Source organism: Nonomuraea sp. NPDC003727 (assembly GCF_053586935.1).
In genome coordinates this window covers 55897-113567 of sequence record NZ_JBSFNE010000014.1, presented here as the reverse complement: position 1 = coordinate 113567, position 57671 = coordinate 55897, and the positions used below count along the sequence as shown (strand labels likewise).

The following is a 57671-nucleotide window of genomic DNA, read 5'->3' as shown; positions in this document are numbered from 1 at the left end:
CGGTGGGGTGGTGAGGGCCTGGATGGCGGTGAGCATGAACGGCCACGCGTAGCGGGGGTTGCCCGGCAGGTCCTGGGTGCGCAGCGCCCGTGCGATCACCTCGAGGGCGGCCTCCTGGCGCCCCTCGGCCAGCTGGATCGCCAGTTCCCTGCCGAGGTTGGGCAGCACGGTCTGGTCGCGGTAGAAGCCCACCGACAGCAGCCCGGCGGCCTCCTCGAACAGGGCCCGCGCCCGTGCGGTGTCGCCGCGGGCGAGCGTGATGTCGAGGGTGAATCCCAGCAGGCTGGCCCGGTACGGCGGCGGCGGCGCCAGGTCGAGTGCGTGCTCGATGACCTCCAGCGCTTCGTCCCAGCGGCCTAGGGAGACCAGCGGCTCGGCCAGGTTGATCGCCAGGAACGCGCCCGAGGTGCGGGCCAGGCCGTAGTCCTCGGCGCCGGCGATGCCCCGCCTGGCCACCACGGTGGCCGCCTCGTGCCGGCCCCAGCCCTCCAGCGTGTCGGACTCCGAGATGGCGGCCCTCATCAGCGCGTTGTAGGCGCCGGCCGTGCCGGCCACCCGCCTGGCCTCGGTGTAGCCGTCGAGCTGCTGGTCGGCCTCGGCGTTGTGGCTGTCGGCCCAGGTCAGCGTGATGAGCGCGTGGGCCTCGGTGGTGGCGTCGCCGATCTGGCGGGCGATGCGCAGCGCCTCCTCCGCGTGGGCGACCTTCTCGGCCCACAGGTCGGGCGTGTTGAGCATGCGGGCCAGCGCTTCGAGGGTCTTGGCGCGCAACGCCGTCGGCGGCGAGGCGGGCACCAGGCGTGCCGCCTCGCGCAGGTCGTCGACGTATCCGCGGCGGCCGAGGTCGTAGCGGGCCAGGCCGCGGTGGCGCAGCAGCCTGGCGGTGGTGATCGGGTCGGTCTCGGCGTCGACGAGACGCAGGGCCGCCCGCGACAGCGAGATGGCCCGTTCGAACTCGCCGGCCAGGTGGGAGACCATGATCTTGGCGCGTAGCACGTCGATGTAGGAGGTCTGGATGAGCTCGGCGGCGTCGGGCACCTGCTCCCACAGGTCGATGACCCTGCTGAGCATCCTGAGCTGTTCGTCGTAGGCGGTGGCCTTCCGCGCCGCGGCCGCCGCCCGCCATGCGCTGAGCAGCGCGGGCCTGACCTCGTGGGCGGCGTGCCAGTGGTGCGCCAGCTCGATCGCCGCCCTGGTGGCGGGCAGCAGCGCCGGGTGGTCCTCCAGGGTCCTGGCGTAGCGGGTGTGCAGGCGGGTGCGCTCGCCCGGCAGCAGGTCGTCGTGGACGGCTTCGCGGATCAGCGCGTGCCTGAAGGCGTAGCCCTCGCCGTCGACGACCAGCACGTTTCCGGCGACGGCCGGGCGAAGCGCCCTGGACAGCGCCCCGTCGTCGAGCCCCGCGACCGCGGTCAGCAGCGCGTGGTCGATCCGCGCGCCGCCCGCGCTGGCCACCCGCAGCAGCTCCTGGGTGTCGTCGGGCAGCCGTTCGACGCTGGCCAGCAGCAGGTCGCGCAGCGAGTCGGGGACGCTGTCGTGGCCGTCGCCCGCCAGCAGCGCCTCGACGAACAGCGGGTTGCCCTCGCTGCGGGAGTAGACGTCGTCGATGTCGAGCCGGCCGGGCAGCCCGCCGAGGATGCCGACGGCCTGCTCGATCACCTCGCGGCGGCTCAGCCTGCGCAGTTCGAGGCGGCCGACCCACTCGACCCTGCCCAGCTCGGCCAGCAGCGGCCGCAGCGGGTGGGTGCGGTGCAGGTCGTCGGCCCGGTAGGTGACGACGATCAGCAGGGGCAGATCGGAGCGCTGGTAGCGGACGAGGAAGGACAGCAGGTCGCGGGTGGAGCGGTCGGCCCAGTGGGTGTCCTCCACGATGAGCACGGTGGGCTCCCGCTCGGCCAGCCCTTCGAGCAGCCCGAGGACCTGCTCGAAGAGCCTGGCGCGCGCCTCGGGCCCGTCGCCCTCCGGCTCGCCGAACTCGGGCAGCAGCCTGCCGAGGCCCCGGGTGGAGCCGCCGGGCACCATGGCGGCGATCGCGTCGCGGCCGAGGTCGCGCACCAGCTTGCGCAGCACGGCGGTGAAGGGGGCGAACGGCAGGCCGTCGGTGCCGAGCTCGAGGCAGCCGCCGACCAGCACCCGCGCCTCGGTGACGCGTTCGGTGAACTCCCTGATCAGCCTGGTCTTGCCGACGCCGGCCTCGCCACCGATCAGGACGGTCGACGACATGCCGGCGCGGGCCCGGCCCAGCGCCGCCTGCAGCGCGGCCAGCTCGTCGGCGCGGCCGACGAACAGGGGGCTCACCGTGTTGATGCTCACGCCCAACAGGATGCCATCAGCCGCAGACGGAACTCAGCGCAGCACCTTGCGGTAGAAGCTGGCCGACTGCTCGTACCCCAGCGCCCGGTAGAACTCGGGGGCGCGGCGGGTGGCGAGCGCGACGTAGCCCGCCTCGCGCTCGCGCGCCCAGACCTCGAACTCCTCCAGCAGGCCGCGCCCGATGCCCTGCCGTCGGAAGCCGGTCTGCACCATAGCCTCCTCGACCCAGGCGACCGGCCCGTTGGCGAACAGGGTGAGGTGCACGAAGCCGAGCAGGTAGCCGTGGACGCGGCCCTCGACGACGGCGGTGAGCACCAACGCGTCCTGGTTGGCGAGCAGTTGCGGGAAGGCCTTGTCGAAGGCCGCGCGTTCGGGCCTGAAGGTCAGCCCGAACTCGCGGGCCAGCGCGAAGATCTCGTCAGCGTCGCTCGGCTCCGCCCTCCGTATGTGCAGATCGTCTGAGGTCATGAGGTGGACCATAGATCGTTCCCGCTGGGTCGTCCAATCCGGAACTCCGGGAACACGAGCATATGTCCTTTATCGGACCTCAGAGATCCGCCATGCCGAGCTGCCTGGCGATCAGCATGCGCTGCACCTCGCTGGTGCCCTCGCCGATCTCCAGGATCTTCGCGTCGCGGTAGAAGCGGCCCACGGGGAACTCGTTCATGAAGCCGTAGCCGCCGAAGATCTGGGTCGCGTCGCGGGCGTTGTCCATGGCCGCGTTGGAGGAGACCAGCTTGGCGATGGCCGCCTCCTTCTTGAACGGCCTGCCCGCCTCCATGAGCGACGCGGCGTGGTAGTAGGCCAGCCTGGCGGTGTGGGCGCGTGCCTCCATGTCGGCGACCTTGAACTGGATGGCCTGGTAGTGGCCGATCGGGTGGCCGAAGGCGCGCCGGTCGCGCACGTAGCGCAGCGACTCGTCCACGCAGCCCTGCGCGAGGCCGACGCTGAGCGCGGCGATGGCGACGCGCCCCTCGTCGAGGGTCTGCAGGAACTGCGCGTAGCCCCTGCCCCGCTGGCCGAGCAGGTTGGCGGCGGGCACGCGGCAGTCGGCGAAGGACAGCTCGCGGGTGTCGGAGGCGTTCCATCCGACCTTGGAGTACTTCTTCGAGACGGTGAACCCGGGGGTGCCGGACGGCACCAGGATCGTGGAGATCTCCCGCTCGCCGGTCAGCGCGGCGACGGCCACGACGCCGGTGATGTCGGTGCCGGAGTTGGTGATGAACGCCTTGGTGCCGTTGATCACCCATTCGTCGCCGTCGAGCACGGCCGTGGTCCGCATGCCGCCGGGTACGTCGCTGCCGCCGCCCGGCTCGGTCAGGCCGAAGGCGCCCAGCACGCGTCCCGAGGTCAGCTCGGGCAGCCACCGGGCCTTCTGCTCGGCCGTGCCGAAGCGGTAGATGGGCATGGCGCCGAGGGAGACGGCGGCCTCCAACGTGATGGCGACGCTGGAGTCGACCCGGGCGAGCTCCTCCAGGGCCAGGCACAGCGCGAAGTAGTCGCCGCCCATGCCGCCGTGCTCCTCAGGGATGGGCAGCCCGAACAGGCCCATGGCGCCCATCTGGCGGACGATGTCGTAGGGGAACTCCTCGCGCTCGTAGAAGTCGCCGATCACGGGGGCGACCACGTCGCGCGCGAAGGCCTCGACGGTCTTGCGCAGCTCTTCGTACTCGTCGGTGAGCATGGTTCTTCAGCCTTTCGAGAGGGCCTGGACGACCCGGGACGGACTGGGACGGCCGAGCCGTTCGGCGAGCCAGACGCTGGTGGCGACGAGCTTGCCGAGGTCGAGTCCCGTGTCGACGCCGAGCCCGTTGAGCATCCACACCAGGTCCTCGGTGGCGAGGTTGCCGGTGGCGGACTCGGCGTAGGGGCAGCCGCCGATACCTCCGGTGGAGGCGTCGACGACGGTGACGCCGGCCCTGAGCGCGGCGAGCGTGTTGGCCAGTGCCTGGCCGTAGGTGTCGTGGAAGTGGACGGCGAGCCGTTCTGGCGAGGGGAAGGCCTCGATGAGCGCGGTGGCGTGGCCGGGGGTGCCCACGCCGATGGTGTCGCCGAGGGACAGCTCGTGGCAGCCGAGGTCGAGCAGCCTGGTGCCGACGCGCACGACCTGCTCGATCGGCGTCGGCCCCTCCCACGGGTCGCCGAAGACCATGGAGACGTAGGCGCGCACCTTGACCCCCGCCTCCAGCGCGCGGGCGACAACCGGCTCGAACATCTCGAACTGGCTGTCCAGGCCGCGGTTGAGGTTCTTGTTGGCGAAGGTCTCGGTGGCGCTGGCGAAGACGGCCACCTCGTCGACGCCGCACTCCAGCGCCCGGTCGAGGCCGCGCTCGTTGGGGACCAGCACCGGGTAGCGGATGCCCGGCCGCCGCCGCAGCGTGGCCAGCAGCTCGCCGGAGTCGGCCAGCTGCGGCACCCACCTGGGGTGGACGAAGCTGGTCGCCTCGATCACGGTGTGGCCGGCGTCGGCCAGCCTGTCGATGAAGGCGGCCTTCACCTCGACGGGGATGACGGCCTTCTCGTTCTGCAGGCCGTCGCGCGGCCCGACCTCGTAGACGGTGACCCGCTCGGGCAGGCCGTCCAGCCGATACGGCATGCGGCTCACTCCTCGGAAGAGACGACGGCCAGCACCGCGTCCATGTCGACGGGCTGGCCCGCCCTGACCGGCAGCTCGGTGACGGTGCCCTGGACAGGGGCGGTGACGGTGTGCTCCATCTTCATGGCCTCGACGACGACCAGCGGCTGTCCCTCGCTCACCTGCTCGCCCGGCGCCACCTTGACCAGCAGGACGGTGCCCGGCATCGGGCTGCGGACGACCCCGTCGCCGCCGCCCGCGCCGCCCGGCCGGTCGCCGGGGTCGCCGATGCGGTGCCTGGTGAGTGTCCAGGCCGCGCCGTCGCGCCCGAGCCAGAGGGTGTCGCCGTCGCGGACCATGACGAACCGGAGGGCGCGGCCGCCGAGCGTGACGGCCAGCTCCCCGCCCTCGGTCACCGCCCTGGCGGCCACGACGCCGTCACCCGGAAGGAGCGCCTCGGCGCCGGTGCCCGAGAGGCGCGCTCCGGGGCTGGTGTCCGAGAGGCGCACCTCGGCGCCGGAGGCGGGCAGACCGCGGACCTCCACCTGGTGAACCCCGTCGCGCGACTCCAGCCGCCAGGTCGTCCAGGCAGGATCGCCGATCCGCCAGCCGTCGGCGATCTCCCACGGGTCGGTGGCGGGCGGCGTGGTATGGAAGGCGAGCGCGGCGGCCGCCAGCGCGTCGGCGGGCACGTCCGCGCTCAGCGCCAGCTCGGGCAGCACCCTTTCGACCAGGCCGGTGTCCAGCCTTCCCGCCACGACGTCGGGGTGGGCGGCCAGCGCCCGCAGGAAGGGGATGTTGGTCGTCACGCCCAGCACGCACGTCTCGGCCAGCGCCCTGTCCAGCGACCGCAGGGCGGCCCTGCGGTCCTCGCCCCAGGCGACCACCTTCGACAGCATGGGGTCGAAGTCGCTGCCGACGACCACGCCTTCGGCCAGGCTGGAGTCGACCCTCGCGGTCGAGGGCTCGCGCAGCGCCAGGACCCTGCCGCCGGTCGGCAGGAAGCCGCGGGCGGGGTCCTCGGCGTAGACGCGCGCCTCCACGGCGTGGCCGCGCAGCCGTACCGACTCCTGGCCGAACGGCAGCGGCTCGCCCGCGGCCACCCGCACCTGCAGCTCCACCAGGTCCAGGCCGGTGACCAGCTCGGTGACGGGGTGCTCGACCTGCAGGCGGGTGTTCATCTCCATGAAGTGGTAGTCGCCGGAGACGCCGTCGACGATGAACTCGACGGTGCCCGCGCCGGTGTAGCCGACCGCGCGGGCCGCCTCGACGGCCGCCGCCCCCATGCCCTCGCGCATCGCCTCGGTGACGAAGGGCGAGGGCGCCTCCTCGATGATCTTCTGGTGCCTGCGTTGCAGGCTGCACTCGCGCTCGCCCAGGTGGACGGTGCCGCCGTGGGCGTCGGCGAGCACCTGGATCTCGATGTGCCGGGGGTTTTCGATGTAGCGCTCGATCAGCAGGGTGCCGTCGCCGAAGGCGGCCTCGGCCGTACGGCGGGCCGAGGCGAGCGCGTCGGGCAGCTCGGCCGCCGAGCGCACCAGCACCATGCCCTTGCCGCCGCCGCCCGCGGACGGCTTGATCAGCGCGGGGAAGGCGCTCCACGTCTCGAGGTCGGCGCCGGTGCCGCCGGGCACGACCGGCACCCCGGCCGCCGCCACCGTCCGCTTGGCGCGGATCTTGTCGCCCATGGCCTCGATCGCCTCGGCGGGCGGCCCGATGAAGACCAGCCCCTCGGCCGCGCACCTGCGGGCGAAGGCGGCGTTCTCGGCGAGGAAGCCGTAGCCGGGGTGGACGGCCTGCGCGCCGGTGGCCCTGGCCGCCGCCACCAACGCCTCTATGTCCAGATATTTCGGGATCTGGAGGGCTTGGTCGGCCATGCGCACGTGGAGCGCCGACGCGTCGGACTCGGTGTAGACCGCCACGGAGGTGACCCCCATGGCGCGGAGCGTCCTGATGATCCGGACGGCGATCTCGCCCCGGTTGGCGATCAGTACGGTGCTGAACATCATCACATCCGGAAGACGCCGTAGCCGACGGGTTCGAGCGGCGCGTTGGCCGCCGCGGACAGGCCCAGCCCCAGGACGGTACGGGTGTCGATCGGGTCGATCACGCCGTCGTCCCACAGCCTGGCCGTGGAGTAGTAGGGGTTGCCCTGGTGCTCGTACTGGGCCCTGATGGCGTCGGCGTCCGCGGTGCCGACGGTGGTCAGCACGTTGGCGGCCTGCTCGCCGCCCATGACCGAGATGCGGGCGTTGGGCCACATCCACAGGAAGCGCGGCGAGTAGGCCCTGCCCGCCATCGCGTAGTTGCCCGCGCCGAACGAGCCGCCGATCACCACCGTGAACTTGGGCACGCGGGCGCAGGCCACCGCGGTGACCATCTTGGCGCCGTGCTTGGCGATGCCGCCGGCCTCGTAGGCCTTGCCGACCATGAAGCCGCTGATGTTCTGCAGGAAGACCAGCGGGACGCGCCGCCGGTCGCACAGCTCGATGAAGTGGGCGCCCTTCAGCGCCGACTCGGCGAACAGGATGCCGTTGTTGGCGATGATCCCGACGGGGTGGCCGTGGATGTGGGCGAAGCCGGTGACCAGTGTCGTGCCGTACTCGGCCTTGAACTCCAGGAAGCGCGAGCCGTCGACGATCCTGCGCACCACCTCGCGCACGTCGTACGGCGTGCGGGTGTCGGGGGGCACGATGCCGTACAGCTCCTGCGGGTCGAGGTGCGGCTCCTCGGCCGCCCGGCGCTCCCACGGCGGGGCGGCCTTGGGCGCGAGCGTGGCGACGATGTCGCGGACGATCGCCAGCGCGTGAGCGTCGTCCTCGGCCAGGTGGTCGGTGACGCCGCTGACGCGCGCGTGCAGGTCGCCGCCGCCCAGTTCCTCCGCGGTGACCTCCTCGCCGGTGGCGGCCTTCACCAGCGGGGGCCCGCCGAGGAAGATCGTGCCCTGGTTGCGCACGATGACCGCCTCGTCGCTCATGGCGGGCACGTAGGCGCCGCCTGCCGTGCAGGAGCCGAGGACGGCGGCGATCTGCGGGATGCCGCGCGCGGACATGGTGGCCTGGTTGTAGAAGATGCGCCCGAAGTGCTCGCGGTCGGGGAAGACCTCGTCCTGCCTGGGCAGGAACGCGCCGCCGGAGTCGACCAGGTAGAGGCAGGGCAGGTGGTTCTGCAGCGCCACCTCCTGGGCGCGCAGGTGCTTCTTGACGGTCATCGGGTAGTACGTGCCGCCCTTGACGGTGGCGTCGTTGGCCACGATCACGCACTCGCGTCCCGACACCCTGCCCACGCCGGTGATGATCCCCGCGGCGGGCGCCTGGTCGTCATAGAGGCCGTTGGCGGCCAGCGGCGACAGCTCCAGGAAGCGGGATCCGGGGTCGAGCAGCCCGTCGACCCGGTCGCGTGGCAGCAGCTTGCCGCGCTCGACGTGGCGCTGCCTCGACCGCTCGGGCCCACCCTTCGCGGCCTCGGCCAGGCGCTCGCGCAGCTCGGCCGCCAGCCGCTCGTTGACCTCGGCGTTGCGCTTGAACATGCCACGTAGGTTAATCATCATTAACGTCTGTGTCTAGAATGTGAGATGTGAGCACTCCTACCCGCAATCGCCGCGGCGAGATCCTGGAGGCCGCCGCGACCCTGTTCGCCGCCCGCGGCTACCACGGCGTGTCCATCGAGGAGCTCGGCGGCGCGGTCGGCGTGTCGGGTCCCGCGCTCTACCGCCACTTCAGCGGGAAGGAGGCGCTGCTGGTGGAGATGCTCACCGGCGTCAGCACGCGCCTGCGCGAGGCGGCGACCGCCGTGGTCACCACCGCCCACGACCCGCGAACCGCCCTCGAGGCGCTGCTGGACGTGCAGATCACGTTCGCGCTCGAGCAGCCCGCGCTCATCACGGTGCACGACAGGGAGCTGGGCAACGTGCCCGAACCGCACCGGCGCCAGATCAGGCGGCTGCAGCGGCTCTACGTCGAGGAGTGGGTGACCGTGCTGGCCGAGCTGCACCCCGCCTGCCCGCCCCCGCGGCTGCGGGCGGCGACCCACGCCGTGTTCGGCTTGCTCAACTCGACGCCGCACAGCGCCGGCGAGCTACCCGCCGAGGCGATGCGCGCGCTGCTGCGCGGGATGGCGCTGGCCGCCTTCGACACCCTTGGTTAGCGGACATTAACACTCTTCCCTTTCTAGAAAACCGCTTGTTGCGCCAAATATCTAGATATATCGTTTAGGTATCTCGATAGTTGGAGTGCGACCATGCCGGATTTCGCACCGAGGGTGCGCAAGGGCGACGTGCGCGCCGCCCTGCTCAGCCTGCTGGGCGAGGAGCCCAAGAACGGCTACCAGATGATCCAGGACATCGAGCAGCGCAGCAGGGGCGTGTGGCGGCCGAGCCCCGGCTCGGTCTACCCCGCGCTCCAGCAACTGGAGGACGAGGGGCTACTGGCCGGCGAGGACGCGGGCGGCAGCCGTACCTACCGGCTCACCGAGCAGGGGCGCAGGCATCTGCGCGAGCGGGAGGCGACGCTCGCGCCGTGGGAGCAGGTGGCGGGCTCCGTGCCCGAGGACCGGCAACAGCTGCGGCTGCTGTGGGCGCAGGTCAGCGAGGCGTTCGGGCACCTGGCGCAGACCGCCGACGACCGCCAGGTCGCCGCGGCCTCGCAGTTGCTCCGGCAGACCCGCAAGTCGATCTTCAAGATTCTGGCGGAGGGCGAATGAGCGCGGTCACGGTGAAAGACCTGACCAAGACCTACGGCAAGGTCGAGGCCGTCAAGGGCATCGACTTCGAGGTGCGGTCCGGGGAGGTGTTCGGCTTCCTCGGCCCCAACGGCGCCGGCAAGACCACCACGATCAGCATGCTGTGCACGCTGGTCAATCCGACAGGCGGCAGCGCCACGGTGGCGGGCCACGACGTGGTGCGCGAGCGCGACCAGGTCCGCCAGAACATCGGCCTGGTCTTCCAGGACCCCACCCTGGACGGCTACCTGACCGCCGAGCAGAACCTCCGCTTCCACGCCGAGCTGTACGGCGTGCCCAAGCCGCTGGTGGCCGGGCGCATCCAGCAGGTCATGGAGATGGTGGCGCTGTGGGACCGCAAGGACGCCAAGGTGATGACCTTCTCCGGCGGCATGAAGCGCCGGCTGGAGATCGCCCGCGGCCTGCTGCACTCGCCGCGCGTGCTCTTCCTCGACGAGCCGACCGTCGGCCTCGACCCGCAGACCCGGGCCGCCATCTGGGGCTACATCAACAAGCTGCGTCACAGGGAGGACATCACGATCTTCATGACGACGCACTACATGGACGAGGCCGAGTACTGCGACCGGATCGCCATCATCGACCACGGCGAGATCGTCGTCATCGACTCCCCCGAGGCGCTGAAGGCCAGTGTCGGCAAGGACAGGGTGCAGATCCACACCGGCGACGACGACACGGCGATCACCGCGCTCAGCGAGAGGTTCGGCATCGAGGCGGCCGTCCACGAGGGCGCGGTGACGTTCGCGGTGGCCTCCGGCGAGGAGTTCGTGCCGCGGCTGTTCGCCGAGCTCGGCCTGCCGATCAGGGCGGTGAGCGTGTCGCGGCCCTCGCTCGACGACGTGTTCATGTCCTACACCGGCTCGACGATCAGGGACGCCGAGTCCGGCACCGGCAACGAGTGGATGAAGGCGATGGTGAGACGATGACGACGACCGACCCCTCCACCCGCGACGACGTGGTGAGCGTGCGGATGCCCGCGCGCGGCCTGGCGCACGACCTGCGCGCGATCAAGGTGGTGCTGCACCGCGAGATGCTGCGCTTCGTCAACGACCGCACCCGCATGCTGTCGATGCTCATCCAGCCGGTGCTGTGGCTGTTCGTGATGGGCACCGGCCTCGGCACGCTGGTGCGCGGCTCGATCCCCGGCGTCGACTACCGCACGTTCATGTACCCCGGCATGATCTCGATGACGGTCATCATGACCGCGATGTTCTCCGCCGGGTCGATCGTGTGGGACAGGGAGTTCGGCTTCCTCAGGGAGATGCTGGTGGCCCCGGTCTCGCGCGGCTCGATCGTCGTGGGCAAGTGCCTGGGCGGCGCGGTGGTGGCCGTCGGTCAGGGTGTCGTCATCCTGGCGATGGCCGGCCTGGTGGGCGTGCCGTACTCGCCGGGGCTGATGGTGACGCTGCTGGCGGAGATGTTCCTCGCCGCGTTCACCATCACCGCCTTCGGGGTGACGCTGGCGGCCCGCATGCGCAACATGCAGACCTTCTTCGGGCTGATGCAGATGGCGATCATGCCGATGATGTTCCTGTCGGGCGCGATGTTCCCGCTGGCGAACCTGCCGTCGTGGCTGCACGTGCTGACCACCGTCAACCCGCTCACCTACGCGGTCGACCCGATGCGGCAGGCGGTCTTCTCCCACCTGTCCGTGCCCGCGCAGGCGCAGGCGGTGCTCAACCCAGGCGTGCGGTGGTTCGACTGGCAGGTGCCGGTGCCCGTGGAGCTGGGCCTGATCGCGCTGATCGGACTGACCCTGCTCGGGCTGGCGGTCGCCCAGTTCAGGAAGGCCGAGTAGCCGGGCGGCCACCGGCCGGCGGGACCACGGCATGGAACGGGGCCCGGTCAGGAGACCGGGCCCCGTTCCGCCGTCGCCTACCTCTTGACGCGGACGTAGTCCCTACCGCTCTGCGAGCCGTAGGTGTCGGAGTCGCCGCTGAAGACGAACTTCCAGTAGCCCGACCTGTAGGCCTTCACCTTGGTGTACAGCTTTCCGCTGCCGGTCGAGCGGGTGGTCTTGACGTACTGCCACTTGCTCGAGCCCTTGGGCAGGAAGTACAGCGCGACCTTGGCCTCGTAGCCACCGCCGTCGACCAGGAGCGCGCCCCTGAACCGCAGGTACTTGCCGTACGTGACCGGCTCGGGGTAGGCGTTGAACGCGACCAGCTTGCTCCTGTCCTTCGCCGGCGGGGGCGGCTCGGCCACCCTCACCCAGTCGCCGGCGCTGCTGGAGCCGTCCACGCCCCGCGTGCCCTCGTACACCGCGCGCCACCAGCCGGAGGCCTGCGCGGTGGCGTCGGCCCAGAAGCGGCCGTCGCGGCCGGTCCGGTCAGCGGTCACCCGCTCCCAGCGCCTGGAGCCGTCGGCCTTGAACAGGATGACCACGTGCTGGCCGGGCAGCCCGTACCAGCCGCGCGACCCCTCGGCCTGCAGGGCTCCGGTGAAGACGAGCCTGTCGCCCTTGTCGACCGGCTCGGGGCGGGCGTCGAAGCCGACGATCCTGCTGTCGCGGGAGCCGGCCCTGACGTCGACCCTGTCGGTGTCGCTGACCGAGCTCTTGGCGCTCGCGTGGCCGCCGAACTCGGCCCGCCACCAGCCGGTGGCCTCGGCCGTCACCTTGGTGGCGAACCAGCCGCCGCGACCGGTGTCGACCGTGGTGACGTGCCGGTAGGCGTCGGTGCCCTTCTCGCGGAAGGTGATGGTGACGCGCTGCCCGCCGTAACCCTGCCAGCCGCCGCGCTCGACCTGCAGCCGGCCGGAGACGGAGATGCGCTCGCCCTTGGCGACCAGGTCGGGGTGCGCGCCGAAGTCGACGAGCCTGGTGTCCGAGGCCGTCTTTCTGACCTCGACGCCGAACGTGCCGTCAGTGGACTTCTCCCCGCCCTGCCCGTCGTGGGCGATCGCCAGGAAGCTCCACCGGCCCTCGCTCTTGGCGTCGAAGGTCTTCTTGCCCGTCCACCTGGTCCACTCGCCGTGCGGCGAGGCGGTCAGGTCGACCGGTGAGCCGACGCTCACGTCGCCAGGGGGCTTGAGCTGCAGCTCGGCCTTGCCCGCGCCCTTGGTGGTGAACGAGAACGTCGCGGTGACCTGCTGGTCCCCGGTCACGACGACGGGTGAAGGCGAGACGTCCACCTTCGAGATGCTCGGTGCCGCCGCCGCGGTCGCGGGGGACGTCAGGGCCAGGGCCCCTGCTCCCACCGCCAGCGCCACGGCGGCCGCTCGGAAGCGTTGCAACATTCGGGCACTCCATTCCTTTACCCGTGGTTGAACGCGGCATGAGGGTGCCACGTCGTACGTAAAGTAGACGTTTTGGACAGGCAAAGCGTTTGAGATGTTGACAAACTGTCATTCAGATCAGTCAGACAAGAACCTGGTCCTCGCGTTCGGGCAGACGAAGACCCCATGCGCGGGACATAATCGGGCTTGTGGCGCGCGACACTGTTGAGACTCATTTCACCGAAGCGGTTGCGACGCTCAAGGCGGGCGCTCGCCGAGATCCGGCCCAACCCGTCAGAGACGGCACCACCCTGACCGGCCAACGCTGCCGTGAGCTGTTCGACCGGCAGCTGGGCAGCAGGCTCCTCGACGTGGCGGCCAGATGGTTGCGGGCGCAGAACGAGGGCTTCTACACCATCGGATCGGCCGGGCACGAGGGCAACGCCGCCGTGGCCGCGGCCGTCAGGACCACCGACCCCGCCCTGCTCCACTACCGCTCCGGCGCCTTCTACCTGACCCGGTCGGTCATGGCGGGACGCCTGCCCGAGCAGGGGCTGCGCGACGTGCTGCTGGGGCTGACCGCCTCGGCCGAGGAGCCCATCGCCGGCGGCCGGCACAAGGTCTTCGGCCACCCCGACCTCGCGGTCATCCCGCAGACCTCCACGATCGCCAGCCATCTGCCGCGCTCGGTCGGCGTCGCGCTGGCCATCGAGCGGGCCAAGGCGATCGGCCTCGAGACGGCCTGGCCCGCCGACGCGATCACGATCTGCAGCTTCGGCGACGCCTCCACCAACCACGCCAGCGCGCTGTCGGGGTTCAACACCGCCGCCTACGCCACCTACCAGGGCCAGCCGCTGCCGATCCTGTTCGTCTGCGAGGACAACGGCCTGGGCATCTCGGTCCGCACACCCAGGGGATGGGTGGAGACGGCCGCCCGCCGTCCCGGCATCGAGTACTTCCAGGCCGACGGCTGCGACCTGGCCGAGACCTACGACGCCGCCGTCCGCGCGGCCGACCACGTCCGTTCGACCCGCTCGCCCGCCTTCCTGCACCTGAGCACCGTGCGGCTGATGGGCCACGCCGGTTCCGACGTGGAGTCCTCCTACCGGACCCAGCGCGAGATCCGCGCCGACCACGAGCGCGACCCGCTGTTGCGCACCGCGGCGCTGCTGGTCGAGGCGGGGCTGGCCACGCCCGAGGAGCTGATCAAGCGCTACGAGTCCGAGCGCGAGCACGTGCTGCGGACGGCGCTGGAGACCACCCGCACCGCCAAGCTCACCTCCGCCCGCCAGATCGTCGAACCGCTGGCACCCCGCCGGTCCGAACTGATCGCCAAGATCAGCCCGGTCGCCGCCGAGCCCTCGGTCAGGGAGAAGGCCTTCGCCGGCCAGCTTCCGGAGAAGGACAAGCCGCTCACGCTGTCCCAGGCGATCAACCGCACGCTGGCCGACGCGCTGGCCGTCTATCCCGAGATGATGGTCTTCGGCGAGGACGTCGCCAAGAAGGGCGGCGTCTACGGCGTGACGCGCGGCCTGCAGAAGCGCTTCGGCGCCGCCAGGGTCTTCGACACGCTGCTGGACGAGCAGGCCATCCTCGGCCTCGCGCTCGGCTCGGGCGTGTCGAAGCTGCTGCCGGTGCCCGAGATCCAGTACCTCGCCTACCTGCACAACGCCCTCGACCAGATCCGCGGCGAGGCGGCGACGCTGTCGTTCTTCTCTCGCGGCGCCTACCGCAACCCGATGGTGGTGCGGGTGGCCGGATACGCCTACCAGAAGGGGTTCGGCGGCCACTTCCACAACGACAACTCCATCGCGGCGCTGCGCGACATCCCCGGGGTGGTCATCGCCTCGCCGTCCAGGCCGGACGACGCCTCGGCGATGCTGCGCACCTGCCTGGCCGCCGCGCGCACCGAGGGCTCGGTGTGCGTGTTCCTGGAGCCGATCGCGCTGTACAACACGCGCGACCTGTTCGACGAGGGCGACAACGGGTGGCTCGCGCCGTACGCGCCGCCGTCCCGGTGGGCCGAGACGCACGTGCCGATCGGGCGGGCGCGCGGCTACGGCGACGGCCGCGACCTGACGATCGTGACGTACGGCAACGGCGTGCGGATGAGCCTGCGGGCCGCGGTCAGGCTCACCCAGGACGGCGTGAGCTGCCGGGTGCTCGACCTGCGCTGGCTGGCGCCGCTGCCCGTCGAGGACCTGATGCGGGCGGCGGAGCTGACCGGCAAGGTGCTGATCGCCGACGAGTGCAGGCGCACCGGCGGCGTCTCCGAGGGCATCGTCACCGAGATGCTCGACGCGGGATTCACCGGCCAGATCGCCCGGGTGACCTCGGCCGACAGCTTCATCCCGCTGGGCGAGGCCGCCAACCACGTACTGCTGTCGGAGGTGGAGATCGAGCAGGCGGCCAGGAAGCTGCTCAGCTGAGCGTGCCGGGGGTACGGCAGGCGGCCCGCGCGGGCCGTACCCCCGGGCTCCGCGGCATGCCGACAGGGTGAGGCTCGCCGGTCACAGCCAGTCGCGGCGTTTGAAGACCAGGTAGAGGACCAGGCACACCGCCGCCATCAGCACCAGCGCGAACGGATAGCCGACCGCCCAGTGCGTCTCCGGCATGTGGTCGAAGTTCATGCCGTAGATCGTGCCGACCAGGGTCGGCGCGAACAGGATGGCCGCCCAGGCGGAGATCTTCTTGACCTCCTCGCTCTGCGCGTAGCTCGCTCTGGTCTGCTCCTGCGCCACCAGCGTCGAGTTGATCACCAGGATGTTCTGCAGGAGCTGGCGGAATCCGGCCACCCGCTCCGAGACGGTGATCGCGTGGTCGGCCACGTCGCGCAGGTAGCTCTGCAGTTCCTCGTTGACCCCGTACTTCGGCGCCCCCGCGATGAACCCGTCGATCATGGGCAGCAGCGGCCTGGTCGCCCGCTGGAACTCGATGACCTCGCCGGACAGCTCGTAGACCCGGCGGGAGACCGAGGGGTCGCCGCCGAAGACCTGCACCTCGATCTCCTCGATGTCCTTCTGCAGCCCGGCCACGACGGGGGCGCAGCCGTCGACCACGGCGTCGAGGATCGCGTAGAGCACCGCCTGGGGGCCCTGGCGCAGCAGCTCGGGGTCGGACTCCATGCGGCGGCGCACGGCGGCCAGGTCGGGCGACTCGGCGTGCCGTACGGTGATCACGAAGTTGCTGCCGACGAAGACGTGCACCTCGCCGAAGGCGACCTCCTCGACGTCGTCGAGGTAGGTGGCGGCGCGCAGCACCACGAAGAGCATCTCGCCGTAGCGGTCGGCCTTCGGACGCTGATGGCCGACGATGGCGTCCTCGAGGGCCAGCTCGTGCAGGCCGAACTCCTCGGCGAGCTTGGCCAGCTCCCAGTCCTTCGGCCGGTAGAGGCCGATCCACGCCATGCTGCCGGGGGTCTTCTTCAGGCTGTCGAAGGCGTCGGCGAGCGAGGCGGGGGTGCCGATGCGGTGCCCGTCGAGGTAGAGGGCGTTGTCGATCACGGTCGGCCGGTACGGCGAAGCCTCGCCGGAGCGCGGGTCCATCGAGTGCTCGGGGGCGGGCTCGCGGACACCGCTGCGCAGGAAGCTCCTCATCCGTGCCATACCGGACCTCCTAGGACAGCTGGAACTCGTTGAGAGCCTGGTGGGCGTGATCGCGGATGGTCTTGCGGAACACGGGCGTCCAGCCGAGCAGCGGCCCCGCCGGCCTGCCGAGCGCCATCTTGGACCAGTGGCGGAAGTCGAAGTCGTCATGGTGGCGGACGATCAGGCCGTCCTCGAAGCGGAAGAAGGCCTTCACCTCGTTGACGACCTCGCGGCCCGTGGTGGTCAAGGTATAGCGGGCGATCCAGTGGGCGCTACCCGCGGAGGAGGAGGCGGCGAGGTCGCGGTAGGTGACCACCATGCCGCTTCCCGTGGCAAGCAGCAGCCGCCACCTGGCCATCACCCGGTCGCGGCCCTGCAGCTCCTGGAAGAGGGGGTCGCCGAAACTGACGTCGGGGTGGTAGCAGCGCTCCATGGTGCCGGTGTCGCCCTTGCTGAGCGCCGCGAAGAACGTGGTGAGCAAGGCCACGTGCCGATCGTCCATGATGTCCCCTCTGTTTAGATCATGCGTTTCGCATTCTCCCAGCAGACCGCGCGCAGCCAGTCATCGCCCAGACCGAGTCTGTCCAGGCCGTCGAGCTGGTGGGCGTAGGCGTACGGAATGGTGGGGAAATCGCTGCCGAGCAGCACCTTCCCCGCAAGACCCAGTTCACGCAGGCGCGGCCGGAGCGCGTCGGGGAACGGCGCCGGCCGGGCGGCGAAGTCCGTGAACGCCATGGTGGTGTCGAGCGCGACGCGCTCGTGGCGTTCGGCCAGCGCGAAGAAGTCCTCGTACTCAGGCATGCCGAGATGGGCGATGACCATGCGCAGGCGCGGGTGGCGGCGCAGCACGCCGGCGACGGGCTCGACGCCGACGCAGCCGCCGGCGACGGGCACGGAGCTGGCGTGCACGACGACGGGGACGCCGGCCTCGGCCAGCAGCCCCCAGACGGGGTCCAGTTCGGGCAGGCGGGGGTCGAAGGCGCCGACCTGGAGATGGATCTTGAAGATCGCGGCGCCGTCGTCGAGCGCCTGCCGGACGTAGCCCAGGACGCCGGGCTCGGGGAAGAAGGTGGCCGACGGCAGGCACGCGGGGACCTTGCGGGCGAAGTCCAGTGTCCAGGCGTTGAGGTCGGCGGCCATGGCGGGCCGGTGCGCGTAGGCGAGGGCGGGGAAGGCCCGCACCCCCATCGCGGTCAGCAGGTCCACGCGCTCGCCGACCGGCTGCCGGTAGCGGATCTGCCAGCCGTCGCCCATGAGGGGGCCGCCGTGGTCGAAGTGATGCCAGACGCGGCGTTCCATCCGCTCGGGCAGGAAGTGGACGTGCAGGTCGATGAGACCGGGCAGGCCGAGCGCCTGCCACCAGGCCGGAACGGCAGAATCTTCTTCTATCGCCACATCGGCGACCTTACCCCTGGTCACCTCCGCCCCCCTTCGCCGGCCGGACGGCCCTGTCAGGTCGAGTGAGCATCCGATCAACAGGAAGAGGGCCGACCGGATAGGGTCTGGCTTGATGGACAAGCTATGGGCCCACCTGGTCGAGGCACAGCCGCCACCCGAGCTGTGGGTCGTGGCGCTCTCGGCCCTGGCCGCCTTCGCGATCGTCGCCTACCGCCCCTCGTGGCACCTTTCACGCGGCCTCGTCACGATCGCCCACGAGGGCGGCCACGCGCTGGTGGCGTTGCTGAGCCGCCGCCGGCTCCAGGGCATCCGCCTGCACTCCGACACCTCGGGCGTCACCCTCACCCGGGGCAGGCCGACGGGCCCCGGCATGATCTTCACCGCGCTCGCGGGCTACCTCGCCCCCTCCCTGCTGGGCCTGGCCGGCGCGTGGCTGACCGCCGAGGGCCGGGTCACGCTGCTGGTGTGGAGCGTGCTCGGCTTCCTCGTCTGCATGCTGCTGCTGATCCGCAACCTGTACGGCGCGCTGATCCTGCTGGTCACCGGCGGCGCGGTGTTCGCCCTGTCGATGTACGCGCCGGACGACATCCAGATGGTCGTGGCGCACGTCGCGGTGTGGTTCCTGCTGTTCGGCGGGGTCCGGCCGATCCTCGAGCTGCAGCACAAGCGGCGCAGAGGGCAGGCGCCCGACTCCGACGCCGACCAGCTGGCCCGGCTGACGTTCCTGCCCGGCGGCTTCTACGTGCTGTTCTTCCTGCTGGTGGGCGCCGCCTCCGTGGCGGGCGGGGCGTGGCTCATGATCCCCGTCACCGAGCTCGCCTGGTGGTGACCGAGAGGCCCCACAGCGGCTGACCGCTGCTCGCCTGGTCGAAGCCGCCGCCCGTCAGGGGCGCGGTGAGCCGCTGAGGAAGGCCCGGACGTCGGCCGCCTCCGCCGCCCACCGGGCCGCCGCCTCCGGCTGCTCGAAGGGGGCGAGCGTGACTTGCTCGCCCTTGCGCGACCAGGTGCCCTCGATGACGCCGTCGGCCAGCATGACCGGGCGCAGGATGCCACCCCCGGGGAACACCGCGCGCCGGTGCCGCTCGTCCAGGATCAGCGTGCGGTCGGCCCAGCCGAGGAGGTACTCGTCGAAGGCGGGCGCCAGCCGTACCGCAGGGGCGCCCTCCTGCCCGCCCGGCCCTGGGCGCGGGCAGGCGGGGCAGGGCGCTGAGCCTGGACGGGCGGCGGCGGGGACCGTCCGCAGGCGGGCGCCACCGCGCGGGGCGTCCTCGAGGGAGGCGGCGACCAGGCCGAAGGCGGCGCGGGCCGTCCCGAGTGGCAGGCCCGACCAGGCGGCGAGGTCGTCGGGCGTGGCGGGGGCGTGCGCGCGCAGGTAGCGCCGGGCCAGCTCGGCCAGCGCCGTGTCGCGGTCGGGCTCGAAGGCGAGGGGCGCGCCGAACCAGTCGGCCGTGTGCACGTAGGTGGGTTTGCCACGGCGGAGCGGCCCGAGGACGGCCAGGCCGTGGAAGGCGGCCAGCGCCACCAGGTGGACGACGCCCTGCCCGGTGGCCCGGCCGGCGAGCCTGTCCTCGAGCTCGGCCTTGGTGAGCGGGCCCTGCCCCGCGAGGGCGCGGTCGATCAGGGCGAGCAGGTCGTCGCCCGCCACCCCCTCCTGGGCCAGCCTGCGCAGGGTGCCGGTGTCGTTGCGGGTCAGGGCCAGCAGCCACGGCAGGTCGTCGCGGTGGACGAAGTGGAGAGTGCCGCGCGGCCCCCACACCCTGACGATCTCGCGCGCCTGCCAGGCGGCCTCGACCTCCTCGACGGTGACCGTGGCGGATCGGGCGCGGAAGGCCAGCAACGCCGAGGGGACGTCCTGCGCCTGGACGGCGAGCAGGTGGCCGACCATCTCACCGGCGCCGAGGCCGGGCGGGCGGTGCAGCAACTGGGCGGACAGGCGGGCGCTGCGCAGGTCGTCGGGCACGGGCGAGAGCTTAGAGGCGGGCACCGACAAAGCCGCGCGTCGCCGCGACATACGCCCATGTCCCCCTGGTACCGGGCCTGGCGCCATCCGGTAGCCGCCGGCGGGTGGGCGGTCACGTCAAGTGAAACGCAACCAATCCGAAAGTGTGATTTGTCACTTTATGTCCGATATACGCCCCCCTTGGGGGTCGGCGGTGCATCACCACGGCCGCCTTCACGGAAGACCCCGGCGTCCTGAGCCTCACGCGGGCAACCGGCGCCACACCTCGGAGAGATCAGATGATACAGACACAGCGGCTCACCAAACGGTTCCGCGCGACCGTGGCGGTGGACGACCTGTCCATCGCCGTCGAGCCGGGAAAGGTCACCGGCTTTCTCGGGCCCAACGGCTCGGGCAAGTCGACGACCATGCGCATGATCATGGGCCTGGCCCGCCCGACCAGCGGATCGGCCACGGTGAACGGCCGGCCGTACCGCAAGCTGCGCCACCCGCTGCGCGAGATCGGCGCGCTCCTGGACGCCGAGGCCGTCCATCCCGGCCGTTCGGCGGCAAACCACCTGCTGTGGATGGCGCAGACCAACGGCCTCCCCCGCTCCCGGGTCGACGAGGTCCTCGGCCTGGTGGGGCTGTCAAGCGTGGCCGGCAAGCGGGTCGGCGGCTTCTCCCTCGGGATGAAGCAGCGCCTGGGCATCGCCGGCGCGCTGCTCGGCAACCCCGGCGTCCTGGTGCTCGACGAGCCGATGAACGGCCTGGACCCCGAGGGGATCCTGTGGGTCCGCACGCTCATCCGGTCCTTCGCCGCGCAGGGCCGGGTCGTCTTCGTCTCCAGCCACCTCATGAACGAGATGCAGGACACGGTCGATCACGTCGTCGTCATCGGCAGGGGACGGCTCATCGCCGACGCGTCCATGAAGGACTTCGTCGCTGGCAACTCGCTGGAGGCGGTGCGCCTGCGCTCCCCGCACGCGTCGATGCTCGGCCCTGTGCTGGTGGAGGCGGGGGCGCGGGTGAGCGTGGAGCCGGACGGCTCGCTCACCGTGACCGGCCTCTCCTCGACCCGCGTCGGCGACCTCGCCCTGGCGGCAGGGGCGGCGCTGCACGAGCTCTGGACCCGGACGGAGTCGCTGGAGTCGGTGTTCATGAAGCTGACCCGGCAGAGCCTCGACTACCAGGCGAGCCCGGCCCCGGCCCGGGCGTGAGGAGCAGGACGACATGACGACACTGACACTCCCGGCGCCGGTGAAGCCCCGGTTCCGCACCATCGTCCGGGCCGAGTGGACCAAGTTCCGCTCCGTCCGGTCCTTCCGCTGGTGTCTCGCGGTCTTCGCGCTGCTCGCCGTCGGCACCAGCGTCATCGTCGCCGTGGCCGGCGCCCTCTCGCCGCACGGCCCCGAGACGGTCACCATGGGCGAGACGGTGAGCATGGTCCAGCTGGGGATGGGGTTCGCCGAACTGATGAGCCTAATGCTGGGCGTCCTCATGGCCACCAGCGAGTACCGCACGGGGACCATCCGCGTCTCGCTGATGAGCGTCCCCCGGTGGGGACGGCTCCTGCTGGCCAAGGCGCTGGTGCTCACCGCCGTGGTCGCCGTGGCTTCCCAGGTCGTGGTGTGGGCCTCGTTCGCGATCCAGTACGCCACGGGCGAGACGCTCGGCGGCCTGGAACCCGAGATGCTGCGGGCGCTGTTCGGGTTCGCCCCCTACCTGGCCGTGCTGGCCCTGTTCGGGATGGCCGTCGGCGCGATCGTGCGCCATGCCGCGGTCGGCGTGCTCGCCGGCATCGGCCTGGCCTACCTGCTGCCGGCGTTCGTCAGCCTGGCACCGATCGTCGGCGAGACGGCGGTCCAGTTCCTGCCCTTCCCCGCCGGATCGGCGATCGTCAACATGACCGCCGAGCTTCCGTGGCTGCGGTTCGGGTTGTGCTGCGCGTGGGCCGCCGCGATGTTCGCCCTCGCGATCCACCTGACGCACCGGCGGGACGCATGACGAGGGCGCCCTCGGCGACCTCGCGCCCGCGCGTCCTGCGCCTGCCCGGCGCCGGGGGCGTGCCGCTGGGCCCGCGCGTCCTGCGCCTGCTCGGTGCAGGGGGCGTGCTGCTGGGTCTGCTCGCCGCCGGTTGCGCCGCCGGCGGGCAGACCGACGCCAGACCGCCGTCCGTCCCCGCCGACGCCGGGGCGTTGCGCCCGTTCTACGAGCAGCGGATCTCCTGGAAGGCGTGCGAGGACGGCTTCGAGTGCGGCCGCATCAGGGTGCCGCTCGACTACGCCGATCCCGGCGGGGACACCATCACCGTGGCCGTCAACCGCAGGCGGGCGGCCGACCAGCACCGGCGGATCGGCTCGCTGCTGCTCAACCCGGGCGGTCCCGGCGCCTCCGGGCTGGCCTTCGCGCAGGAGTCCGGCTCGGTCCTCACCGATCGGCTGCGCGCCCGGTTCGACGTCGTCGGCTTCGACCCGCGCGGCGTCGGCGCAAGCGCGGCGATCAGCTGCCCCGCGCAGACGGCGGGCACGATGGCCACGCCGGTCGTGCGCAACCCGCGGATCGCCGCCGAGCCCACGGCGAGCGACTACGTGACGGCCTTCAAGGAGTTCGCGGCCAGGTGCCGGGCGGGTTCCGGCAGGCTCCTGGGCCACGTCTCCACCGTCGAGGTCGCCAGGGACATGGACATCCTGCGCGGCGTGCTCGGCGACACCAGGCTGCACTATCTGGGCTACTCCTACGGCACCCTGCTCGGTGCCGTCTACGCCGACCTGTTCCCGTCCAGGACCGGCCGGCTGGTCCTGGACAGTGCCGTCGACCCTCGGGCGTGGCCCTCGGGCGCGCCCCTCACCCAGGCGATGGGCCACGAGCTGGCCCTGGACTCCTTCGTCACCGACTGCGCCGGACGCGCCGACTGCCCGTTCGGCACCGAGCCGAAGGCGGCCAAGCGGAACCTGGTCGCGCTGCTCGACCGACTCGACCGCACCCCGCTGCCGGGAGCCGGCGCGGACCGGCTCGACAGGCGGACGGCCGTCGCCATCATCGGCATGGCCCTGTACAGCAAGAAGTCCTGGCCCGCGATGCGGGCCGCCTTCGCGGACGCTATGGGCGGCGACGGCACGGCTCTGCTCGACCTGGGCGGGTCCGGGGAGGCCGGCGAGAACAACCTCGTGGAGGCCTCCACGGCGAACTTCTGCCTGGACGGCCCGCCCGGCCTGGCGACGACCGCGCAGGTGGAGGCGGTGCTGCCGGCGATCAGGAAGGTGGCGCCCATCTTCGGGGAGCAGAAGGCGTGGTCCGGTCTGCAGTGCGCGTACTGGCCGGTCAAGGCGGTCGGGAAACCGCATGCGATCGCCGCCCGGGGAGCGGCGCCGATCCTGGTGGTGGGCGTGATCAAGGATCCGGCCACGCCGTACCGGTGGGCGCGGGGGCTGGCCGGTCAGCTTTCCTCGGGAGTGCTGCTCACCTACGACGGCGACGGCCACGGCGCCTACGGCAAGGACGGCAGCGCGTGCGTCAACGACGCTGTCGACGCCTACCTCGTCGACGGCCGCCCGCCCGCGGACGGCAAGCGCTGCACGTGACACGGGTTCGCGGAGGTCGCGGCGCGGCCCGTGCCGTCAGGGTCCGTGACGGCGGCGTCCGTGACGGCGGCGTCCGTGACGTCAAGGTCCGTGACGGCGGCAGAGTCCATGACTGCGGGACCTGCCGTGGCGGGACCTGTCACGGGACGGTCTGTCGCGGGACCTGCCGCGGCCGGACCTGTCGCGGCGGGGTCTGTCGCGGGAGGGTCTTCGGGCTCCTCGGGCCTGCGCGGGCCTGAGGACCCTTCCCTCTCCGCGGCGTGCCCGGCCGCCGGACCGCCTGCCGCCACGACGCGTCCGCGCGCGAAGTGTCGGCGGGAACCTCTACCTTAGAGCGCGTGCCCGAACCGCCCCTGACCCTCGACGCCGCCCTCTCGGAGGAGGCGGTGCTGTCCACCTACCGCAGGATGTTCGCGGCCCTGGCCCGCGACAGCGGTGCGGTGGTCGACGATCCCGCGATGGTCGACATCGCCGAGACGCTCTTCGCCGCGTTCGCCGAGGCGGGTGAGGAGTGGCTGACCCACGAGCAGATGCGGTTCGCCTGCCGCGCCTACCCGGCCGACCAGTTCGACAACCGGCTGCGGGTGCTCAAGGGGCTCGGCGCGATCCGCGAGGTGTTCCCCAAGCCCAACCAGCTGCGCTACCGCGCCTCCTTCACCAGCGTGGTCGGGCTGATGTTCATCAGGCGGATGATGGACGACGGCGGCCAGTCGGAGATGCACCGCCTGCTGGCCCTCGAAGACCTCAACGTCGCCGACCCGCGCACCACGATGGAGCAGGCCAGGCAGAGCGCCGCCAACCTGGCGCGGGCCTTCCGCCTGTGGGCGCTCGAGCTGATCACGCTCACCACCGGCACGATCGAGGAGCTGCGCGAGCAGGCGCCCAAGCTGTGGGGCACCGAGGAGATCGCCCGCCGCGCGCAGAACCTGCACGGCACGATCCTCACCCGCTGGCCCGAGCTCGACAAGGTGTGCACCGACCTGCGGGCGGCCATCTACGCCTACAGCGACGCCTCGCGCCGCGCCGCCGGCCGACTGGCCGACTCGGCGGGCACCACCCGCAACCTGACGCTGCTGCCGTCGGAGACCTGGCGCACCTTCGCGCAGACGGCCTCGAAGGAGCGGCTCGCGGCCGTCCTCGACGGGTTCGTCTTCGACGCCCCCGCGCCGTGGCACGATCCGGCGGCGATCGCGCGCGCGGTCGACGAGAGCCCGCGGCCCGCGCCCGCCCAGCCCACTCCCCCGCGCTCCGACCTGCCCGACCCTGGGCCCGCCGACTCCCTCGACCAGTCGCCGGGGGCGGCGGTCGAGCGCCTGGCGGCGGTGGCCGAGTCGGTGCTCGGCGGCGCCGACCGGGTGGCGCTGACCGGGCTGCTGGGCTCCGACTGGGCCGCCGCACGGCGCCTGCTGGCCGACCTGACCAGCATCGACCTGCGCCCGGAGCTGCCCTACCGGCTCACCTGGTCCGACGAGTTGACGGCCGACCCCGCCCACGAGCCCGCGTGGCTGTCGCACGGCTTCCTGGAGCGCACCTCATGACGGATTCCCTCGCCCACGCCCGTGCCAGGGCGGAGGGTCCGCTGCGGCTGGGCTCCGGAGAGGCGACACCGGCGGGCATGGTACGGCTGGCCGACCTGGCCGTCCCCGTCTGGCCCGACGGCGTGACGCCTTCGCTGCTGGAGGAGCACCAGGTCGCCCCGATTCCCGTCGAGCGGTCGGGCGAGACCAGGCGGGTGCTGGCGGCGTGCCTGAAATGCTGCTGGGTGGACCTGTCCGGCGACCCGTGGCCGGGGGCGACCGCGCCGGTCGAGCTGGTGCTCGACACGTACCGGGCGCTGATCGGGCGGACCGACGACCTGATGCGCAACTGGGCGGTGGGCGCATTGCGGCGGCTGCACGACTCGTCGTGGGTGGTGATGGCCGACGGGTTCGTCCGGCTCGGGCCGCGGTGCGCGACCTGGCCCGTGGAGTCCTACGGGCAGTTGAAGGAGCTGGTCAGGCGGCTGCCCGAGGCTGACCGGACGGCGCTGACCGTGGTACGCGACGCCGACCTGGTGGCCGCGGCGGCCTCGGTCATGACCGGCCGGAAAGACCCGGCGGAGCCCGGCATGGACGACCCGACCGCGCCGCCGGCGAGCGACCGCCCGTCCAACGTCGCCACACCACCCGAACCGTCCGACGTCACCACGTCGCTTGGAGCGTCCGACGCCACCACACAGCTCGGACCGTCCGACGCCACCACGTCGCACGGGCCTTCCGACGTCGCCACGTCGCACGGGCCCACCCCCGGGGACGGCGTGACCGGCCCGCAGGCCGCCCCCGCGCAGGTTGAGGGCATGCCGCTCGCCTCCGCCGTCGGGGGCGACGCCACCGCACCGGCGGGCCGCGCCCGCGAGAGCGGCGAAGCGCCGCCCGGCTCCCCTCACGGGGGCGCCGACACATCGCGCCGCTCCACCCGCGACGACAGCGCCGCCGCGCGACCGGGCACCGACCATGTGGACGACCGTGCGGACATCGTCGACGACCCTGCGCAGGAGTTGCTGGGTGGCCGGGTGGAGGCGGCGCGGGCCGAGTTCGACGACCTGCTCGACGCCTTCGACGAGCGGCGCAGGGCCGAACTGGTGGCCGCGTTCATGGCGGTCGAGTTCGCCGCCGAGCCCGTCCAGGAGGCACGCTTCGCCGCGCTGCGAGACCCTGCGCTCCGCCGTACCCTCGGCGAGATGCTGGCCAGGCGCGGGCGCACGCTGATCCAGCTGCGGGAGCGGTGGATCTCCGGCTACGACGCCGGCGTGGCCGCGCGGGCGGGCAGCACGCTCGGCGAGAGCGAGCGGGCCGTTCTGACGCTGGTGCTGGTGCACTCGGTGGCGATCCCGCGGGCGGAGGGTCTGCTGCCCGAGGACACCTGGCTGTCACCGCACGCCACGCCCGTCGAGGAACTGCGCCGCCACACCCAGCTGCCCATCGGCGAGCTGGAGGCGGCGCTGCGGACCCTGCGGCATGCCGGGTTGCTGTCGCAGGTCAAGGCCGGTGAGGAGGCGGGCGGTTACGTGCCGGGCCCGCAGTTCCACCGGCTCACGCAGGCGGCGCGGCGGCGCCTGCAGGAGGAGCTGATTCTCGCCGCGGGGCCGCACACGCCGCTCGCGGCGGCCGTTCGAGCACAGCGGAAGACGGGGGACGAGTAAGTGGCACTGGTGGAGAACGTCGTCGGGGACAGGGTGCTGATCGCCGTCCAGGCGGTCAACATCTCGCGGCTGTCCACCCATCCGGTGCCGACCGTGCCCGGCACGCTGATCGTCGTGGCGGGCGCCGGGCCGAAGGACTCCAACGGCGCGGGAAAGTCGTCGTTCATCGCGTCGATCACGGCGCTGCTCGGTGACGAGCAGTGGCGGTTCGCGTCCGGGGCGAAGGCGGTGTCGGAGCTGCTGTTCAACGCCGAGCTGGCCAGCGGGGCCGGAGGACGGCAGTGGGCCAGCGCCGACCACGGCTACATCGTCGGCGTCTTCGGGCCGTCCGCCCGGACGGCGCTCCCGGGCGCGGGCGCCTCCGAGACGGCCCCCCAGGGCGTGTCGGAGGCGGTGAGCGCGGGCGTCGGACAGGGCGGCGGCGCACCCGCCGTGGGCGCGCCCTCCGCGCGAATTGACGGCGCGCCCTCCGCGCGAATTGACGGCGCGCCCTCCGCGCGAATTGACGGCGCGCCCTCCGCGCGGAGTGACGGCGCGCCCGGCACAGCGGGCGCGGGCGCCGGGCGGAGCGGCGGCGCGCTTGGCGCGGGTTCCGGCAAGGGCGGCGGCGTGCCGGGTACGGACTCCGGCAAGGGCGGCGGCGCGCTGCCGGACGGCCTCCAGGCCGAGCTGGGTGGCCCGGACGACGACGGGGAGGGGCTCTTCCCCGCGCCCGACACCGCCAACGGCCCGATCACCGTCTGGCTGCGGGTCAACCAGGAGGCGCCGCACCTGGAGATCCGCTGGCGCGACGGCATCCACCTGGCCGCCGCGAGCTCGGAGGCCGAGCGGGTGGCCAGGGCGGACGAGGTGTGGTCGGCGCTGCCGAGGTCGGCGGGCCGCCGCGACGTGGTCGCCCGGGACCTCACCAAGGTCCTGTACGGCGACCGCGTGCGCTGCGTGTCGTTCCTGTCCACCTCGGTGCGCAGCAAGGTGGCCACCAACCTGCTGTCCCAACCGCTCAACGAGATCTCCCCCGAGCGGGTGTTCGAGGCGATCGCCGCGCTGACCGGCCTCGACGCCGAGCTGGAGCAGGAGCGGGAGGCCCGCCGCGACGAGCACGCCAAGCGGGTCAAGGCGGCGCAGGCCGTCGAACGGCTGGCGGAGTTCGAGACGGAGTCGAGCGCGCTGCTGGCCGCGTTCGACCGGCGCGACCAGGCCAGGGTGCGGCTCGCCGAGGCGTTGCGGTGCTGGCGGGGACGGCAGGCGCGCAGGCTGGCCGACGCCGCCGACCGGGACGAGGCGTTCGCCGCCCAGCTCGAGACCCTGGAGGTCGCCGGGGAGACGGCGACCGAGGCGATCGCGACGGTCAAGGCCGAGATCGCCACGCTGAAGGACGACACGCTCGACCGCAGGGTGGCCGAGGCGCGCAAGGAGCTGGCGGTGCTGCAGGCCAGGGCCGCCAAGCTGGAAGCCGACCGGGCGGTGGCCGAGAACTCCGCCGACGAGCTGCGCGGCATGATCCCCTCGCTGGAGGAGCGGCGGCGCCTGGCCGACGGGCGTGACGTGCCGGCGGCCGAGCGGGAGCTGGCCGAGGCGCGCGGACGGCTGAACGAGGCGCTCAAGGCGCTGGGCGTGGCCGACCGTGAGGTCGCCTCGGCGCAGGCGGCGCTCGACGACGCGGAGGGCGGGCCGGCCGCCGCGCAGCTCACCGCGCTCGCGGCGGCGGGGGTCGGCGCGACCGGCCTGCTCGACGCCCTCGACGTGGCCGAGCAGGCCCGCGACCACACGGGCCTGCGGGGCTGGCCCACCGAACACGCGGTGATCGTCGACGCCGCCCAGCTCGGCGTGGCCGCCGAGGCGCTGCGCGAACTGCCGGGCTCGGTGCTGGTCAGCTCGGCGGGCGTCAGCGTGGTCGGCGCGTTCGACGGGGTCGCCACGGGCAGGGAGGCCCGCATCAAGGCGGCCGAGCAGCGGCTCAACCGTGCCAAGGACACCCAGGAAGAGGCGGCGCAGGCCGTCAAGGCGGGCGAGGAACGGGTGGCCGAGGCGCAGCAGCGGCTCGACGGCGCCCAGGCGGGTGTGCGGCTCGGCGAGATCGAACAGCGGCTGTCCGAGCGCAGGACCCAGCTGGCCGAGCTGACCGAGACGCTCCAGGAGCTGACGCCCGCGGTGGCGGTGGCCGAGCAGCAGGCGTCCGCGCTCGACTTCCGGGCGCGTACCCGCGACATGGAGATCGAGCGGCTGGAGGGCCGCAGGGGCCGGCACGAGGCGGAGCGCGCCCAGGCTCGCGACGCGGCGGCCAAGCTCACCGCCGAGCGCGAGGGGCTACGGCTCGACGAGCTGGGCCGGGAGTGGGGCGGCGCGCTCGACGAGGCCCGCGCCTGGATCGCGGCGCTGCAGGAGGAGGAGCGTCCGCGCACCGCGGAGGAGTGGTGGCGGATCGCCGAACGCCATCTCGACCAGGCCTTCCGCGACACCTTCCCGGGCGACGACGAGGAGGAGGTGCCCGAGGAGCTGCGCTTCCTCATGAGCGAGCGCACGGGCAGGGCCAGCAGGGAGCAGGCCACGTTCGCGGCGGTGTGCGGGTCGCTGGCCTCCTACCTGCGCGGGCAGGAGGAGTACGAGAAGCACCAGCGCCGCCAGATCGAGTCGCAGGTGGTGACCCGGCAGCGAGACCTCGCGGCGGCGGACAAGGGCGCCGAGGAGGCCGCGCAGTCGACGGCGGTGCACAGGGCGGCGCTGACGGCGGCGATCAAGGCGCGGCTGGGCCGGGTGGCCGAGGAGTTCGAGAAGCTCGACACCTCCTACGGCGGTTACGGCGCGACCCTGGAGTTCCCGGTGCCGCCCGCGCCCGCCGACCCCGAACAGCGCTGGCAGTGGCGGGTCACCCCCAAGTGGCGGCGCGGCGAGGGGCAGGGCTTCGTGCCGTACAACCGCAGGGCGAACACGGCGCTGATGGACGAGAAGGCCGTCAAGCTGGTGTGCGCGGCGGCCATCGCGTCCTCGGGCGGCGGTCACCTGTGCCTGGTGCTCGACGAACTGGGCCGCAACCTGGGCAAGGAGCACCGCAGGGAGGCGGTGGCGCTGTTCCGCCGGATCGGCGAGACGTACGGGATCACGGTGATCGGCGCGCTCCAGGACGACATGGAGCCGTACGCGATCGACGCGTGCGGGCAGTACATCAAGCTGCGGCGGAGCTCCGACGCGATGCCGTACAACGAGCCGCCGGTGATCGTGGGTCACGACGAGCACGCGGAACGGGTACGTGCGCTGGCCGCCTACGTGAGCCGCCCCCGCGCCCTGGAGCCCACGACCTGACGGAGGCCACTCACCCGCGCGCCGAGCCCACCCACGTCGCCTTCATGCCGAGGGCCGGGGCCGGGCCTCGGGCGGAAAGCGGCGGGTGCCGGTTGATCCAAGGCCTGGGCTGCGGGTATGACGCCAGGCGATGACACATTCCGCTTCCGATGCCGAGGGGCATCGTGCCATGGCGCTGGCGTTGCGGGTCGGCGAGCTGTTGCTGGGCAGCGGCGAGGCGACCGAGAACGTCGCGGGCGCCATGCGCAGGATCCTCGAGAGGTACGGCATGCGCCAGGTCGAGGCGGACGTGAACCTGTCCGCGATCACCCTGTCGCACGTCCCGTCCGACGGCAGGCCGCCCGCGACGGCCGAGCGGCGGGTGCGCAGGCGTCAACCCGACTACGACCGGCTGATCGCCGTGCATCACCTCGTCGGCGAGGTGGCCTCGAGGGAGTTGTCGCTGGCCGAGACCGAGGAACGGCTGAGGGAGATCACCAGGCGGGTGCGCGTCTACCCCGAGTGGGCGGTGGTGACGTCGTCGGCGTTGATCGCGGCGTCTGCCGCGGTGCTGATCGGCGGCGGCCCGACGGTGGCGGCGGCGGCGTTCGTGGCGACGGTGCTCGGCGACAGGGCGGCCGCGGCGCTGGCGCGCAGGGGCGTGGCGGAGTTCTTCCAGACGGCGGTGGCCGCGATGTTCGGCTCGATGGTGCCGGTCCTGCTGATCTGGCAGCGCGTCCCGGTCGAGGCGGGAGCCGCGGTGGTCGGCGCCGTGGTCGCGCTGCTGCCCGGCAGGCCGCTGGTGGCCTGCGTGCAGGACGGCATCGCGGGCGAGTACGTCACGGCGACCGCGCGGCTGAGCGAGGTGGTGTTCATCGTGGCGGCGGTCATCGCCGGCATCAGCACGACGCTGACGGCGGCGGTCAGGCTGGGCGTGCCGATCACGGTGGAAAGCGTGCCGTCCGCGCCGCTGTCGCTGGCGCCTGCCCAGGTGGGCGGCGCGCTGGCGCTGAGCCTGACGTTCGCGGTGGCGTTGTTGGTGCCGCCCCGCCATCTGCTGCCGGGTGCGCTGGGCGGCGGGCTGATCTGGCTGACGTTCGTGTCGCTGGCCGCCAACGGCGTGCCCGCCCTGGGTGCGACGACGGTCGCGGCAGCGGTGGTCGGACTGCTCGGCGGCGTGTACGGGCGGCTGGTGCGGGTGCCGTCGGCGGTGGTGGTGATCCCGTCGATCGGCCCGCTGCTGCCGGGCAGCGCGCTGTACCGGGGGATGCTGGAGCTGAGCCTCGACAACGTGCTGTCGGGCCTGCTTCACCTGGTCGAGGCACTGTCGCTCGCGGTCGGCATCGGCGCGGGAGTGATTCTGGGCGCGGAGATCCTGCGCGCGTTCCGCGGGCGCGGCATCGCCCGCAGGACGCGTCCCGCCGCCCGCCGCACCCGCGGCTACTGACCGGGCGGGTGACGGTACGGCGGTGCCGCCGGCCGGGGGTTCCCCGAGGACCGGCACGCGCGGCGGGCGTGGGTCGTGCTGACCAGTGAGTACGGCGGCAAGGCCGGCTCCCGGCACGTCATGGACGGTCTGGCGGTGGAGGTGAAGGAGGAGGAGCTGACGTTCGAACTGGTCCAGCTCTGCAACGCGATGACCGGCAGGCCGCTGACCGACGACGAGCTCCGGCTGATCGCCGCTCATCCGCGCGAGCTGCCGCTCCTGTTCCCTGGCCGGCTGTGACTCACGTCCACCATGCGACCTTGTTGAGCCATGGCTTGATTCGCCCCCACCATGCGGCCTTGTCGTGCCATGGCCTGGCCGGCTTTGTCGCGCTCCCCGGACGGCCTTGTCGCGCCGTGGCAGGGCCGTTGTCGCGTCTCCCCCGTTCCCCGGTCGTCCCCAGCATCGCGCCGCCGTCCCTTGAGGGGTGTTTCTCCAGCCCGGACCGCTATTCTCCGGCGAGCCGCCGTGTGCCGGTCTCCGGCAGGGCGAGCAGGCACAGCAGGCTCAGAACGGCCATCGCGGAGACGTAGACGCCGACGTAGAACACCGGCAGCCCGCTGACCTGCATCTGGGTGGCGACCAACGGCGGGATCGCGCCGCCGAGGACACCGCCCAGGCTGTAGGCCACCGACGCGCCGCTGTACCGGTACTCGGTGCGGAACAGCTCGGGCAGGTAGGCGCCCATCGGCCCGAAGATCAACCCCATCAGCGTCAGCGCGCCCGCGAGCGCCAGCCCGACCAACGGCACGGAGGCCGTCTGCATCAGCGGGAACATCACCAGCCCCCACCCGATCGCGGCGGCGGTGCCGTAGCCGAGCGTACGGCGGCGGCCGATGCGGTCGGAGGCCGACGCGGAGACGGCCGTGCCGATCCCCATGAACACCACGCCGACCATCGTGAGGGCCAGCATCGTGGTCCGCGGGATCTTCAGTGTCGCGGTGCCGTACGCCAGGCCGTACGTGGTGGCCGTGTAGAAGAGGGTGTATGTGATCACCATCGTGCCCGCGCCGAGCAGTACCCTGCGCCACTGGTGGCGCAGCAGGCCAGCGAGCGGCACCCTGGCGAGCCTCCGCTGGTCCATCGCCGCTTGGAAGACCGGCGTCTCGGAGATCTTCACCCGGACGTAGAGGCCGACGGCCACCAGCACCAGACTCGCCACGAACGGCAGCCGCCAGCCCCATCCGAGGAACTGCTCGTCGGTCAGCACACCGCCGAGGACGAGGAAGAGCCCGTTGGCGGCGATGAAGCCGACCGGCGGTCCGAGCTGCGGGAACATCGCGTAGTGGCCGCGTTTGCCCGGCGGCGCGTGTTCGGTGGCCAGCAGCGCGGCGCCGCCCCACTCGCCGCCCAGGCCGATGCCCTGGGTGAAGCGCAGCAGCACCAGCAGCACCGGCGCGGCCACCCCGATGGCCGCGTACCCGGGCAGCAGGCCGATCGCGACCGTCGACAGTCCCATGAGCAGCAGCGACACGACCAGCATGGACGTGCGGCCGATGCGGTCGCCCCAATGCCCGAAGATCGCCGAGCCGAGCGGGCGTGCCACGAACGCCACGGCGAAGGTGGAGAAGGCCGCCAAGGTGCCGGCAAGTTCGTCCAGTTCGGGGAAGAAGGCGGTGTTGAGCACCAGGGCGGCGGCCGTGCCATAGATGTAGAAGTCGTAGAACTCGATCGCGGTGCCGACTAGGCTGGCGGCGGCGACGCGGGTCCTGGTCGGCGGCGGCGTGCCCACCCGCGGCTCGGGCCCGTTCGACAGCATGCCCGCCTGCGGCTCGGATCCGTTCGGCGGCATGCCCGCCTGCGGCTCGGATCCGTTCGACGGCATGCCCGCCTGCGGCTCGGGTCGGCCCGGTGGCGGCGTGCTCATCCGTGGCTCAGGTCGATGACGCAGAACCTGTTGCCCTCCGGGTCGGCGAGCACGACGAAGTCCGCGTCGTCCGGGTAGTGGTCCCATTGCACCCGCTCGGCGCCCAGCGCGACGAGCCGCTCGATCTCCTGCTGCTGCTCCTGCGTCGTCTCCGCGAACAGGTCCAGGTGGATGCGCGGGACCGGCTCCACCGGCGACGAACTGAGCCCCAGCGCGACGGGGACGCCCAGGCCGTTCACCGGATCGAGGATCGTCCATCGGTCCGTGACCGCTCCGGCCCTCGGGATGTAGTGCAACGCCTGTGTCCAGAACCGTACCGCCCGTGGCATCTCCGTGACGCCGAGAACCACCTGCCCGATGCTCACCATGCGCCCATCCTGTCAGGCGAGGGCACCGGGCAGCCGCGCCTCCACCGTCAACGCCGGGATCGCCGCGGTCGTGTCCGGGTACGGCGGCCTCTGGGACACGACCGCACGGCCGGGCCACACCGGCGCCAAGCCACCGTGACCGACAGCGTCGATCCGGGCCCGTGCCTTGACTAGGGAGCCGTGACCGACAGTGTCGATCCCGCCCTCGCCTTGGTGACCTTGAGCTGCGCCGGAATCCTGGTGCGCAGCTCCCCCACATGGCTGACGATGCCGACCGCCCTCCCGCCGTCGCGCAACCCGTCGAGGATGTCGAGCACCCCGTCGAGCGTGTCCTCGTCGAGCGTGCCGAACCCCTCGTCCACGAACAGCATCCCGATCTCCGCGCCGCCCGCCTCCGCGCTCACCACGTCGGCCAGTCCCAGCGCCAGCGCCAGCGAGGTGATGAAGCTCTCCCCTCCCGACAGCGTCGCCGGGTCGCGGTCGACACCCGTCCACGCGTCGAGCACCCGCAACCCGAGCCCGCCGCCCGCCCGTCCACGCGCGCCCGCCGTCTTGCGCAGGTCGTGCTGGAGCTGGTAGCGGCCGTCCGACATATGGTCGAGGCGCTCGTTGGCGGCGTCGACGACCTGCCTGAGCCGCTCGCCCAGCACGTACGACGACAGGCTCATACTCCACTGGTTGTCGCCCGAGGTGCCGTTGGCCAGCGCCGCCAGCCGTTCGGCCAGCCGATGCCGGTCGGCCGCTGGCTGCCAGCGGTCGAGGCAGGCGACCAGCTCCTCGTGCAGCTCGGCCAACCTGCGCACGCGCCGCTCCGCCCGGTCACGCGCCGAGGCCAGCGCGGTGTGCGCCCGTTCGGCCTCCTCCCTCGCGGCCGCCATCGCCGCCAGGTCAGGCACCGGCTCCGCCGCGGCGGCCACCAGCTCGGGGTCGGCCAGCGCGCGCGTCACCGCCGCGTGCGCGGCGTCGAGCTCGCGGAGCCGTTCGGCCTTCCGCTCCCTCTCTTCAGAGGTGCGTACGGCAGGCAGCACGTCCTCCACGTCCGCGAACCCCGCGGCCACGGCCGCCTGCTTCGCCGCCTCAACGGCCTTGCGGTGCTCGGCCGCGGCGGCCTCGGCGGCCTGCGTGGCCTCGTGGGCCTCGCGCAGGAGCTGCGCCTCCTCCCGCAGCCGTTCGAGCCTGGCGGTGAGCGTCGGGTCGGCGCCCCTGGCGGCGTCGATGCGGGACGCCAGCCGTACGGTCTCGGCTTCGAGCTCCTCGCACCTGGTACGGCAGGCGGCCAGCCGCAGGCCGAGCTCGCGGAAGGCGTCGGCGGTGCCGGCGTGTTCGGCGGCCAGCTCGGCCGCCCTGGAGGCCAGCCTGGGATGCGCGGAGGCGGCCGACCTCAGCCTGGCCACCTCCCGGTCGGCCGCGTCGAGCTCGGCGGCGGCCCACGCTCTGGTGACCCGGGCCGCCCAGGTCCGCGGATCCGCCTGGCGGGCCGGGACCTCGGGCTGCCGCTCAACCGCCCCGTCACCACCATCGGGCCTCGACCAGTCAGGCGAGGACAGGGCTGCTCCGGCGGCGAGAGAAGAGGGAGGATCCCCCATGACGCCACCGCCCGTGATGCCACCGGAGTGCCCCAAATGCCCCGTGCAGGAATGCTCGGCGCCCGAGTGCCCGGCGCCGTAATGCCCCGTGCAGGAATGCTCGGCGCCGTAATGCCCAGAGCCAGCATGCCCAGCGTCGGAGTGCTCGACGCCGGAGTGCCCAGCGCTGTAGTGCTCTGCGCCGGAGTGCTCGGTGCCGGAGTGCTCGGTGCCGGAGTGCCCTGCGCCGTGGTGTCCGGTGCCGGAGCCGTTGCATCCGCTGTCATCCGCCCTGGAATCGACCGAAGCCGCGGCGGGGACCGAGACCGGGGCAAGGAGCCGGGCGAGGGTGTCGAGCGCGTCGTCGAGCCGGGCGGTGATCTCCTCCACCCGTTCGGCGGTCCTGGTCAGCTCGGCCAGCAGGCGGATCTCGTCGCCGAGGCGCCGCCTGCGCGCTCCCAGACCGGCGTCGGCGCCCCGCGCTGCTTCCAGGCGAGCGTGGATGCGCTCCCGCTCCCCCGTCAGCGCCGACACCTCCGCCCGCGCCTCCGTCAGCCGCCGCTCCGTCTCGTGGAGCTGGTCACGAGCCTGGTCCAGCTCCGCCTCCAGCGCCAGCACGGCGCGCTCGCACGCGGACTCCTCCCCGGCCAGCGCCGCCAGCACCGCCATCTCGCCCTCAGCGGCGGCCAGTTCCGCCTCCGCCTCCTCGGGGGCGGGGGCCTCGGCCAGTTCGTCCAGCCGCGAGATGAGCGAGGACAGCAGCCCGTCGGACGCCTGCCGCTCGGCGAGCGCGGCGTCATAGGCGGCCTGCGCCTCGATCTCGTCATCTGCGGCATAGGCGATCCCGGCTGGGGCGGCGGGCGCGGGGTGCTCGGCCGAACCGCACACCGCGCACGGCTGCCCGTCGGCCAGCTCGGCCGCCAGTTCGGCCGCCATCCCGTCGATGCGGGCCTGCCGTACCTCCTGCAACCGGTCGCGGAGGTCCTGTGCGAGCTCGACCGCCATGCCGTGGGCGGCGCGTGCGGCATCCAGGTCGCCTTCCAGCTCCTGCCGCCGCCCGGCCGCCGCGAGCCGGGACGCCGCCGTATCCCGGGCGGCCGCCGCCGACGGCAGTCGGCCGGCGGCGGCACGCGCCTCGGCCAGCCGCGCCGCCATGTCGTGAAGCGCGGCGGGAAGCTCGTCCACGGCGGCCCGGCCCGCGGCTTCACGTTCGGCGAGCGTGCCGAGCTCTCCGGTCAGTACGGCGAGCCGTTCGTCGAGATCGGCGAGCCTGGCCTCGTCGGCGCGCAACCCTTCGAGAGCGGCGACCTGGTCGCGCATCGCGCGTTCGGCCGGCCGCCCCCACGCCGTGACGCTCCGCCACGGCGCTTCCTGCCGGGAAAGACCCGTCGCTGCCGCGGCCACGCTGGTGTCGCCGGAGTCGGCCAGGTGGTCCGCCAGGTTCGCGAGCGCATCGCCGAGCGCGAGATCCCGCCGGCGGATGTCGTGCTCGGCGCCGGCCGGATCCGTCAGCCAGGCCACCAACTCGTCGATGACCGGCCGGGTCGCCGCCTCGCCACCGGCCCCACCGGTCCTACCGGGGCCGATCCGGCCCGCCTCCGGGTCAGCCAGAGGCAGATCGCCCGGGCCGGCTTCGGCTGGGCCCGTCAAGTGGGTCAGCAGGTCGGTGAGCGCATACGCGAGGGCCGGGTCGCGGAGGCGGGCGGCCAGGGCCGTCCGGGCGGCGGCGACGTCGGCCAGAAGGTAGTCGCGGCGTTCGATCGCCTCGAGACGTGTGGCGGCGCCGGACCTGGCGGCCTCTGCGCCGGGGATCATCGCCGCGTCGAGCCTGGCCTTGGCCGCGGCGTCATCGGCCGCCTTCACCAGGCTCGGGAGTTCTTCCAGACGGGCGGCGGCTGCGCGCTCCTTGGTGGACAGCGCCACGATCTCCTGCTCGCCGGCGCGCAGCTCGTGCCGGAGCTGGACGAGCCTGCTCTCGTCGGCGAGCAGTTCCGAGACCCTGGTGATCTCGCCCAGCCGTTCCCGCTCGAGCTCCGCCAGCACGCCCGGAGCAACCGCGAATCCGGGCGAGCCGGCTCCAGGCCGACCAGGGAATCCCACGTCCCCGAGCGCGTAGGCGTCCGGTCGGCCTGGGGAACGGCCGGGCCTGTGCGCGTCGGCTCCAGGTTCGTCCAGGTGTGGGCCGCCGGGTCGCCCACCATCGTCGAACGCTTCCCGGCCTGTCCCATGAAGCGCGCCGGAAGAGGTGAGCGGATCAACGGCTGGGCGGCTGCCCGGGGGTGGGGTCGTGGGGGCGAGGTGCGCCCGGGTGTCGAGGAAGGGGGTGGCGCGGGCTATCGCGTCGGTGGCGAGGTGCCGAGCCTTGCTCGCGGCGGCGGCGCGCTGGCGGGCGGCGTTGATCAGCGGCAGCACGCGGTCGGCGCGTGCCGCCTCGTCGAGGACCGTGAGCAGGTCGGAGCGCTCCTCCGCGCGTTCGTCGAGCGTCCGGCGCTGGGCCAGCGCCTCGGCGTGACGGCGCTGCCGGTCGGCCAGCGCGCTCGCCCGCTCGAACCTCTCGCGGTGCTCCCGCAGGGCCGCCTCCCCTGCCTCGCACGCCTGGGTGGCACGGTTCACCACCGCCGCGGCCGCCGCGCGCAACAGGCCGGACCACGCCAGCGGGTCGCTCTCCGCCGTCGGCGGGTCGTCGGCGCCGCTACGGGGAGCGGGCACGGCGCCCGGCGACACGGCGCGCACCGCGGCACCGCGGGCGGCTCGGGGAGCGGGAACATGCGAGCCAGGGTCGAGCCCTTCGGCACCGGGACCCACGCCGCCAGGAACGGAACCCCTGCCGTCAACGACCCGCCCCATGGCGCCAGGCGCGGAGCCGGAACCGTCACCACCGGCGCCGACGACCCCAGGAGCGGAGACCGAACCGTCGCCGCCCGCGCCCGTGCCAGGAGCGGAGACCAGGCCGTCGCCGTCCGCAGCGCAGGCAAGGCCGTCGGGTCGGGACGAGGCGGCCTCGAGGACGTCGCCCGCCGCCTCCTCCAGTCGCTTGACCGCGTATTCGACCTCCTGCCGCCCCTCCTGCGACTCCCGCCAGGTCTGCTTGCGCCGTTCGGCCAGCCACGTCTCCGCCGCGGTGAACACCTTCACCGTGAACAGCCGCTCCAGCAGCCGCCGCCGTTCCTCCCCGTCGGCCCGCAGGAAGCGCGCGAAGTCGCCCTGCGGCAGCATCGCGACCTGGCAGAACTGGTCGGCGTTCATCCCGAGCAGCCCGCCCACCAGGTCGCCCGCCTCGTCGGCGCGGGTGGTCAGCCCCTGCCAGCCCTCCTCGCGGACGTGCTCGGAGACGATGACCTTCGCCTTCTCCTCGGTGACGCCGGTGCCGCGCAGCTTGGGTCGCGTCCAGGCGGGCGAGCGCTGGATGCGCAGCAGCCGCCCCCGCAGCGTCACCTCGAGCGTCACCGAAGGCCCCACCGACGGCGGCGCGTGGTCACAGCGCAGGCTGCGCGCGCTGTTGCGCTGCCCCGGCACCACGCCGTAGAGGGCGAAGCAGAGCGCGTCGAGCAGCGTGGTCTTGCCCGCGCCCGTGGGCCCGTGGACGAGGAACAGCCCCGCCTCCGACAGGGTGTCGAAGTCGACCGTCTCGGTGCCGGGGAAGGACCCGAAAGCGGTGAGGGTCAGCCGGTGCGGCCGCATCTAGACCATGACCTCCTTGATCCTCGACGCCTCGACGGCCTCGCGCAGCAGCCGCTCCTCCAGGGGGTCGGCGGGCTCGCCTCTGACCTCGCGCACGAAGTCGAGTGCCACCTCGACCTCCGGGCGCCCGGCCAGCCGTACGGGGCGGCGGGCGGGGGCGGCGCCCTGCGGGTCGAAGGCTAGGGCGAGCGTGTGCGGGAAGCGGGCGCGCAGCCGGTCCATCGCCGACTTGGGGCGCACCGCGTCGGTCAGGGTGACGTGGAGCCAGTGGCCCTCGCGCGCGGCGAGCGCGGGGTCGGCCAGCAGGTCGTCGAGCGTGCCGCGCAGCCTGCCGACGGGGCGGGGCACGGGCGCGGGCACGAAGTCGGCGCCGGGTGAGCCGACCGTCACCAGCCACGAGCCCTTCACGTGGTCGGTCTCGGAGAAGGAGTAGGCCAGCGGCGAGCCGGAGTAGCGGACGTGGTCGGCCATCCGCTGGCGGCCGTGCAGGTGGCCGAGCGCGACGTAGTCGACCCCGTCGAAGGCGGCGAGCGGCACGTGGGCGACGCCGCCGACGCTGATGTCGCGCTCGCTGTCGCTGGCCGTGCCGCCGGCCACGAAGGCGTGGGCGAGCACCACGGAGTGGCGGTGCCGTACGGCGTCGGCCCTGATCAGCCCCATCGCGTGGGACAGGGCCGCGGTGTGGCTGCGCTCGGCCAGCTGCCACGGGCCGCGCACCAGCTCGGGCTCCAGGTAGGGGATGCCGTAGAGGGCGACGTCGCCGACGACCACGGGCTGCCACGCGCGCGCGGGGTCGGTACGCAGGTGGACGCCCGCCGCGTCGATGAGATCGGCGCCGAAGCCGAGACGGCGGGCCGAGTCGTGGTTGCCGCTGATCATGACGACTCGGGCGCCCGCCGCGACGAGCCGGCGCAGCGCCTCGTTGCAGAGCGCCACGGCGTCGACGGGCGGCAGCGCCCGGTCGTAGACGTCGCCGGAGACCGCGACGACGTCGACCTTCTCCGCGCGCACGGTCTCGACCAGGTGGTCGACGAACGCCGCCTGCGCCTCGATGAGGCTCTCGCGGTGGAAGGACCTGCCGAGGTGCCAGTCGGAGGTGTGCAGGAGGCGCATGTCGCAGGAAGCTAACAGTTCCCACCGACAAAAGCAGTCTCAACGACATCCAGAGCATCACTCCACCCCCCGGGAGTAGGCTGAAAGATCAGCGGGCAGACCAACTCACATGGAGAGGCCGATGCGCAACGGCCGAGGCACATTGAGCGTGGCGGTCGGCTTGGTGCTGATGGCCCTCGCCACGGTCGGCTACGCGCTACCCCCTGCCTTCGACCCCCCGCCCCTGGCCGCCGACCCGGTCTTCCAGTCGCTGCCGCCGCAGCCGGCGGCCGAGCGGCGGCCCGTGGCGGCCACCGGCACGTTCCGCACCGAGCGCTTCTCCATCCCCGCCGAGGGCCAGTGGCTGCACGGCACGATCAGGGCGCCGCTGGCGCCGGGCAGGCATCCGGCCATGGTGTTCGTGTCGGGTTCGGGCAACGGGTCGAGGGAGGAGTTCACGCCCCAGGCCGAGTTCCTCGCCAGGGCGGGCGTGGTGACGCTCGCCTACGACAAGCGCGAGGTCGGCTACAACTTCCGCAGCAGGGACTTCGGCCTGCTCGCCGACGACGTGCTGCGCATGGTGGCGCACCTGCGCGCCAGGCCCGACGTCGATCCGCTGCGCACCGGCGTGTGGGGCGTCAGCGAGGGCGGCTGGGTGGTGCCGATCGCCGCGGCCAAGAGCACCGACGTGGGCTTCGTCGTGCTGGTCTCCTCGCCGAACGTCTCGCCGCTGCGCCAGGTCGCGTGGGCGCTGAACGAGCAGTTGCTGCGCCTGCACGCCCCGATCGGCGCGCGCGACCTGCTGACCAGGGCGATGGGCGGGGTGGGCTTCGACTTCCTGCGCTACGACGCGACGCCGGCGCTGGAGCGGATCAGCCAACCGGTCCTGGCCCTGTACGGCACGGCCGACCCGTCCATCCCGTTCGTGGAGAGCACCGAGGCGCTGATCAAGGGCTTGACGAAGGCCGGCAACGCCAGGTACACGATCCGCTACCTGGCCAGGGCGGACCACGCGATGCGCATCAGCGGCGGCCCGTTCACCCCCGGCTACCTCGACACGCTCGGCAACTGGATCCTCGGCCTGCCCCGCACCGCCGAGCCCCCGCTGCACCTGGCGGGCGCCACCCCGGTGCAGCGTTTCGCGGCCAGCGACGTGCCCGCCGCGCCCTGGTACGCCGGCGGGGCGATGCTCGGGCTGACGATCTGCCTGGCGGCCGTCGGCTACGTCGCCGGTCCCGTCGCGGTGATGTTCGTACGGCTGCGCGGCCGCCACACCACGCTGGAGGAGACCAACGCCAGGCTGTGGCCGCCGATCCGGCGCCGGCTGCGCCGGATGGCCTGGACGGGCGTCGGTCTGCTGGCCGCGGTGCTGGCCTTCATCACGCTGCTGGTGATGTTCTCGATCAATCAGGCGGGCGCGTGGCCCGCCGTGCTCGCCGGTTGGCTGGTCGTGCGGGTGCTGGCCGTCCTCATGCTGCTGCAGGAGGTGACGGCCGTGGCGGCGGTGGTGTCGGGCCTGCGCGAGGGCATGCGGCCGAGCAGGTGGCAGCACGTGGCCATCGCGGGCGTGCTCGGCGGCACGGGCCTGCTGCTGGTGGCCGCCGCCTACTACGGCCTGTTCGCCTTCCCCTGGTGAGTGAGGCCTCTCCGGTGGCCGGCGCTCGCCTGGTGAGCGCGCTGTCCCCGGTGGCCGGGGCCTCCCGTCGCGCCGGGCCTGTTCCGGTGGTTCAGAGGTAGGCGCGCTGCCATCGCTCGATCTGGTCGAAGACCTGCTTGCGCACGGGCTCGGCCGACAGCACGAGGTCGTGGATGCCGTCCTGGACGCGTACGCAGGTGACGTGCGGGCCGAGCGAGGTGGACCAGCGGGCGATCTGCCGCGGGTCGAGCACCACGTCGGCCGAGCGCGCCTCGGGCACGAAGTCGCGCACGCGCAGGCCGGTCGAGGCGGCCATCACCAGCACGGGGACGTCGACGGCGAGCCCCCCGTGCAGGCGGCGCTGCGCCCTGCGGATCGCGGCGAGCCACGTGGCGTGCACGTCGAACCCGCCGAGGGGTTTGAGCTGCAGGTCGAAGTCCCATTCGCCGCCGTGGTCGCGGTGGATGCTCTTGCCGTAGGCGGTGCTGAGGCCGAGCGGCAGCGGCCGCGTGGTGTAGGACAGCGGCGTCTTCAGCAGGTCGGCGGCCAGCCGCAGCGGATAGGGCACGTTGAGGTCGAAGAACGGGCTGTTGAGCACCAGCGCGTCGAACAGGCCCCGGCCGCGCACCCTGTCGGCCCACAGCGCGGCGACCAGGCCGCCGGTGGAGTGGGCGTTGACGACGAGCTGGTCGTGGCCCTCGCGGATGATCCGCACCGCCTGGTCGATCTCGGGGAAGTAGTCGGTGACGCTCCTGATCAGCCCCCTGGTCTGGTGCGGGAGCAGCGACCTGCCGTACTTGCGCAGGTCGAGGGCGTAGAAGTCGAAGCCCTGGTCGAGGTAGAAGTCGGCCAGGTGGTCCTGGAAGAAGTAGTCGGTGAAGCCGTGGAGGTAGAGGACCGCGCGGCGCGAGCCGGCCGTCCTGGCCAGGAGGGTCGCCACGACCTCGCCCTCGAAGTCGGTGGGGAGCTTCAGGACCGTTGTCTCGTACACGCTAGTCACCCTAGGGATTTTCCGGCCAGAACGGCACATCCGCCTCGCTCGCCTTCACGGTGAAGCGGGCCGGGCGGCGCGCATCGGGTCGTCGGCATCGCAACGGTCAAAAGCTTCGATCATTTCCCTACGCATGGTCCTCGTGAACTCGTTCCGGCGTTCGGGGCGATTCAATATCAGGGTGGCGAATCCGCCTGCCAGGGCATGGACCGAATGATATTCGGTCTGCAGGGTTTGCTGGATGTTCACCCCCGCATAGGTAGATATTTCGTACAAGTCCGTAGGCTCCCGTCGGCCTAGGACGGAGCGCACGGGGAAGCGGGTAACGCGTGGGGCACAGGACGAAACCTGCCGGTTCGGGCGCTGTCGTGGGCTGGACGCTGCTCTCAGCGATCGCCCCGGGGGCCGCCCACCTGCGGGCGGGCCGGCGCAGGACCGGGCTGGCCCTGCTGATCGGCTACGCCGTGCTGCTGCTCGGCCTGCTGTGGCTGGTGCTGACGGCCGACGGCGACCTGGTGGGCGCGCTGACCTCCGACTCGCTGCTGACCGTGGTCATCATCGCCGTCGTGGCGCTGGGCCTGGGCTGGTTCGCCCTGATCCTGCACTCCTACCTGGTGCTGGCTCCCGGCAGGCTGCCCCAGACGGGGCAGATCCTCAGCGGCACGCTCGCGGGACTGCTGGCCGTCGGGATGGTCCTGCCGTTCGGGCTCGCGGCGCAGTACGTGTGGGTCTACCAGCAGACGCTCAACAGCGTCTTCGACACCCCCACCGAGCCGCAGGCGGCCGAGCAGGCGCCGAAGGACCCGTGGGCGGACCGGACACGGGTCAACGTCCTGCTGCTCGGCGGCGACGCCGACGACAACAGGATCGGCGTGCGGACCGACAGCATGCACGTGGCCAGCATCGACGTGAAGTCGGGCAACACCGTGCTGTTCAGCCTGCCGCGCAACCTGGAGGACGTCCGCTTCCCTCCCGGCACCCCGATGGCCGAACGCTTCCCCCAGGGGTTCAGCCTGCCGCCCGACGCGAACGGCGGGCGCAGTGACCTGCTCAACAGCGTCTGGGAGTACGCCGACGCGCACCCGGAGATCTTCGGCGGCAAGAAGCGGCAGGGCCCGCACGTGCTGAAGGAGACCATCGGCTACACCCTCGGCCTCAAGATCGACTGGTATGCGCTGGTCAACATGTGGGGCTTCGCCCGGCTGATCGACGCGATCGGCGGCATCGAGCTCACCGTCGAGCAGGACGTCGTCTTCGGCAAGTACAACGAGGGCCTGGTCAAGGCGGGAACGCGCCGGCTCAAGGGCGCCGACGCCATGTGGTACGCCCGCTCGCGCACCTTCAGCGACGACTTCACCCGGATGCGCAGGCAGCGCTGCGTGATGGGCGCCCTGCTCACCCAGGCCGACCCGGCCACGGTGCTGCTGAGGTTCAACGGCATCGCCGCGGCGACGAAGCAGCTGGTGCGGACCGACATCCCCCGTCCGGTGCTGGAGCACCTGGTGCCGCTCGCGCTGAAGGTGAAGAGCGCCAGGGTGACCAGCGTGCAGTTCGTCCCGCCGCTGATCAACACCGGCTACCCCGACTGGGTGAAGATCCGCGCGGTGACCGCCAAGGCGCTGCGCGACTCGGTCAGGCCCCGGCCCAGCGCCGCCACGGCCGACCAGTCCGCCACCCCCACAGCCACGCCATCGGGGACGCCGTCGGGCACACCCGCGGCCAGGCCGTCCGGCACGCCCACGCCGAAGCCCCGCGACGTCGCCGCCCCCAAGGGCATCACGGACGGCTGCGCGGCGCCCTAGTGATGAGAGACGTGGACGTTTCTCATGAGTGGCGGCCGAGCGTCCGCAGCAGCAGGTCCCGCAGCTGGACGCGCTCGGCCTCGGTCAGCGTGGCCAGCGGCTCGGCGGCGAACCCGAGGGTGCCGCTGAGCTCGTCGACCACGCGCCTGCCCTCCTCGGTCAGCGCGACGTTCTTCACCCGGCGATCGGCCGGGCTCGCCACCCGTCCGGCCAGCCCGCGCCGCTCCAGCCGGTCGACGATGCCCGTCACGTTGGACGGGTCGCACCGGAACAGCTCCGCCATGCGGCGCATGGGCAGCGGCTCGCGTGACAGCAGGACCAGCGCCTTGGCCTGGAGCGCGGTCAGCTGCCGGTCGGCGGCCGCCTGCTCGTAGGCCTCGTTGTACCTGGCCGCCACCTCGGCCATCAGGGCCACGACCTCCCGTGTCACGCTCATGCCGTTGAGTATAGTTGATGCATCTCAACTATTTAGGGGGATCAACCATGCCTCGTCAGTTCGTCCTGGCCTCGCGGCCGTCCGGCTGGCCGACCACCGGCAACTTCGCGCTCGAAGAGGCTCCCGCCCAGGCGCTGGAGGAGGGCCAGATCAGGGTCCGCAACCAGTTCATGTCCGTGGACCCCTACATGCGGGGGCGGATGAACGACGTCGAGTCGTACGTCCCGCCGTTCGAGCTCGGCCGGCCGCTCGACGGCGGCGCGGTCGGCGAGGTCGTCGAGTCGCGCGCGCCCGGCTTCGCCCCCGGCGACCTGGTCCTGCACGGGCTCGGCTGGCGCGAGGAGGCCGTGCTCGACGGCGCCCGCGCCAGGAAGGTGGCACCCGTCGAGGGGCTGCCGAACTCGGCGTTCCTGTCCGTGCTCGGCATGACGGCGCTGACCGCCTACGTGGGGCTGCTCGACGTGGCCTCCTTCAAGGAGGGCGAGGCGGTGTTCGTCTCGGGCGCGGCGGGGGCGGTCGGCGGCATCGCCGGGCAGATCGCCAAGCTCAAGGGCGCCTCCCGGGTGATCGGCAGCGCCGGATCGGCCGAGAAGGTCGCCTACCTGCGCGACATCGGGTTCGACGCGGCGTTCGACTACCGGCAGGCACCGGTGGCCGAGCAGCTCAGGGCGGCCGCGCCGGACGGGATCGACGTGTACTTCGACAACGTGGGCGCGGACCACCTGGAGGCCGCCATCGGGTCGCTGCGGACCTTCGGCAGGGTGGCCATGTGCGGGGCGATCGCGGCCTACAACACCACCGAGCCGCCCGCCGCCCCGCGCAACCTGGCCCTGGCGATCGGCAAGCGGCTGACGCTGCGCGGATTCATCGTGAGCGACCACATGAACCGGATGTCCGACATGGTGACGGAGATCGGCGGGTGGCTGCGCGAGGGCAGGATCTCCTACCAGGAGACGGTCGTCGACGGCCTCGAGAACGCGCCCGAGGCGTTCCTGGGGATGCTGCGCGGCGAGAACACCGGCAAGATGATCGTCCGCGTGTAGCCGTCAGGCGCGGAAGGAGTCCTTCGCCAGCCGCCGCACGCGTTCCTCGTCGATCGAGTGCCCGAGGCCCGGCTGGGTCAGCGGCACCGCCACCACCCCGCCCGACGCCCCGACCGCCGGTGTCACGATCTGCGCGTTGCGCGGCGGCTGGGTCACGTCGCACGGCAGCGTGCATCCCGGCAGGCTGGCCACCGCGACCGCCGCGGCCCGCGCCAGCCCCGCACCCTGGCCTCCGGCGCACTGGATGTCCCACCCGGCGGCCGCGGCGCGGTCGTGCGCCCTGCGGGCGTCGCTCAGCGACGGCAGCGCCGCCGGCCTCAGCAGCAGCACCTTCGCCGCGCGCAGCGTCAGGTAGTCGTCGAGCTCGGCGGTCGAGCGCGGCTCGACCGCGACCGAGGCGCGCACCCTGTCCTGCAGGTCGGCGTGGGCGTAGGGGTCGTCGAGGGGGAACGGCCGCTCGATCACCTCCAGGCCGTACTCGTCGAGCGCGGCCAGCTGCTCGGAGGAGGTGTACGCGCCGCCGCAGTCGACGGCGAGGCTCAGGGCGGGATAGGTCTGCCGTACGGCACGCACGGGCTCGATGTCCCACCCGGGTCGCACGTCCAGCGTCACGTGCGCGTAGCCGCCGCAGATCTGCTGGTTGACCCGGGCGACGAGGCTCTCGGTGGACGGGTCGAGCCCCAGCCTGACCGTCGCCATGAGTGAGGTGCCGCCCCCGCCGAGCGCGTGGGACAGGGGCACGCCGCGCATCTTGGTCCACAGGTCCCACAGCGCCATGTCGACCGCGCTGCCCCCGCCCGGCACCTGGTCGGGGTGCTCCCAGTCGACGCCGATGAGCTGTGCGGCCAGCCCCTCCTCCAGGGCGCCCCACAGCTTCGGCTCGGGCGAGACGATCTCGCCCCATCCGCTCATCCCCCCGTGGTCGGTGAGCCGGACGAGCAGGGTCTCCGGTCGCCTGCCGTACGGCAGGACCAACCGGAAGACCTCCAGCTCGCGCACTCGCGGCATGTTTCCCCCTAAGAACGGACTCCTTCCATGGTGCCCGGAGGAACCGGCTGCGCCAAACGGGGCGCGATCACGGCGGCCAGGACGGCGAGCGCGAAGGCGAAGGCGAACCCGACGACGTAGTGCTCGCCGCTGGCGGTGAACAGGGCGCCGGTGACCGCGACGGCCACGACGGTGAAGACGGACTCGCCGACGCCGACGGCCGCGGTGTTCTGGCCCTCCTCGCCCGGCTTGGACCTCTCCAGCACCAGCACCGAGACCGTCGGGTGCAGGGCGCCGATGCCCAGGCCGGAGATCGCCATGGCGACGTAGGCGAGCGCGATGGGCACGGCATCGACCAGGACGAGCGCGATCAGCGCGATGCCGAGGGCGATCATCAGGGCGCCGCCGCGCAGGGCGGCCAGGTTGCCGACGGTGCCGCGGCCCTTGACCCACGATCCGGTGGACCAGCCGAGCGCGCCGACGGTCAGGACGACGCCGGCGCCGATCGGCGACATGCCGCGCTCGTTGATGAGCATGAGCGGGATCAGCACCTGGGCGGCGGTCAGCGAGCCGAAGGCCAGGCCGCGCAGCACGGGCGCGGTCGGCAGGCCGGGGGCGGACCTGAGGGAGCCGGGCAGCAGCAGCCTGGGCAGCGCCACGGCCAGCAGGACCACACCGGCGACCAGCAGCGGGACGCCGCCGAGGGCCAGCGCGCTGCCGTACTGGATCAGGGCGGCGGCCACGGCCGTCAGGGTCGCCCAGACGAGCTTGCCGCCCAGGCCGGGGGCGGGCTCGGCGGTGCCGGTGTCGAGCCGGAGGCCCGCCGTACCGCGCCAGAGCACCAGGGCGGACGGGACCACGATCAGGGCCACGCCGAGGAAGACCCAGCGCCAGTCGACGTTCTCCACGACCAGGCCCGCGATCGCGGGGCCGACCATCGAGGGGATGACCCACGCGGCCGAGAACAACGCGAACACCTTGGGATGCATCGCCTGCGGGTATGCCCTGGCGACCAGGACGTAGAGGGAAACCTGGATCAGGCCGGCGCCGAGGCCCTGGATGAAGCGGCCCCCGACGAACACCTCCATGGTGGGTGCGAACCCGGCGATCAGCAGCCCGCCGACAAAGGTGACCACGCCGACGGCGATGGGCGGCAACGGCCCTTTCACGTCGCTCCACCGGCCGCCGAGGACGGTCGCGATCACGCTGGCGGCCAGGGTGGCGCTGAAGGCGAGGTTGTACAGGTGCATGCCGTCGAGCTCGCGGGCGACGACGGGCATGGCGGTGGCCACCGCCATCGCCTCGAACGCCACGAGCATGACGAGCGCGACCAGGCCGAAGCTGAGGGACCGGTACGCGCTGGACACCACACTGACGGGAGGAGCGGGGTCAAGGGTCGCTTTCATGCCGGAAACGTATGGGTGGGGCGGGGTCCGGCACATCGGGCAGGGGTCCTAGGCATTTGGTCTGACGACCGGCGGCACCGGCCCGGCCGATCCGCGTCCCGCCTCGGGCCACCCGGGGCCGATCGTGGCCGGTCGTGGCGGGTCGGGGGTCGCGGCCGATCGTGGCAGGTCAGCGCCTTTGCCGTCAGTCGATCAGTGCCTGCTCGGGGTCTCCGATCGCGCGCAGGACGGTGGCGGGGACGACCAGGTCGGCGCGACCCCGGGTGGTGGCGACGAGGTCGGCGTTGCGCTGGTCGGTGCCCAGCACCCAGGCCACGGCGGCGTCGTGGGCCTTGCCGAACCGCTCGTGGCGGGCCACCAGGCGGCGCACCCGCTCGTCCGCGTCGAGGTCGCAGAACCAGACCTCGTGCAGCCGGGGCCGCACGCGCGCCCAGTCACCCTGGTCGACCAGCAGGTAGTTGCCCTCGGTGACGACCAGCCTGGCCGAGCGCGCGACCGGGATGCTGCCGGCGATCGGCTGCTCCAGGTCGCGTTCGAACGCGGGCGCGTAGACCACGTCGTCCTCGTCGTCCCTCAGCCGGGCGAGCAGCGCCGCGTAGCCGGCGGCGTCGAAGGTGTCGGGCGCTCCCTTGCGGTCGCGCCGTCCGAGCCGGTCGAGCTCGACGTCGGCCAGGTGAAATCCGTCCATCGGCACGTAGGCCACCCACTCCTGCGGCGGCAGACCGGCCGGAGGGGCCTGCCGCAGCAGCGCGACCAGGTTCTCGGCGAGCGTGGTCTTGCCCGACCCCGGGCTTCCCGCGATGCCGAGCAGCGCGCGGTGCCCGTCCCTGACGAGGGAGCGGGCCCGCTCCGCCAGATCGTCGAGAGCCGTCATCGCGAGCGGCTCGTGTGGAGCTGGTCGGTGATGAAGGCGTGGGCGTGACGCGCCAGGTCCTCGCCATCCGACCAGAGATCGCGCCAGATGGCCAGGTCGTTGGACAGTCCGCGCATCACGACCGCCGAGGAGAAGGATTCGAAGGTGATCGGCCCACCGTAGCCGATGTCGGCAAGCGCGTGGAAGAACGAGGTGAAGTCCAGGTGCCCCGAGCCGAGGTAGCCCCGGTGGTTCTCGCCGACGTGGACGTAGCCGAGCCGGTCGCCCACCTCGTGCACGGGCCGGACGAAGTCGTCCTCCTCGATGTTCATGTGGTAGGTGTCGAGGTGGATGAGCACGTTGTCCTCGCCGATGTCGTCGGCGAGCACGAGCGCGTCGTGCGCGGTGTTGATGACGTTGGTCTCGTAGCGGTTGCAGATCTCCAGGCCGAGCGTCATGTGCCGGCGGCCGGCCTCCCTGGCCAGGCCGCGCAGCACCCCCACCACGTTGCGGCGTCCCGCGGCGGTGAGCGGGTGACCGTACTTGCCGAGGGCGCTGTAGAGGGCGCCGGTGAAGTGGGTGCCGCCGAGGGCGGCGGTCGCGGCGAGCGAGTCGTGCAGCAGCTTGTCGCCCCGCTCCACCACGGCCGGGTCCTCGCTGGAGACGTCGGCGTCGAAGGCCAGGCCGCGCGAGCAGGCCACGCCCAGCCCGGCGGCGCGCAGGGCCTCCCGCGTGGCGCCGACGTCGAGGTTGGCCGAGTCGTGCAGGGAGATCTCCAGCAGGTCGAACCCGGCGGCCTTGGTCTTCTCGACCGCGGCCGCCATGGACGCCGGGGTTGTGTCGCCTGCCCACACCAGGGCGTGCACGCCGATCGGGTTGGTCTTGGTGGTCATGGTTCCTCGTGTCGGTTGTCGGGGGTCGTGGCTCGTTGCCCGGCTGCCCTCGGGGGCCGCGGGGTCACCTGGCCGCGGCACCGGTGATCAGGGCGACGATCTCCTCGCCGGTGGTCTCGGCCGTACGGCGCCCGCCGACGCAGCGGCCGGCGCGCATGACCCACACCTGCTGGCTGAGGCGCATCACCTGGGCGAAGTTGTGGCTGATGAGCAGGACGGCGTGCCCCTCGTCGCGCAGCCTGACGATGAGCTCCTCCACACGGGCGGTCTCCTGGACGCCGAGCGCCGCGGTGGGCTCGTCCATGATGACGAGCTTGGAGCTGAAGCCCGCCGCGCGGCAGATGGCCACGGCCTGGCGCTGCCCGCCGGACAGCCGCCTGACGCGTGAGCGGACCGCGGGCACGTTGACCGCGAGCGTGGAGACCATCTCCCTGGCACGGGACTGCATGGCCCGCCGGTCCAGGAGGGCCACGGGGCCCACCCGGTGGACGATCTCACGGTTGAGGAAGAGGTTCTGCCAGACCGTGAGGTCCTCGACGAGCGCCAGGTTCTGGTGGACGGTCTCGATGCCGGCTTCACGGGCGTCCTCGGGCGAGTGGAAGTCGATCTCGGCGCCGTCGAAGACGATGCGCCCGCTGTGCGGCCGGTGGATCCCCGAGATGCAGCGCACCAGCGTGGACTTGCCCGCGCCGTTGTCGCCGACGAGGGCGGTGATCTCACCCGCGCTCAGCGTCAGCGAGACCTCCACCAGGGCGCGGACGTTGCCGAAGGACAGCGAGACGTTCTCGCAGCGGAGCAGGGTGTCGCCGGTCATGGGGCCGGGCTCGGGCTGGACGGTCATCGCTGGAACCTCGTCAGGAGTGCGGCCAGCACCACGACGATGCCGACGGCCAGTGGCTGGTAGAACTGCGAGACGCCGAGCAGGGTGAGGCCGTTGACCAGCGCCACCAGCAGCAGGGCGCCGATGAACGGGCCGATGATGGTGCCCCGCCCGCCGAAGAGGCTCACGCCGCCGAGCACGACCGCGGCCACGGAGTTCAGCAGGAAGGAGGTGTTGGCGGCCGGCTCCGCGGCACCGATCCGGGCCACCAGCAGGATCGCGCCGAGCCCGGCGAGGACGCCGCTGACCGTGTAGACGGCGATCTTGATGCGGGCGGTGCTGATCCCCATGGCCGTGGCCGACTCCGGCGCGCCGCCCGTGGCCAGCAGGTGGGTGCCGAACCTGGTGTGGAAGAGCGTCACGTGCGCCGCGAGGGCGACCGCGACCGCGATGAGGAACGGCCAGCCGAAGATGCCGATGCCGCCGGTCGACAGGCGCAGCAGTGCCGGATCGATGATGGTCACGGGCTTGCCGTCGGACAGGATGAGCGCGAGCCCCGAGGCCGCCGACAGCGTTCCCAGCGTCACGATGAAGTCCGTGATCCTGCCCTTGGCGATGATCACCCCGTTGATGACGCCGACCAGGGCGGCGGCGACGATCCCCAGCACGCACGCCGGCACGAGTCCCCACCCGGCGGCGTAGGCCTGGCCGAAGGAGACCGCGCCCAGCGTCATGGTGGAGGCGATCGACAGGTCGATGCCCGCCGTGGCGACGACGAAGGTCTGGCCCACCGCCAGGACGATCAGGATCGCCGCGGCCACCAGCATGGAGGCGATGTTTCCCAGGCTCAGGAACGTCGGGTTGAGCACCTGGAAGACGACCACCAGGACGACCAGCCCGACGAGGGCGGCCCACTCGGCCCAGAATCCCAGGTCCTTGAGCCGGGCGGACCAGGCTTCGCGGTCGGGCGCCGCGAGGGTTGCGTTTGCCATGTCTGTTCTCTCCGTGTCGCCGCGCTCCTGACGGTTCGCCGCGACGGTGGTGCGGCTACTGGGTGAGGGCCTTGAACGGGTCGTCGTAGGCCTGGAACGGCTTGGGCGCGGTGGCCAGCGCCTGGTCGGCGTTGTCCTTGACGATCATCTCGATCGGCGCCTTCACGGTGGGCGGCAGCGTCTTGCCCGCCGTGGCGGCCTGGCACGCCTCGACGCCCATCACGCCGATCGCGTACGGGTACTGCGAGACGGTGCCGTTCAGCGTTCCGGCCTTGACCGCCTCGACGGCCTCCTTGTTGCCGTCGACGCTGATGACCTTGACCTTGCCCGTCCTGCCCTCGTTGGCGACGGCGCGCGCGACACCGAGGCCCATGTCGTCGTTGGCGGCGAAGAAGCCGGCCAGATCCGGGTGCGCCCGCATGATGTCGGTCGCCGCGGTGAGCGCCGCCTGGCGCTCCCAGTTGGCCGCCACGGTCTGGACGACCTTGAGGTTGGGGCCGAGCCCCTGCTGGAAGCCCTCCACCCGAGCGCCGCTGGTGACGTCGCCCGCGATGCCGCCGATGACGGCGACGTTCCCGCCCGAGGGAAGCAGCTTGGTCATCTGCTGCCCCGCCATCTTGCCGGCCTCGACGTTGTCGGTGCCGATGTAGGTGGCGAGCTTGACGTTGGCGCTCTTGGCCGCGGTCGGGTCGACGGGGCTGTCGATGTTGACGATGGGCTTGTTCATCGCCGAGATCTGGGCGAGGCCCTGGATGAGGTTGGTGCCGGTGATCGGGTTGACCACGTAGCAGGAGAAGTCCTGCCCGGCGAGGCCGTTCAGCTTGTCGGCCTGGCCGGTGGTGTCGGTGATGGAGTTGGCCGCCTGGACGGTGACCGTCACGCCGCCCGCGCCGGCCTGGTCGTCGATGCCCTGTTTCATGGCCTGGAAGAACGGGTTGTCGAGACCCTTGATCACCGCGGCGTACTTCTCCTGGGCGGCCTTGTCCTGGGCGATCGATCCGCCGCCCGCGCCCGCCGCCTCCACCTTCGTCCCCGAGCCGGACGGCTGGCCGGAAGCGCACGCTCCCAGCATGAGCGCCTCCAGGGCCACGACCGCGCCTATCGCCACGGCTCGCCGGTTTCTGCTGTTGACGTGCATCGGATGCCCCTTTCAGCGTCGATGGCACGACCGTAAGCCGCCTTCTGAAATCGGACAACCCATCTTTTGACTTTAGAAATCGAAAGTTTCTTGACTTACGTCTAGTTCCAGCCATGGCTACAGTGGTCCAGTGGACATAACCACCGTCGCCGTCCCGCGTTGGGGAGTCAGCGCGGGCGAGATCCTCAGCCTGTTCCGCGGCGCGTCCGACGGCCTCACCAAGACGGACGTGATGCGCAGGACCGGCCTCTCGCGCACCACCGTCAACCAGCGCCTCGACGGGCTGCTCGCCGCCGGGCTGCTGGTCCCCGCGCCCGAGGACGCGCGCACCCGCGGCCGGCCCGCGGGCCAGTTCGTCGTCAACCACGACCGCGGGGTGCTGCTCGTGGCCGACATCGGCGCCACCGGGCTGCGCACCGCGCTGTGCGACCTGGGCGGGCGGGTCCGGGCCGAACGCGAGGCCCGCGCCGACGTGACGGCGGGCCCGCAGACCATCCTCGGCATCGTCGACGAGCTGTTCACCGAGATCCTCGAGGAAGGACGGCACCAGCCGAGCTCGGTGCTCGGCATCGGCATCGACGTGCCCGGCCCCGTCGACTTCGCCACCGGGCGCGTGGTCAGCCCGCCGATCATGACCGGGTGGGACCGCTTCGACATCCCCGGATGGTTCGCCACCCGCTACGCCTGCCCCGTCCTGGTCGACAAGGACGTCAACGCCATGGCCTTCGGCGAGCAGCGCCTGCGCCACCCGGACGTCCCCCACCTGCTCATGGTCAAGGTGGGCACCGGAGTCGGCACCGGCCTCGTCGCGGGCGGCCAGGTGCACCGCGGCGCCGACGGCGCGGCCGGCGACGTCGGCCACACCCAGGTCACCGTCGACGACACCACCGAGCCCCCGCTCTGCCGGTGCGGGAACGCCGGCTGCGTGGAGGCCTACGCCGGAGGATGGGCCCTGGTACGCGACCTCCAGGCGGCCGGGCGCGAGGTGGACACCGTCGACGACGCCGTCCGCCTCATCCGCGGCGGCGACCTCGTCGCGGTACGGCTCGCCCGGCGCGCGGCCCGCATCCTCGGCGGCGCCATCGCCGACACCGTCAACCTGTTCAACCCGCGCGTCATCGCGATCGGCGGCCAGCTCGCCCACACCGACGAACTGCTCTTCGCCGGGATCCGCGAGATCGTCTACCGGCGCTCGCTGCCGCTGGCCACCCGCAACCTGCAGATCGTCCGCAGCGAGCTGGACCCGCACGCGGGGATCCTCGGGCTGGCGCAACTGCTGGTGGACGGCATCTACGCGCCGCAGCGCGTGCAGGAACTGGTCGACGGGGCGGCGCCGTAGCCGCACCGACACGCACGGCACCGCCCAGACACCCACACCGACACACACCGCCGGGACACCCACACGGGCACGCGCGGCACCGCCGGACACGCACGTAAGCATGCGCCGCCGATACCCGCCGGGACACCCACGCCGGCACGCGCCACACCGCCCAGACACCCACGCCGGCACACGCGGCACCGCTGGACACGCACGCCCGCCCCGCCGCCGATCCGCGCACCCCGCCGAGACACCACACCGGTGTACACCGCACCGCCGGGACGCCTGACCCGCCGAGACGTCGGCAGCACCACACGGCTGGGACACCCGTGCCGGTAGGCGCCGCATCGCCGCGACATCCACGCCGGCACGCACCGCCGGGACACCGCACCGCCGGGACACGCACGTCCCGCATGCGCCGCACCGCCGCCGATCCGACGCGACACCCACACCGGTACGCGCCGCACCGCCGGGACACGCACGTCCCGCATGCGCGGCACCGCCGCCGAGGCCGGCCGAACCCTCCGGAGGAGAGCGCCCGGCCCCACCTGGGCGCGGGCGCCCCGCCTCGTGGGAGGCGCCGGGTAGGTATGTCAGTCGGAACGGACGTGCGCCGCGAGCCCCGCGATCAGCAGGTCCAGCCCGAGCTCGAACCGCTCCTCCCCGCTCGGCCGCACCATCTCCGCCGCGTACCGGGTCAGATACGGGAACCGCTCCGGGGGCAGGTTGCGGAGGTAGTCCTCCATCTGCGTGAACATGTCGGCCACGAAGGTCTCGACGTCCATTCCGCTGGACCGCTGCTGGGAGGTGTACAGCGATCCCTCGTAGGCGTCGGCGGCGACGAGCATCCCGAGCCGGTCGACCGCGATGGCGGCCAGCCGGGGCGGCACCCCACCCTCGATCATGATGGCCAGCATGCCCTCGCCCAGGCGCATGGAGTTCGCCCCCATCGGCACGTTGGCCAGCGACACTCTCCCGATGTCGCCATGGGAGTTGAGCACGTGGTGCATGGTGAGCACGGTCTCGCGTAGTTGCTCGGCCCAGCGTTCCGGTTCGGGGGCCGGCACCTCGATCTCGGCCAGTACCCGCTCGTAGATCAGTTCCAGTAGTTCCTCCTTGTTGGCGACGTGCGCGTAGAGGGAGGCCGGTCCGGTGTCGAGTTCCTGGGCGACCTTGCGCATGCTCAGCGCGTCGAGGCCTTCCCGGCCCACGATGCGCTGCCCCGTCTCCACGATGAGGTCCTGGGTGAGCTGCGGCTTCACCGGCTTGGGGGTACGTGTCTTCCGCCACGGAGGCGCGGGCAGTGGCTCCATGACGAACAATGTACTTGACACGAACGGCGTTCGTACATAGAACAGTGTCTGCCAACGAACGCCGTTCGTCTTGAGGAACGGGGTTCGAATACAGAACATTGTTCCCCCAGGAGCCCCCCATGACGACGACCACCTCCGCCACGGCGGACACCGTGGCCTACCGGTGGCGCTGGCCCGCCCTTTTCGTGATCCTCGCCGCCGAGATCATGGACCTGATCGACGCGCTCATCACCCAGATCGCCGCCCCGACCATCCAGAAGGAGCTCGGCGGCTCGGCCAGCCTCATCCAATGGCTGATCTCCGGCTACACCCTCGCCATGGCGGTCGGGCTGATCACCGGTGGCCGGCTCGGCGACCTCTACGGCCGCAAGCGCATGTTCGTGATCGGCGCCCTCGGCTTCACCGCCGCCTCCCTGCTGTGCGGCGTGTCCGTCAGCCCCGAGATGCTGATCGCCGCCCGCGTGCTGCAAGGACTGTTCGGCTCGGTGATGATCCCCCAGGGCCTCGGCCTGATCAAGGAGATGTTCCCGCCCGAGGAGATCGGCAAGGCGTTCGGCATGTTCGGCCCCGTCATGACCATCTCCTCCGTCGGCGGCCCCGTGCTGGCCGGCTGGCTGGTCGACGCCGACCTGTTCGGCACGGGCTGGCGCATGATCTTCCTGATCAACCTGCCGATCGGCGTCGCCGCCGTGCTCGCCGCGCTGAAGTTCCTGCCGGAGTTCCGCATGTCCAACGCCACCAGGCTCGATCTGGTCGGCATGCTGATCGTCTCCGCCGCCGCCTTCCTGCTGATCTTCCCGCTGATCCAGGGACAGGAGCAGGACTGGCCCGCCTGGACGTTCGTCTCGATGGCCGGCTCGATCGTGATGTTCGCGATCTTCGGCGCCTACGAGTCGCGCCGCCAGCGTACGGGCAAGGACCCGCTGGTCACCCCCAGCCTGTTCCGCAAGCGCGCCTTCACCGGCGGCCTCGTCGCGGGCCTGTCGTTCTTCACCGGCATGATCGGCCTGTCCCTGGTCTTCATGCTGTACGTCCAGGAGGGCCTGCACTTCACCCCGTTCCAGGCCGGCCTGGCCAGCCTTCCGCAGGCGATCGGCGGCATCGTGGGCTTCGGCATCGCGATGGCCCTGGTCGCCAAGCTCGGCCGTACGCTCCTGCAGATCGGCACCGCCGTCATGGCGACCGGCGCGGGCGTGCTCGGCCTCACCATCCACCTCGCGGGACTCGACGTCAGCGCCTGGCAGCTGGCTCCCGGCCTCGCGCTGGTCGGCATCGGTATGGGCCTGACCATGGCCCCGTTCTTCGACATCGTGCTGGCGGGCGTCGAGCCGCACGAGTCCGGCTCGGCCTCCGGCACGCTGACCGCCATCCAGCAGCTCGGTAGCGCGCTCGGCGCCGCCGTGCTCGGCACGCTGTTCTTCAACCTGCTCAAGAGCCAGTGGAGCTTCGGCGACGCGATGCAGGTGACGGTGTGGGTGGAGATCGGGTTGCTGCTCGTGACCTGCGCGCTCTCCTTCCTCCTGCCCCGCCACGCTCGCGAGGAGTCCATGCACTGATCTCCGCCACGGCAGGCGCCCCGGTCACCTCATGAACGGGGCTTCGCCGTTCCACCCCTTCTTCCGGTACGGCGAAGCGGACCGCGTACGGCGGCCTCGCCCCAAAGCAAGCCCGCCGGAACAGCGAGCCCCCAGACCGCCTCGCCCAAAGCTGACGGAAGAGCGGCACCGCCCGCCTCACCCCGAAGAAACCCAACGGAACAGCGGCACCGGCCGCAGGCAAAGAAGACCCACCGGGAACAGCGGAACCACCGCCTCGCCCGGAAGACACCCCACGGAACGGCGGGCGACACCGCCGGCCTCGTCCCGAAGAAGCCCGGCAGAACGACGACGCCGAACCACCGGCTCACCCAAGACACATCCGACGGAACGGCGACACCGCCCGCCTCACCCCAAAGAAGCCCGATAGAACGGCGACACCGCCCGCATACGAGGGCCTCGTGCGGAGGGCTCGTGGCCCGAGTTCCGGGCCGGACCTCGTCGACCGGCGGCGGCCACCCCGAGGAACGCCCCTCGGGGTGAAGCGCCAGGACGGCATGACCGGCAGGAAGCGCCGCCCCCTGCCGCCTCTCCCGAGGCCCTCTTCGGCAGCGAACGACGGCGTGGACGAGACAGCCCCGCGCGG

Annotated in this window: 45 protein-coding genes (1 of these 45 running past the window's edge); 19 read left to right on the top strand and 26 right to left on the bottom strand. The window is 72.3% G+C overall.

Annotation, left to right across the window (positions count from 1 at the left end):
• From ACWDLG_RS32290 to ACWDLG_RS32265, 6 genes are all read right to left on the bottom strand, one after another.
• Positions 1-2307: the 5' portion of a helix-turn-helix transcriptional regulator gene (locus ACWDLG_RS32290; protein ID WP_449927338.1), read on the bottom strand. It extends 1092 nt beyond the left edge of the window; only the first 2307 of its 3399 coding nucleotides appear in the window; it begins with the start codon at positions 2305-2307; the stop codon falls past the left edge of the window.
• Between the two features lie 33 nt (positions 2308-2340).
• Positions 2341-2775, bottom strand: a complete 435-nt coding sequence (locus tag ACWDLG_RS32285) for a GNAT family N-acetyltransferase (RefSeq protein WP_354907346.1) — start codon at positions 2773-2775, stop codon at positions 2341-2343.
• Between the two features lie 79 nt (positions 2776-2854).
• The gene (locus ACWDLG_RS32280) at positions 2855-3991 is read right to left on the bottom strand and encodes an acyl-CoA dehydrogenase family protein (RefSeq protein ID WP_449927335.1); all 1137 of its coding nucleotides are present in this window, start codon (positions 3989-3991) and stop codon (positions 2855-2857) included.
• A 6-nt stretch (positions 3992-3997) separates the two neighbouring features.
• Complete coding sequence (locus tag ACWDLG_RS32275) at positions 3998-4903, bottom strand: hydroxymethylglutaryl-CoA lyase (protein WP_449927332.1); 906 nt, start codon at positions 4901-4903, stop codon at positions 3998-4000.
• 5 nt (positions 4904-4908) lie between these two features.
• A complete protein-coding gene (locus tag ACWDLG_RS32270) occupies positions 4909-6888 on the bottom strand; it encodes an acetyl/propionyl/methylcrotonyl-CoA carboxylase subunit alpha (RefSeq protein WP_449927739.1) in 1980 nt (659 codons plus the stop codon).
• Positions 6889-6890: 2 nt separating this feature from the next.
• The gene (locus tag ACWDLG_RS32265; RefSeq protein WP_354907350.1) at positions 6891-8411 is read right to left on the bottom strand and encodes a carboxyl transferase domain-containing protein; all 1521 of its coding nucleotides are present in this window, start codon (positions 8409-8411) and stop codon (positions 6891-6893) included.
• A gap of 47 nt (positions 8412-8458) precedes the next feature.
• On the opposite strand from ACWDLG_RS32265, the gene ACWDLG_RS32260 reads away from it, so the two are divergent.
• The 4 genes from ACWDLG_RS32260 to ACWDLG_RS32245 all read left to right on the top strand — a co-directional run bounded on the left by ACWDLG_RS32260 (position 8459) and on the right by ACWDLG_RS32245 (position 11417).
• Entirely contained in the window at positions 8459-9028 is a 570-nt protein-coding gene (locus ACWDLG_RS32260; RefSeq protein WP_449927329.1) for an SACE_7040 family transcriptional regulator, read from the top strand.
• 93 nt (positions 9029-9121) lie between these two features.
• The gene (locus ACWDLG_RS32255; RefSeq protein WP_449927326.1) at positions 9122-9583 is read left to right on the top strand and encodes a PadR family transcriptional regulator; all 462 of its coding nucleotides are present in this window, start codon (positions 9122-9124) and stop codon (positions 9581-9583) included.
• Entirely contained in the window at positions 9580-10545 is a 966-nt protein-coding gene (locus tag ACWDLG_RS32250; protein ID WP_354907352.1) for an ATP-binding cassette domain-containing protein, read from the top strand. Before ACWDLG_RS32255 ends, ACWDLG_RS32250 begins: the two co-directional genes overlap by 4 nt.
• A complete protein-coding gene (locus tag ACWDLG_RS32245) occupies positions 10542-11417 on the top strand; it encodes an ABC transporter permease (protein WP_354907354.1) in 876 nt (291 codons plus the stop codon). Before ACWDLG_RS32250 ends, ACWDLG_RS32245 begins: the two co-directional genes overlap by 4 nt.
• A 77-nt stretch (positions 11418-11494) precedes the next feature.
• On the opposite strand, the gene ACWDLG_RS32240 is transcribed toward ACWDLG_RS32245, so the two are convergent.
• Positions 11495-12856, bottom strand: a complete 1362-nt coding sequence (locus ACWDLG_RS32240) for a hypothetical protein (protein WP_449927322.1) — start codon at positions 12854-12856, stop codon at positions 11495-11497.
• A 188-nt stretch (positions 12857-13044) separates the two neighbouring features.
• On the opposite strand from ACWDLG_RS32240, the gene ACWDLG_RS32235 reads away from it, so the two are divergent.
• Entirely contained in the window at positions 13045-15264 is a 2220-nt protein-coding gene (locus ACWDLG_RS32235) for a thiamine pyrophosphate-dependent enzyme (protein WP_449927319.1), read from the top strand.
• Positions 15265-15345: 81 nt separating this feature from the next.
• On the opposite strand, the gene ACWDLG_RS32230 is transcribed toward ACWDLG_RS32235, so the two are convergent.
• From ACWDLG_RS32230 to ACWDLG_RS32220, 3 genes are read right to left on the bottom strand one after another with little or no spacing between them, the layout of a single operon-like run.
• Positions 15346-16440, bottom strand: coding sequence for a magnesium and cobalt transport protein CorA (locus ACWDLG_RS32230; RefSeq protein WP_449927316.1), 1095 nt, complete (start codon positions 16438-16440; stop codon positions 15346-15348).
• Between the two features lie 10 nt (positions 16441-16450).
• Positions 16451-16924, bottom strand: a complete 474-nt coding sequence (locus ACWDLG_RS32225) for a nuclear transport factor 2 family protein (RefSeq protein WP_449927312.1) — start codon at positions 16922-16924, stop codon at positions 16451-16453.
• Between the two features lie 14 nt (positions 16925-16938).
• Positions 16939-17841, bottom strand: a complete 903-nt coding sequence (locus ACWDLG_RS32220; protein ID WP_449927309.1) for an amidohydrolase family protein — start codon at positions 17839-17841, stop codon at positions 16939-16941.
• Between the two features lie 91 nt (positions 17842-17932).
• Between ACWDLG_RS32220 and ACWDLG_RS32215 the strand changes: the two genes are divergently transcribed.
• Positions 17933-18649 carry a M50 family metallopeptidase gene (locus ACWDLG_RS32215; protein WP_449927306.1) on the top strand — a complete coding sequence of 239 codons (717 nt, stop codon included), beginning with the start codon at positions 17933-17935 and terminating at the stop codon, positions 18647-18649.
• Between the two features lie 54 nt (positions 18650-18703).
• Here the strand turns inward: ACWDLG_RS32215 and ACWDLG_RS32210 are convergent, their stop codons facing one another.
• The gene (locus ACWDLG_RS32210) at positions 18704-19780 is read right to left on the bottom strand and encodes a winged helix DNA-binding domain-containing protein (protein ID WP_449927303.1); all 1077 of its coding nucleotides are present in this window, start codon (positions 19778-19780) and stop codon (positions 18704-18706) included.
• A 278-nt stretch (positions 19781-20058) separates the two neighbouring features.
• On the opposite strand from ACWDLG_RS32210, the gene ACWDLG_RS32205 reads away from it, so the two are divergent.
• From ACWDLG_RS32205 to ACWDLG_RS32170, 8 genes are all read left to right on the top strand, one after another.
• On the top strand, positions 20059-20979 hold the full coding sequence (locus ACWDLG_RS32205) for an ABC transporter ATP-binding protein (protein ID WP_449927300.1): 921 nt from the start codon (positions 20059-20061) through the stop codon (positions 20977-20979).
• Between the two features lie 13 nt (positions 20980-20992).
• On the top strand, positions 20993-21766 hold the full coding sequence (locus ACWDLG_RS32200; RefSeq protein ID WP_449927297.1) for an ABC transporter permease: 774 nt from the start codon (positions 20993-20995) through the stop codon (positions 21764-21766).
• Positions 21763-23343 carry an alpha/beta hydrolase gene (locus ACWDLG_RS32195; RefSeq protein ID WP_449927294.1) on the top strand — a complete coding sequence of 527 codons (1581 nt, stop codon included), beginning with the start codon at positions 21763-21765 and terminating at the stop codon, positions 23341-23343. The genes ACWDLG_RS32200 and ACWDLG_RS32195 overlap by 4 nt, the downstream gene beginning before the upstream one ends.
• Positions 23344-23681: 338 nt before the next feature.
• Positions 23682-24881: a hypothetical protein gene (locus ACWDLG_RS32190; protein WP_449927291.1), complete on the top strand. Its 1200-nt coding sequence runs from the start codon at positions 23682-23684 to the stop codon at positions 24879-24881.
• Positions 24878-26524 (top strand): hypothetical protein, encoded by a 1647-nt coding sequence (locus ACWDLG_RS32185; RefSeq protein ID WP_449927288.1) that lies wholly within the window; start codon positions 24878-24880, stop codon positions 26522-26524. Before ACWDLG_RS32190 ends, ACWDLG_RS32185 begins: the two co-directional genes overlap by 4 nt.
• Entirely contained in the window at positions 26525-29824 is a 3300-nt protein-coding gene (locus tag ACWDLG_RS32180) for a chromosome partitioning protein ParA (protein ID WP_449927285.1), read from the top strand.
• 130 nt (positions 29825-29954) lie between these two features.
• Positions 29955-31250: a threonine/serine ThrE exporter family protein gene (locus ACWDLG_RS32175; protein WP_449927283.1), complete on the top strand. Its 1296-nt coding sequence runs from the start codon at positions 29955-29957 to the stop codon at positions 31248-31250.
• Between the two features lie 75 nt (positions 31251-31325).
• A complete protein-coding gene (locus ACWDLG_RS32170) occupies positions 31326-31529 on the top strand; it encodes a hypothetical protein (protein ID WP_449927280.1) in 204 nt (67 codons plus the stop codon).
• A gap of 208 nt (positions 31530-31737) precedes the next feature.
• Here the strand turns inward: ACWDLG_RS32170 and ACWDLG_RS32165 are convergent, their stop codons facing one another.
• From ACWDLG_RS32165 to ACWDLG_RS32150, 4 genes are all read right to left on the bottom strand, one after another.
• Positions 31738-33156: an MFS transporter gene (locus tag ACWDLG_RS32165; RefSeq protein ID WP_449927276.1), complete on the bottom strand. Its 1419-nt coding sequence runs from the start codon at positions 33154-33156 to the stop codon at positions 31738-31740.
• Complete coding sequence (locus tag ACWDLG_RS32160; protein ID WP_354907372.1) at positions 33153-33524, bottom strand: VOC family protein; 372 nt, start codon at positions 33522-33524, stop codon at positions 33153-33155. Before ACWDLG_RS32160 ends, ACWDLG_RS32165 begins: the two co-directional genes overlap by 4 nt.
• 170 nt (positions 33525-33694) lie before the next feature.
• On the bottom strand, positions 33695-38770 hold the full coding sequence (locus ACWDLG_RS32155; protein WP_449927272.1) for an AAA family ATPase: 5076 nt from the start codon (positions 38768-38770) through the stop codon (positions 33695-33697).
• Positions 38771-39883, bottom strand: a complete 1113-nt coding sequence (locus ACWDLG_RS32150) for an exonuclease SbcCD subunit D (protein WP_449927268.1) — start codon at positions 39881-39883, stop codon at positions 38771-38773.
• A 121-nt stretch (positions 39884-40004) separates the two neighbouring features.
• Here ACWDLG_RS32150 and ACWDLG_RS32145 point away from each other — a divergent pair, with 121 nt between their 5' ends.
• Complete coding sequence (locus ACWDLG_RS32145; protein WP_449927265.1) at positions 40005-41498, top strand: alpha/beta hydrolase family protein; 1494 nt, start codon at positions 40005-40007, stop codon at positions 41496-41498.
• A gap of 91 nt (positions 41499-41589) precedes the next feature.
• On the opposite strand, the gene ACWDLG_RS32140 is transcribed toward ACWDLG_RS32145, so the two are convergent.
• Together ACWDLG_RS32140 and ACWDLG_RS32135 are read right to left on the bottom strand one after the other, a co-directional pair.
• Entirely contained in the window at positions 41590-42489 is a 900-nt protein-coding gene (locus tag ACWDLG_RS32140) for an alpha/beta hydrolase (RefSeq protein ID WP_354907376.1), read from the bottom strand.
• A gap of 54 nt (positions 42490-42543) precedes the next feature.
• Positions 42544-42738, bottom strand: a complete 195-nt coding sequence (locus tag ACWDLG_RS32135) for a hypothetical protein (protein WP_449927262.1) — start codon at positions 42736-42738, stop codon at positions 42544-42546.
• Between the two features lie 119 nt (positions 42739-42857).
• Here ACWDLG_RS32135 and ACWDLG_RS32130 point away from each other — a divergent pair, with 119 nt between their 5' ends.
• Positions 42858-44291, top strand: a complete 1434-nt coding sequence (locus tag ACWDLG_RS32130) for an LCP family protein (RefSeq protein ID WP_449927260.1) — start codon at positions 42858-42860, stop codon at positions 44289-44291.
• 22 nt (positions 44292-44313) lie between these two features.
• Here ACWDLG_RS32130 and ACWDLG_RS32125 read toward each other — a convergent pair whose 3' ends face one another.
• Positions 44314-44727 (bottom strand): MarR family winged helix-turn-helix transcriptional regulator, encoded by a 414-nt coding sequence (locus ACWDLG_RS32125; RefSeq protein ID WP_449927257.1) that lies wholly within the window; start codon positions 44725-44727, stop codon positions 44314-44316.
• A 47-nt stretch (positions 44728-44774) separates the two neighbouring features.
• Between ACWDLG_RS32125 and ACWDLG_RS32120 the strand changes: the two genes are divergently transcribed.
• Complete coding sequence (locus tag ACWDLG_RS32120) at positions 44775-45770, top strand: NADP-dependent oxidoreductase (protein ID WP_449927254.1); 996 nt, start codon at positions 44775-44777, stop codon at positions 45768-45770.
• A 3-nt stretch (positions 45771-45773) separates the two neighbouring features.
• Here the strand turns inward: ACWDLG_RS32120 and ACWDLG_RS32115 are convergent, their stop codons facing one another.
• The 7 genes from ACWDLG_RS32115 to ACWDLG_RS32085 form a co-directional block, all read right to left on the bottom strand.
• A complete protein-coding gene (locus tag ACWDLG_RS32115; RefSeq protein ID WP_449927251.1) occupies positions 45774-46778 on the bottom strand; it encodes an enolase C-terminal domain-like protein in 1005 nt (334 codons plus the stop codon).
• An 8-nt stretch (positions 46779-46786) separates the two neighbouring features.
• Positions 46787-48163 carry an MFS transporter gene (locus tag ACWDLG_RS32110; RefSeq protein ID WP_449927248.1) on the bottom strand — a complete coding sequence of 459 codons (1377 nt, stop codon included), beginning with the start codon at positions 48161-48163 and terminating at the stop codon, positions 46787-46789.
• Between the two features lie 184 nt (positions 48164-48347).
• Positions 48348-49037 (bottom strand): nucleoside/nucleotide kinase family protein, encoded by a 690-nt coding sequence (locus ACWDLG_RS32105; RefSeq protein ID WP_449927246.1) that lies wholly within the window; start codon positions 49035-49037, stop codon positions 48348-48350.
• Positions 49034-49909 (bottom strand): sugar phosphate isomerase/epimerase family protein, encoded by an 876-nt coding sequence (locus tag ACWDLG_RS32100; protein ID WP_449927243.1) that lies wholly within the window; start codon positions 49907-49909, stop codon positions 49034-49036. Before ACWDLG_RS32100 ends, ACWDLG_RS32105 begins: the two co-directional genes overlap by 4 nt.
• A gap of 64 nt (positions 49910-49973) precedes the next feature.
• The gene (locus tag ACWDLG_RS32095) at positions 49974-50750 is read right to left on the bottom strand and encodes an ATP-binding cassette domain-containing protein (protein WP_449927240.1); all 777 of its coding nucleotides are present in this window, start codon (positions 50748-50750) and stop codon (positions 49974-49976) included.
• Positions 50747-51721 (bottom strand): ABC transporter permease, encoded by a 975-nt coding sequence (locus tag ACWDLG_RS32090; protein ID WP_449927237.1) that lies wholly within the window; start codon positions 51719-51721, stop codon positions 50747-50749. The genes ACWDLG_RS32095 and ACWDLG_RS32090 overlap by 4 nt, the downstream gene beginning before the upstream one ends.
• 55 nt (positions 51722-51776) lie before the next feature.
• Entirely contained in the window at positions 51777-52859 is a 1083-nt protein-coding gene (locus tag ACWDLG_RS32085) for a sugar ABC transporter substrate-binding protein (RefSeq protein ID WP_449927234.1), read from the bottom strand.
• Between the two features lie 130 nt (positions 52860-52989).
• Between ACWDLG_RS32085 and ACWDLG_RS32080 the strand changes: the two genes are divergently transcribed.
• On the top strand, positions 52990-54198 hold the full coding sequence (locus ACWDLG_RS32080; protein ID WP_449927231.1) for an ROK family protein: 1209 nt from the start codon (positions 52990-52992) through the stop codon (positions 54196-54198).
• 572 nt (positions 54199-54770) lie between these two features.
• Here ACWDLG_RS32080 and ACWDLG_RS32075 read toward each other — a convergent pair.
• On the bottom strand, positions 54771-55490 hold the full coding sequence (locus tag ACWDLG_RS32075) for a TetR/AcrR family transcriptional regulator (protein ID WP_449927228.1): 720 nt from the start codon (positions 55488-55490) through the stop codon (positions 54771-54773).
• Between the two features lie 119 nt (positions 55491-55609).
• Between ACWDLG_RS32075 and ACWDLG_RS32070 the strand changes: the two genes are divergently transcribed.
• Positions 55610-57046, top strand: a complete 1437-nt coding sequence (locus ACWDLG_RS32070; RefSeq protein ID WP_449927226.1) for an MFS transporter — start codon at positions 55610-55612, stop codon at positions 57044-57046.
• Positions 57047-57671 lie beyond the last annotated feature (625 nt).

Coding starts and splice junctions, on each gene's coding strand:
- ACWDLG_RS32285 (WP_354907346.1), bottom strand. CDS start 2,775: ATGACCTCAGACGATCTGCACATACGGAGGGCGGAGCCGAGCGACGCT.
- ACWDLG_RS32280 (WP_449927335.1), bottom strand. CDS start 3,991: ATGCTCACCGACGAGTACGAAGAGCTGCGCAAGACCGTCGAGGCCTTC.
- ACWDLG_RS32275 (WP_449927332.1), bottom strand. CDS start 4,903: ATGCCGTATCGGCTGGACGGCCTGCCCGAGCGGGTCACCGTCTACGAG.
- ACWDLG_RS32270 (WP_449927739.1), bottom strand. CDS start 6,888: ATGTTCAGCACCGTACTGATCGCCAACCGGGGCGAGATCGCCGTCCGG.
- ACWDLG_RS32265 (WP_354907350.1), bottom strand. CDS start 8,411: ATGTTCAAGCGCAACGCCGAGGTCAACGAGCGGCTGGCGGCCGAGCTG.
- ACWDLG_RS32255 (WP_449927326.1), top strand. CDS start 9,122: ATGCCGGATTTCGCACCGAGGGTGCGCAAGGGCGACGTGCGCGCCGCC.
- ACWDLG_RS32250 (WP_354907352.1), top strand. CDS start 9,580: ATGAGCGCGGTCACGGTGAAAGACCTGACCAAGACCTACGGCAAGGTC.
- ACWDLG_RS32245 (WP_354907354.1), top strand. CDS start 10,542: ATGACGACGACCGACCCCTCCACCCGCGACGACGTGGTGAGCGTGCGG.
- ACWDLG_RS32240 (WP_449927322.1), bottom strand. CDS start 12,856: ATGTTGCAACGCTTCCGAGCGGCCGCCGTGGCGCTGGCGGTGGGAGCA.
- ACWDLG_RS32230 (WP_449927316.1), bottom strand. CDS start 16,440: ATGGCACGGATGAGGAGCTTCCTGCGCAGCGGTGTCCGCGAGCCCGCC.
- ACWDLG_RS32225 (WP_449927312.1), bottom strand. CDS start 16,924: ATGGACGATCGGCACGTGGCCTTGCTCACCACGTTCTTCGCGGCGCTC.
- ACWDLG_RS32215 (WP_449927306.1), top strand. CDS start 17,933: ATGGACAAGCTATGGGCCCACCTGGTCGAGGCACAGCCGCCACCCGAG.
- ACWDLG_RS32205 (WP_449927300.1), top strand. CDS start 20,059: ATGATACAGACACAGCGGCTCACCAAACGGTTCCGCGCGACCGTGGCG.
- ACWDLG_RS32200 (WP_449927297.1), top strand. CDS start 20,993: ATGACGACACTGACACTCCCGGCGCCGGTGAAGCCCCGGTTCCGCACC.
- ACWDLG_RS32195 (WP_449927294.1), top strand. CDS start 21,763: ATGACGAGGGCGCCCTCGGCGACCTCGCGCCCGCGCGTCCTGCGCCTG.
- ACWDLG_RS32185 (WP_449927288.1), top strand. CDS start 24,878: ATGACGGATTCCCTCGCCCACGCCCGTGCCAGGGCGGAGGGTCCGCTG.
- ACWDLG_RS32175 (WP_449927283.1), top strand. CDS start 29,955: ATGACACATTCCGCTTCCGATGCCGAGGGGCATCGTGCCATGGCGCTG.
- ACWDLG_RS32165 (WP_449927276.1), bottom strand. CDS start 33,156: ATGAGCACGCCGCCACCGGGCCGACCCGAGCCGCAGGCGGGCATGCCG.
- ACWDLG_RS32160 (WP_354907372.1), bottom strand. CDS start 33,524: ATGGTGAGCATCGGGCAGGTGGTTCTCGGCGTCACGGAGATGCCACGG.
- ACWDLG_RS32155 (WP_449927272.1), bottom strand. CDS start 38,770: ATGCGGCCGCACCGGCTGACCCTCACCGCTTTCGGGTCCTTCCCCGGC.
- ACWDLG_RS32150 (WP_449927268.1), bottom strand. CDS start 39,883: ATGCGCCTCCTGCACACCTCCGACTGGCACCTCGGCAGGTCCTTCCAC.
- ACWDLG_RS32145 (WP_449927265.1), top strand. CDS start 40,005: ATGCGCAACGGCCGAGGCACATTGAGCGTGGCGGTCGGCTTGGTGCTG.
- ACWDLG_RS32125 (WP_449927257.1), bottom strand. CDS start 44,727: ATGAGCGTGACACGGGAGGTCGTGGCCCTGATGGCCGAGGTGGCGGCC.
- ACWDLG_RS32120 (WP_449927254.1), top strand. CDS start 44,775: ATGCCTCGTCAGTTCGTCCTGGCCTCGCGGCCGTCCGGCTGGCCGACC.
- ACWDLG_RS32115 (WP_449927251.1), bottom strand. CDS start 46,778: ATGCCGCGAGTGCGCGAGCTGGAGGTCTTCCGGTTGGTCCTGCCGTAC.
- ACWDLG_RS32110 (WP_449927248.1), bottom strand. CDS start 48,163: ATGAAAGCGACCCTTGACCCCGCTCCTCCCGTCAGTGTGGTGTCCAGC.
- ACWDLG_RS32105 (WP_449927246.1), bottom strand. CDS start 49,037: ATGACGGCTCTCGACGATCTGGCGGAGCGGGCCCGCTCCCTCGTCAGG.
- ACWDLG_RS32100 (WP_449927243.1), bottom strand. CDS start 49,909: ATGACCACCAAGACCAACCCGATCGGCGTGCACGCCCTGGTGTGGGCA.
- ACWDLG_RS32095 (WP_449927240.1), bottom strand. CDS start 50,750: ATGACCGTCCAGCCCGAGCCCGGCCCCATGACCGGCGACACCCTGCTC.
- ACWDLG_RS32090 (WP_449927237.1), bottom strand. CDS start 51,721: ATGGCAAACGCAACCCTCGCGGCGCCCGACCGCGAAGCCTGGTCCGCC.
- ACWDLG_RS32085 (WP_449927234.1), bottom strand. CDS start 52,859: ATGCACGTCAACAGCAGAAACCGGCGAGCCGTGGCGATAGGCGCGGTC.
- ACWDLG_RS32075 (WP_449927228.1), bottom strand. CDS start 55,490: ATGGAGCCACTGCCCGCGCCTCCGTGGCGGAAGACACGTACCCCCAAG.
- ACWDLG_RS32070 (WP_449927226.1), top strand. CDS start 55,610: ATGACGACGACCACCTCCGCCACGGCGGACACCGTGGCCTACCGGTGG.